At 65.4% G+C, this 55731-nt stretch carries 57 protein-coding genes and 3 pseudogenes (1 of these 60 only partly in view); 40 read left to right on the top strand and 20 right to left on the bottom strand.

The window, feature by feature from the left end; genetic code table 11:
- Positions 1-395, top strand: partial view of a response regulator gene (locus tag JUB13_RS19255; RefSeq protein ID WP_207481836.1) — the 3' portion only. It extends 325 nt beyond the left edge of the window; the window shows 395 of its 720 coding nt (coding positions 326-720); its start codon lies beyond the left edge, outside the window; its stop codon occupies positions 393-395.
- Here JUB13_RS19255 and JUB13_RS19250 read toward each other — a convergent pair.
- Entirely contained in the window at positions 374-1090 is a 717-nt protein-coding gene (locus tag JUB13_RS19250; RefSeq protein ID WP_407928160.1) for a response regulator, read from the bottom strand. The genes JUB13_RS19255 and JUB13_RS19250 overlap by 22 nt on opposite strands.
- A gap of 302 nt (positions 1091-1392) precedes the next feature.
- Here JUB13_RS19250 and JUB13_RS19245 point away from each other — a divergent pair, with 302 nt between their 5' ends.
- Positions 1393-1803: a molybdopterin-dependent oxidoreductase gene (locus tag JUB13_RS19245; protein WP_207481832.1), complete on the top strand. Its 411-nt coding sequence runs from the start codon at positions 1393-1395 to the stop codon at positions 1801-1803.
- The gene (locus JUB13_RS19240; RefSeq protein WP_207481830.1) at positions 1800-4352 is read left to right on the top strand and encodes a hybrid sensor histidine kinase/response regulator; all 2553 of its coding nucleotides are present in this window, start codon (positions 1800-1802) and stop codon (positions 4350-4352) included. Before JUB13_RS19245 ends, JUB13_RS19240 begins: the two co-directional genes overlap by 4 nt.
- Positions 4353-4922: 570 nt before the next feature.
- Here the strand turns inward: JUB13_RS19240 and JUB13_RS19235 are convergent.
- Entirely contained in the window at positions 4923-5555 is a 633-nt protein-coding gene (locus JUB13_RS19235) for a hypothetical protein (protein ID WP_207481828.1), read from the bottom strand.
- A gap of 337 nt (positions 5556-5892) precedes the next feature.
- Here JUB13_RS19235 and JUB13_RS31460 point away from each other — a divergent pair.
- Positions 5893-6513, top strand: a pseudogene (locus JUB13_RS31460) (IS701 family transposase); the annotation flags it as partial.
- 268 nt (positions 6514-6781) lie between these two features.
- Positions 6782-7474, top strand: a pseudogene (locus JUB13_RS19225) (IS5 family transposase).
- A 6-nt stretch (positions 7475-7480) separates the two neighbouring features.
- On the opposite strand, the gene JUB13_RS19220 reads toward JUB13_RS19225, so the two are convergent.
- Together JUB13_RS19220 and JUB13_RS19215 are read right to left on the bottom strand one after the other, a co-directional pair.
- Complete coding sequence (locus tag JUB13_RS19220; protein WP_207481826.1) at positions 7481-8173, bottom strand: aspartate/glutamate racemase family protein; 693 nt, start codon at positions 8171-8173, stop codon at positions 7481-7483.
- A gap of 147 nt (positions 8174-8320) precedes the next feature.
- Positions 8321-9448, bottom strand: coding sequence for a calcium-binding protein (locus JUB13_RS19215; protein WP_207481823.1), 1128 nt, complete (start codon positions 9446-9448; stop codon positions 8321-8323).
- 1030 nt (positions 9449-10478) lie between these two features.
- Here JUB13_RS19215 and JUB13_RS19210 point away from each other — a divergent pair.
- The 8 genes from JUB13_RS19210 (at position 10479) to JUB13_RS19175 (ending at position 17615) form a co-directional block, all read left to right on the top strand.
- A complete protein-coding gene (locus JUB13_RS19210; RefSeq protein ID WP_207481821.1) occupies positions 10479-11408 on the top strand; it encodes a LysR substrate-binding domain-containing protein in 930 nt (309 codons plus the stop codon).
- A 122-nt stretch (positions 11409-11530) separates the two neighbouring features.
- On the top strand, positions 11531-12889 hold the full coding sequence (locus tag JUB13_RS19205) for an NAD(P)H-dependent oxidoreductase (RefSeq protein ID WP_207481819.1): 1359 nt from the start codon (positions 11531-11533) through the stop codon (positions 12887-12889).
- Between the two features lie 10 nt (positions 12890-12899).
- A complete protein-coding gene (locus tag JUB13_RS19200) occupies positions 12900-13229 on the top strand; it encodes a putative quinol monooxygenase (protein ID WP_207481817.1) in 330 nt (109 codons plus the stop codon).
- Positions 13169-14113, top strand: coding sequence for an NAD(P)-dependent oxidoreductase (locus JUB13_RS31855; protein WP_328702971.1), 945 nt, complete (start codon positions 13169-13171; stop codon positions 14111-14113). The genes JUB13_RS19200 and JUB13_RS31855 overlap by 61 nt, the downstream gene beginning before the upstream one ends.
- A 71-nt stretch (positions 14114-14184) precedes the next feature.
- A complete protein-coding gene (locus tag JUB13_RS19190) occupies positions 14185-15213 on the top strand; it encodes a DctP family TRAP transporter solute-binding subunit (RefSeq protein WP_207481813.1) in 1029 nt (342 codons plus the stop codon).
- A complete protein-coding gene (locus JUB13_RS19185) occupies positions 15210-15821 on the top strand; it encodes a TRAP transporter small permease (protein ID WP_207481811.1) in 612 nt (203 codons plus the stop codon). The genes JUB13_RS19190 and JUB13_RS19185 overlap by 4 nt, the downstream gene beginning before the upstream one ends.
- Entirely contained in the window at positions 15818-17092 is a 1275-nt protein-coding gene (locus tag JUB13_RS19180; protein WP_207481809.1) for a TRAP transporter large permease, read from the top strand. The genes JUB13_RS19185 and JUB13_RS19180 overlap by 4 nt, the downstream gene beginning before the upstream one ends.
- A gap of 25 nt (positions 17093-17117) precedes the next feature.
- The gene (locus tag JUB13_RS19175; RefSeq protein ID WP_207481808.1) at positions 17118-17615 is read left to right on the top strand and encodes a 2,4'-dihydroxyacetophenone dioxygenase family protein; all 498 of its coding nucleotides are present in this window, start codon (positions 17118-17120) and stop codon (positions 17613-17615) included.
- A gap of 439 nt (positions 17616-18054) precedes the next feature.
- On the opposite strand, the gene JUB13_RS19170 is transcribed toward JUB13_RS19175, so the two are convergent.
- Positions 18055-18501 carry a hypothetical protein gene (locus tag JUB13_RS19170; RefSeq protein WP_207481807.1) on the bottom strand — a complete coding sequence of 149 codons (447 nt, stop codon included), beginning with the start codon at positions 18499-18501 and terminating at the stop codon, positions 18055-18057.
- A 32-nt stretch (positions 18502-18533) separates the two neighbouring features.
- Between JUB13_RS19170 and JUB13_RS19165 the strand changes: the two genes are divergently transcribed.
- The 4 genes from JUB13_RS19165 to pcl all read left to right on the top strand — a co-directional run bounded on the left by JUB13_RS19165 (position 18534) and on the right by pcl (position 21456).
- Positions 18534-19178 (top strand): hypothetical protein, encoded by a 645-nt coding sequence (locus JUB13_RS19165; protein ID WP_207481805.1) that lies wholly within the window; start codon positions 18534-18536, stop codon positions 19176-19178.
- 189 nt (positions 19179-19367) lie between these two features.
- On the top strand, positions 19368-19547 hold the full coding sequence (locus JUB13_RS19160) for a diguanylate cyclase domain-containing protein (RefSeq protein ID WP_207481802.1): 180 nt from the start codon (positions 19368-19370) through the stop codon (positions 19545-19547).
- Between the two features lie 290 nt (positions 19548-19837).
- On the top strand, positions 19838-20227 hold the full coding sequence (pyp, locus tag JUB13_RS19155; RefSeq protein ID WP_207481797.1) for a photoactive yellow protein: 390 nt from the start codon (positions 19838-19840) through the stop codon (positions 20225-20227).
- Between the two features lie 11 nt (positions 20228-20238).
- On the top strand, positions 20239-21456 hold the full coding sequence (gene pcl / locus JUB13_RS19150; RefSeq protein ID WP_207481796.1) for a 4-coumarate--CoA ligase: 1218 nt from the start codon (positions 20239-20241) through the stop codon (positions 21454-21456).
- 441 nt (positions 21457-21897) lie between these two features.
- On the opposite strand, the gene JUB13_RS19145 is transcribed toward pcl, so the two are convergent.
- The 3 genes from JUB13_RS19145 to JUB13_RS32105 all read right to left on the bottom strand — a co-directional run bounded on the left by JUB13_RS19145 (position 21898) and on the right by JUB13_RS32105 (position 24094).
- Positions 21898-22737, bottom strand: a complete 840-nt coding sequence (locus JUB13_RS19145) for an APH(6)-I family aminoglycoside O-phosphotransferase (RefSeq protein WP_207481795.1) — start codon at positions 22735-22737, stop codon at positions 21898-21900.
- Between the two features lie 526 nt (positions 22738-23263).
- Entirely contained in the window at positions 23264-23878 is a 615-nt protein-coding gene (locus JUB13_RS19140; RefSeq protein ID WP_207481794.1) for a hypothetical protein, read from the bottom strand.
- Positions 23879-23902: 24 nt separating this feature from the next.
- Positions 23903-24094, bottom strand: a complete 192-nt coding sequence (locus tag JUB13_RS32105; RefSeq protein ID WP_328702972.1) for a hypothetical protein — start codon at positions 24092-24094, stop codon at positions 23903-23905.
- Here JUB13_RS32105 and JUB13_RS32100 point away from each other — a divergent pair.
- The 4 genes and pseudogenes from JUB13_RS32100 to JUB13_RS19125 all read left to right on the top strand — a co-directional run.
- Positions 24041-24388, top strand: a pseudogene (locus JUB13_RS32100) (Y-family DNA polymerase); the annotation flags it as partial. The gene JUB13_RS32105 and the pseudogene JUB13_RS32100 sit on opposite strands and share 54 nt — an antisense overlap.
- Positions 24389-24612: 224 nt before the next feature.
- On the top strand, positions 24613-25149 hold the full coding sequence (locus JUB13_RS32095) for a DinB/UmuC family translesion DNA polymerase (RefSeq protein WP_328702968.1): 537 nt from the start codon (positions 24613-24615) through the stop codon (positions 25147-25149).
- A gap of 445 nt (positions 25150-25594) precedes the next feature.
- Positions 25595-27181, top strand: coding sequence for a hypothetical protein (locus JUB13_RS19130; RefSeq protein WP_207481793.1), 1587 nt, complete (start codon positions 25595-25597; stop codon positions 27179-27181).
- Positions 27182-27851: 670 nt separating this feature from the next.
- Positions 27852-28043 (top strand): hypothetical protein, encoded by a 192-nt coding sequence (locus JUB13_RS19125; protein ID WP_207481792.1) that lies wholly within the window; start codon positions 27852-27854, stop codon positions 28041-28043.
- Positions 28044-28157: 114 nt separating this feature from the next.
- Here the strand turns inward: JUB13_RS19125 and JUB13_RS19120 are convergent, their stop codons facing one another.
- Positions 28158-28373, bottom strand: coding sequence for a hypothetical protein (locus JUB13_RS19120; protein WP_207481790.1), 216 nt, complete (start codon positions 28371-28373; stop codon positions 28158-28160).
- A 200-nt stretch (positions 28374-28573) separates the two neighbouring features.
- On the opposite strand from JUB13_RS19120, the gene JUB13_RS19115 reads away from it, so the two are divergent.
- The gene (locus JUB13_RS19115; RefSeq protein WP_207481788.1) at positions 28574-28792 is read left to right on the top strand and encodes a hypothetical protein; all 219 of its coding nucleotides are present in this window, start codon (positions 28574-28576) and stop codon (positions 28790-28792) included.
- Between the two features lie 228 nt (positions 28793-29020).
- Here the strand turns inward: JUB13_RS19115 and JUB13_RS19110 are convergent, their stop codons facing one another.
- Together JUB13_RS19110 and JUB13_RS19105 are read right to left on the bottom strand one after the other, a co-directional pair.
- Entirely contained in the window at positions 29021-29623 is a 603-nt protein-coding gene (locus JUB13_RS19110) for an NADPH-dependent F420 reductase (RefSeq protein WP_207481787.1), read from the bottom strand.
- 34 nt (positions 29624-29657) lie between these two features.
- The gene (locus tag JUB13_RS19105) at positions 29658-30410 is read right to left on the bottom strand and encodes a 3-oxoacyl-ACP reductase family protein (protein WP_207481786.1); all 753 of its coding nucleotides are present in this window, start codon (positions 30408-30410) and stop codon (positions 29658-29660) included.
- 199 nt (positions 30411-30609) lie between these two features.
- Between JUB13_RS19105 and JUB13_RS19100 the strand changes: the two genes are divergently transcribed.
- Together JUB13_RS19100 and JUB13_RS19095 are read left to right on the top strand one after the other, a co-directional pair.
- Positions 30610-31539 carry a LysR family transcriptional regulator gene (locus tag JUB13_RS19100; RefSeq protein WP_207481785.1) on the top strand — a complete coding sequence of 310 codons (930 nt, stop codon included), beginning with the start codon at positions 30610-30612 and terminating at the stop codon, positions 31537-31539.
- A 673-nt stretch (positions 31540-32212) separates the two neighbouring features.
- The gene (locus JUB13_RS19095; protein WP_207481784.1) at positions 32213-32491 is read left to right on the top strand and encodes a hypothetical protein; all 279 of its coding nucleotides are present in this window, start codon (positions 32213-32215) and stop codon (positions 32489-32491) included.
- A 51-nt stretch (positions 32492-32542) separates the two neighbouring features.
- On the opposite strand, the gene JUB13_RS19090 is transcribed toward JUB13_RS19095, so the two are convergent.
- Positions 32543-33679, bottom strand: coding sequence for a Gfo/Idh/MocA family protein (locus JUB13_RS19090; RefSeq protein WP_207481783.1), 1137 nt, complete (start codon positions 33677-33679; stop codon positions 32543-32545).
- Complete coding sequence (locus JUB13_RS19085) at positions 33676-34416, bottom strand: SDR family NAD(P)-dependent oxidoreductase (RefSeq protein WP_207481782.1); 741 nt, start codon at positions 34414-34416, stop codon at positions 33676-33678. Before JUB13_RS19085 ends, JUB13_RS19090 begins: the two co-directional genes overlap by 4 nt.
- Before the next feature lie 183 nt (positions 34417-34599).
- Between JUB13_RS19085 and JUB13_RS19080 the strand changes: the two genes are divergently transcribed.
- A complete protein-coding gene (locus JUB13_RS19080) occupies positions 34600-35163 on the top strand; it encodes a TetR/AcrR family transcriptional regulator (RefSeq protein WP_236025070.1) in 564 nt (187 codons plus the stop codon).
- A gap of 444 nt (positions 35164-35607) precedes the next feature.
- Here the strand turns inward: JUB13_RS19080 and JUB13_RS19075 are convergent, their stop codons facing one another.
- Positions 35608-36060: a helix-turn-helix domain-containing protein gene (locus tag JUB13_RS19075; protein ID WP_207481779.1), complete on the bottom strand. Its 453-nt coding sequence runs from the start codon at positions 36058-36060 to the stop codon at positions 35608-35610.
- An 18-nt stretch (positions 36061-36078) separates the two neighbouring features.
- On the opposite strand from JUB13_RS19075, the gene JUB13_RS31445 reads away from it, so the two are divergent.
- The 3 genes from JUB13_RS31445 to JUB13_RS19065 are packed head-to-tail and all read left to right on the top strand — an operon-like array spanning position 36079 to position 38136.
- Positions 36079-36414 carry a hypothetical protein gene (locus tag JUB13_RS31445; RefSeq protein WP_236025069.1) on the top strand — a complete coding sequence of 112 codons (336 nt, stop codon included), beginning with the start codon at positions 36079-36081 and terminating at the stop codon, positions 36412-36414.
- 23 nt (positions 36415-36437) lie between these two features.
- Positions 36438-37592: an MFS transporter gene (locus JUB13_RS19070; protein ID WP_236025068.1), complete on the top strand. Its 1155-nt coding sequence runs from the start codon at positions 36438-36440 to the stop codon at positions 37590-37592.
- Between the two features lie 40 nt (positions 37593-37632).
- Positions 37633-38136 (top strand): DUF2938 domain-containing protein, encoded by a 504-nt coding sequence (locus JUB13_RS19065; protein ID WP_207481777.1) that lies wholly within the window; start codon positions 37633-37635, stop codon positions 38134-38136.
- A gap of 133 nt (positions 38137-38269) precedes the next feature.
- Here JUB13_RS19065 and JUB13_RS19060 read toward each other — a convergent pair whose 3' ends face one another.
- Positions 38270-38518 (bottom strand): hypothetical protein, encoded by a 249-nt coding sequence (locus JUB13_RS19060; protein ID WP_207481776.1) that lies wholly within the window; start codon positions 38516-38518, stop codon positions 38270-38272.
- A 72-nt stretch (positions 38519-38590) separates the two neighbouring features.
- Here JUB13_RS19060 and JUB13_RS19055 point away from each other — a divergent pair, with 72 nt between their 5' ends.
- Positions 38591-39529 carry a hypothetical protein gene (locus tag JUB13_RS19055; protein WP_207481775.1) on the top strand — a complete coding sequence of 313 codons (939 nt, stop codon included), beginning with the start codon at positions 38591-38593 and terminating at the stop codon, positions 39527-39529.
- Positions 39530-39694: 165 nt separating this feature from the next.
- Here the strand turns inward: JUB13_RS19055 and JUB13_RS19050 are convergent, their stop codons facing one another.
- Positions 39695-40069 carry a nuclear transport factor 2 family protein gene (locus JUB13_RS19050; protein WP_207481774.1) on the bottom strand — a complete coding sequence of 125 codons (375 nt, stop codon included), beginning with the start codon at positions 40067-40069 and terminating at the stop codon, positions 39695-39697.
- A 216-nt stretch (positions 40070-40285) separates the two neighbouring features.
- Positions 40286-40708: a hypothetical protein gene (locus tag JUB13_RS19045; RefSeq protein WP_207481772.1), complete on the bottom strand. Its 423-nt coding sequence runs from the start codon at positions 40706-40708 to the stop codon at positions 40286-40288.
- Between the two features lie 223 nt (positions 40709-40931).
- Here JUB13_RS19045 and JUB13_RS19040 point away from each other — a divergent pair, with 223 nt between their 5' ends.
- Positions 40932-41462, top strand: a complete 531-nt coding sequence (locus JUB13_RS19040; RefSeq protein WP_207481770.1) for a GNAT family N-acetyltransferase — start codon at positions 40932-40934, stop codon at positions 41460-41462.
- Positions 41463-41724: 262 nt separating this feature from the next.
- Here the strand turns inward: JUB13_RS19040 and JUB13_RS19035 are convergent, their stop codons facing one another.
- Positions 41725-42117: a hypothetical protein gene (locus JUB13_RS19035; protein WP_207481768.1), complete on the bottom strand. Its 393-nt coding sequence runs from the start codon at positions 42115-42117 to the stop codon at positions 41725-41727.
- Between the two features lie 437 nt (positions 42118-42554).
- On the opposite strand from JUB13_RS19035, the gene JUB13_RS31850 reads away from it, so the two are divergent.
- The 6 genes from JUB13_RS31850 (at position 42555) to JUB13_RS19010 (ending at position 50327) form a co-directional block, all read left to right on the top strand.
- On the top strand, positions 42555-42683 hold the full coding sequence (locus tag JUB13_RS31850; RefSeq protein ID WP_268914388.1) for a hypothetical protein: 129 nt from the start codon (positions 42555-42557) through the stop codon (positions 42681-42683).
- Between the two features lie 452 nt (positions 42684-43135).
- Positions 43136-43441 carry a hypothetical protein gene (locus JUB13_RS19030; RefSeq protein WP_207481766.1) on the top strand — a complete coding sequence of 102 codons (306 nt, stop codon included), beginning with the start codon at positions 43136-43138 and terminating at the stop codon, positions 43439-43441.
- Between the two features lie 265 nt (positions 43442-43706).
- Positions 43707-44174, top strand: coding sequence for a (2Fe-2S)-binding protein (locus tag JUB13_RS19025; protein WP_207481764.1), 468 nt, complete (start codon positions 43707-43709; stop codon positions 44172-44174).
- A gap of 21 nt (positions 44175-44195) precedes the next feature.
- Positions 44196-46376 carry a xanthine dehydrogenase family protein molybdopterin-binding subunit gene (locus JUB13_RS19020; protein ID WP_207481762.1) on the top strand — a complete coding sequence of 727 codons (2181 nt, stop codon included), beginning with the start codon at positions 44196-44198 and terminating at the stop codon, positions 46374-46376.
- A gap of 428 nt (positions 46377-46804) precedes the next feature.
- On the top strand, positions 46805-49435 hold the full coding sequence (locus JUB13_RS19015) for an IPT/TIG domain-containing protein (RefSeq protein ID WP_207481760.1): 2631 nt from the start codon (positions 46805-46807) through the stop codon (positions 49433-49435).
- Between the two features lie 16 nt (positions 49436-49451).
- Positions 49452-50327: a hypothetical protein gene (locus JUB13_RS19010; protein ID WP_207481758.1), complete on the top strand. Its 876-nt coding sequence runs from the start codon at positions 49452-49454 to the stop codon at positions 50325-50327.
- A gap of 497 nt (positions 50328-50824) precedes the next feature.
- On the opposite strand, the gene JUB13_RS19005 is transcribed toward JUB13_RS19010, so the two are convergent.
- Positions 50825-51996 (bottom strand): IS3 family transposase gene (locus JUB13_RS19005; protein WP_236025067.1). Its coding sequence is split into 2 segments (ribosomal slippage): positions 50825-51711 and positions 51711-51996, totalling 1173 coding nucleotides; the frame shifts between segments, so codons are not numbered across the junction.
- Positions 51997-52070: 74 nt separating this feature from the next.
- Between JUB13_RS19005 and JUB13_RS19000 the strand changes: the two genes are divergently transcribed.
- The gene (locus JUB13_RS19000) at positions 52071-52808 is read left to right on the top strand and encodes a DNA/RNA non-specific endonuclease (protein WP_328702970.1); all 738 of its coding nucleotides are present in this window, start codon (positions 52071-52073) and stop codon (positions 52806-52808) included.
- A gap of 396 nt (positions 52809-53204) precedes the next feature.
- Complete coding sequence (locus tag JUB13_RS18995; protein ID WP_207481752.1) at positions 53205-53363, top strand: hypothetical protein; 159 nt, start codon at positions 53205-53207, stop codon at positions 53361-53363.
- Between the two features lie 114 nt (positions 53364-53477).
- On the opposite strand, the gene JUB13_RS18990 is transcribed toward JUB13_RS18995, so the two are convergent.
- Positions 53478-54242: a hypothetical protein gene (locus JUB13_RS18990; RefSeq protein WP_207481750.1), complete on the bottom strand. Its 765-nt coding sequence runs from the start codon at positions 54240-54242 to the stop codon at positions 53478-53480.
- Between the two features lie 236 nt (positions 54243-54478).
- Between JUB13_RS18990 and JUB13_RS18985 the strand changes: the two genes are divergently transcribed.
- Both JUB13_RS18985 and JUB13_RS18980 read left to right on the top strand, forming a co-directional pair.
- Positions 54479-55015, top strand: a complete 537-nt coding sequence (locus JUB13_RS18985; protein WP_207481748.1) for a hypothetical protein — start codon at positions 54479-54481, stop codon at positions 55013-55015.
- Positions 55016-55224: 209 nt separating this feature from the next.
- The coding region (locus JUB13_RS18980; RefSeq protein ID WP_207481746.1) for an AAA family ATPase at positions 55225-55731 on the top strand (507 nt) is incomplete at its 3' end.

Below are 55731 nucleotides of genomic sequence, written 5' to 3'. Positions count from 1 at the left end.
GCGAGTTGCTGGCCCGCATCCGCAGCCTCGAACGTCGCCTAGCCTGCGCTCCTCCTCTTCCGAATGGCGACGCACCTCAGATCAGTCGAGGCCGTCTCCGCGCCGGCCCGTTGGACTTCGATACCACGGCACGCCGCGTCATCGGCGCCACCGGAACACCCATCGACTTGACTGCCATGGAGTACGATCTGCTGGAGGTTCTCGCACGGCACGCGGGCCAACCCCTCAGCCGTGCACGCCTGTCCGAGCTGGCGCATGGCCGCCCTCTCGGTGACGGCGATCGCAGCATCGACCTGCGGATCACGCGCCTGCGGCAGAAGGTCGAGAACGATCCGTCGGCCCCGGCGCTAATTCGCACGGTCCGGGGAGAAGGCTACATGCTCGATCCGGGCTGATCCTCTGGTTCCGCGGCCATGTGGATGTATCCCACACCGCGCACGGTGCGGATCAGCGCAGGGCGTTCCGGCTCGGTCTCCAGCTTGCGCCGCAGCCTCGCAATGCGGCTGTCGATGCTGCGGTCCAAGGTCTCGCCGTCCCGACCGGGTGCGAGTTGGATGAGTTCGTCCCGCGTCAGCATGCGATTGGCGTTCATCGCGAAAGCAGCGACAAGGTCGACTTCGGATGCGCGCAGTGGAACCTCCCCCCCGTCGGGCCCAAGAAGGACGAAGCGCTTCGGATCGAAGGCATAGCGTCCGAAGGGCAGCGTTTGCGGCATCGTCCTGCGACCGCGCCGGCGCAGAAGCGCCGTCACACGGGCGACGACCTCCGCAGGCTCGAACGGTTTCGTGATGTAATCGTCCGCACCGGCCTCCAGCCCGGCGACCCGATCAATCACATCGCCGATTGCCGACACCATGATGATGCCCGGGTCGTACGTGCTTCGCAGGCGCCGGGCGATGCTGAAGCCGTTCTCTCCAGGCAGGTTGAGATCGAGCAGCACGACGTCGGGCACACCCGCGCCACACAGGAAGTCGAGTTCCTTCCCGTCCGCAGCCGGCCGGGCTCGATGTCCGGCCGCCACCAGAATTTCGCAAAGAAGAGCCCGAATTTCGGGTTCATCGTCGACGACGATCAAGGTGCCTACGGACATTGCATCTCTCGACCGCTGCCGGTTCCCTGGCGTCCGGATATGCCGATCGAGCAAGTCCAAACAGCGGCTGTCCCAGACAACTTCCATTGTAGTGCCACAAGCGGCTCGGGCGTCCTCGCACCGAGGCGGTAAGCCGAAAAATCTGACCAGAACGGGCGGCGCTATCACTGATCCTGTCTGCCCGTTGCCCGCGCCTTCGATGAGGAGCGACAGTCATGCGCCGAATTGCGGCGATCCTTTTTTGTCTTCTCCTGCCTTCCGTGGTTTCGGCAACTGAGTTGCCGAAACCGAAGGGAGAGGTCTTGCTGACTGTTCGGGGCATGATCTCGCATCGCAATGCGGGCACCGAGGCTGTGTTCGACCGGGCGAACCTTGAGGCGCTCGGCCTCGCCACGATCCGGACCTCGACCCCTTGGACTGATGGCGTCGTCGAGTTCGAGGGCGTTCCCCTGAAGGCAGTGCTTGCCGCCGTCGGGGGTAAGGGAAAGGAGCTGGTAGCCACGGCCCTCAACGACTACAAGGCCAATCTCCCGATGAGCGACGCGGAGCAATACCGCGTCTTGCTGGCCCTTCGCATGAACGGGCGGGACCTGTCCCTGCGCGACCGGGGGCCCCTCTGGATCGTCTACCCCCGCGATGCCCACGCGGAGCTGAGATCGAATTCCTTCAATGTCCGTTGGGTATGGGCCTTGAGCACCCTCGAGGTCCGATGACCAGGCTCTTTCGCGGCGCCGGACCCTTCTGGCTGCTGACCACAACCATCGCGGTCTTCGTCACGAGCCTCATCATCCTCGGGGTCCACCTTGCCAGGATCGACCGCGAGATCGGGCGCGGAGAAGGGGAGAACGTCGTCTGGACATTCAGTCAGGCCGAAACCGACCTGCTGCGCGCATTGGTTGTTCTCGCGCGTTTCTCGGCTGGAGATCCGAACGCTTCGGCGTCGACCGTCGTGCGACGCTATGATCTCCTGTGGAGCCGGATCACAGGCCTGCAGTCGGGACAGGCCGCGAAGCGTCTCCACGACATGCCAGTCGTGAGCCACGCCATCAACGCGGCCATGGTGACACTGGCCGGGATCGAACCCCTGATCAATCGGCTCGCCGAGGGCGAGAGGGACGTGGCGGCGGAAATCGAGCGCCGCCTCGTGGTCCTTCACCAGCCGCTTCGCGATGCGGCCGTGTCCGCGCTTCAGAGCGAAGCGGACCGGATCGCCGCACTTTCACAGACAAAGCGCCTGGGCGTCGCCGGAATATTTGCCCTTCTGCTGGGGCTTCTTGCCGGCGGCGGCTTGCTCGTCGCGCAGCTGGTGCGTGAGGCACGCCGTGCGAGCCGGATGGCGCGTGCTGCTGTTGAGGCGGAGACGGAGGCGCGGCACGCCGGTCGTCGCTTCAGGGATATCGCGGAGGCGGCCTCGGACTGGTTCTGGGAGAGCGACGCCGACTATCGCCTGACCTACATTTCGGACCGACTGGAGGAGCTGTCGGGGGAGAAGCCCGAGGCCGTCATCGGCAAGCGCCGGTGGGAGCTGCGCATTTCCGAGGATCACGACGAAAGCAACTGGAACCGGCACCGGGCCGAGATCGAGGCGAAGCGCCCATTCCGCGACTTCGTCTTTCCCTACCTCGCCGCTGACGGTGGCATCCGCTACTGCAGGGTAAATGGCAAACCGGTGTTCGATCAGGATGGCCGGTTCGTTGGCTATCGCGGCACCGGAACCGACATCACCGGCAGAATGCTGGCGGAGCAGGCGCTGCGGGCGAGCGAGGAACGGTTCCGGCTTCTCGTCGACGCCCATCCGGTTCCAATGGCGGCGATCGATCTGGAGGATGGCCGGATCCTTTTCGCCAGTCCGCCCTGCGCGGGGCTTCTCCGCGTCGGGATGGACGAGGTTCTATGCCGGCCACTGGCAAACTTCCTGGCCGATGCCGCGGAAGCCGAAAGGCTCCTCGCGCAGCTCAGAAGGGAGGTTTCCATCTGCAGTGCCGAGGTCGAACTGGATACGGCTGCGGGTGCGCCGCCCCGGGTCTCCATCGACGGGCACGCGATAGCCTTCGACGGCCGCCCGGCCGCCGTCATAGCGATCACGGATCTGACGGAGCGGCTTCGGACCGAAGCGGAGATCGAACGCCAGAGAGAGGCCTTGCATCAAAGCGAGAAGATGGCCGCGCTCGGTTCGCTTCTCGCCGGCGTTGCGCACGAACTCAACAATCCCCTGTCGGTCGTGGTCGGCCATGCAAGCATCCTGCGCGACTTGAGCTCGGACGAGGCGACACGCGAGCGCGCATCGAAGATCAAGAGCGCCGCGGATCGCTGCGCGAGGATCGTCAAGACCTTCCTGGCCATGGCGCGCAGCAAGCCCGAGGAGCGGGGGGACGTTCAGGTGAACGCCGTGATCGACGCGGCGCTCGACATTCTTGCCTATGGTCTGAGGACCAGCGACGTTTCCGTCGAGCGCCGTTTCGCCGCCGAGCTGCCCGTCGTTCACGGCAGCTCCGATCAGATGCATCAAGTGTTCATGAATTTGATCATCAACGCCCAGCAGGCTCTGCAGGACGCCGCGCCTCCGCGTCGCCTGGTGATCACGACGCGTCTCGAGGACCACGCGGTGGTCGTCGAACTTGCAGACAATGGCCCGGGTATTCCGGCCAACCTGCGCTCCCGGATCTTCGACCCGTTCTTCACGACCAAGCCCCAGGGTTCCGGAACCGGTATTGGACTGGCCGTGTGCCGTGGCATCGTTCTGGCGCATGGCGGGACCATAACCGCCGAGTCCGGCTCGGACGGCGGTGCGATCTTCACCGTGCGCCTGCCGGCGGCGACGGAGACCTCGGTGGAGCAGCCCCAACCGGCATCGGATCCTGGCATCAATCCCTGCAACCGTGTCCTGGTGGTCGACGATGAGCCCGACGTCGCCGAGGCGCTGGCGGAAATCCTGTCCATGGCCGGAAACCACGTCTTCGTCGTCGGGAACGGCCGCGCGGCCTTGGACTGGATCGCACGTAACCCCGTCGACGCCGTGGTGAGCGACCTGCGGATGCCGGTCATGGACGGCATTGCTCTCTATCGCGAAATTGCGGCCACGCGCCCCGACCTCGCTGCTCGCATGATTTTCATTTCCGGAGATACGCTTTCGCCCGCGATGACGGCTTCGCTCAGCGAAACCGGCGTTCCTGTCGTCGAGAAGCCCTACGAGCCTGCCGAAATCGCACGGCAAGTGGCGGCGACTATCGAACGTGGCTCCGCTGTTCCAGCGTCCGCGTGAACGCAATCCATATGACCTGACTCGCATTCCGAGCCTGCTCGCGGGTCGTCCCGACGCAGGTCGCCGAGGACGTATGCGAAGTCGGTGCCGCCCATCCTTGGGCTTTTCCTCTACGATCCCGAACGGCGCGATCCCTTGGCCGCCCGTAGCGCGTTCGTCGCGCCTATCTTCCGCTGCTCGGGACGCCTGGCTCGCCGACGCCGGGCCCGTCGTCGCGGGCAAGAGCGTGCGCCAGGCGGCCTAGGCCGCCGGGGTGCACCGCACGACCTCCTTCCGTTGGCGCCATCGGGTTCTGAGCGCGCCCCGCGGTCGAACCCAGGCACCTCTCGGGCATCGTCGAGGCCGCCGAGACCTACTTCCTCGAGAGCCACAAAGGCTCGAAGGCATGGGCGCGGACAACGCGCGGGCTGCCGACCGCGCGGCCGCTCAACCGGCGTTCGGGGACGAGCGAGGTGTCGGCCGGAGCATCCCAGGATCACTCCGCCGTCAATGGGCCCCGTCGCGTCTTCCCACCGGACGCCGCCGGAACGGATGCGTGCTTTCCACCGGCATTGCCGACAAGCGGGCTTTTCATGGCTCCGCCCGCACGATTACCTCGTATTCCATGACCTCGTCGTTTCGGTTGGCTTGCTGCAGGAGGATCAGATAGCCGCTGCTGCTCCTCAGGACATGGCTCAGATTGGCCCGCCTGAAATCGGTCAGAACCTCCTCATATTGACCATTGAAAATCCTTACGGTGTAGTATTGCCCCGTTGTGTTGTTAATTATAAGACGGTTGGCACTCTTGCTTCCTTCTGGAACGGCAACCACATAGTAATCCCGATCCTCCTCCCTGAGCGAACCCCGTGCCCAGACACCGAACTGAAGTACATTTGCCTGCCCTTGGATGTCGTTCGGTTCGACCTCGCTCGCGTTTATGCTCTGCCGCTCGAAAAGCGTAGCGGAACCCACCTTGGCCACGGCTTCCGTTCCGGAGGCACGCCAGCCCCATGTGTTGGGACGATGCGGGACGAAGAGCGGCAATGAGAACAATGCACAGCCGGCAATGATGATGACCAGCGCAGGCGTGGATAGATTGGCTTCGAAGCCCATGATCTTCAGGTGACTGGCAGCACCCTCACGGCGCATTGCGATCAGGATCAGACCGAAGGCGATCATCAGAATCCCGACGACAGTCGCGATGATCTGCTGAATGTCGTTCATGCGCTTGGCCTCGCATTGACCATACTGGTGCGCCGTGGCACCGACAGCATACACGAGGCCCGAAATGCCGTTCAGATGTACGCTGCTCGCGGCATGAAATTCACGATGGCTGGAAGCTTGACCGAAAGCCTCCTGCTGTCGGTGATGGTCGATTAGCGGGCCGCCCGGATCGGGACGCCCTGCGGTGCCCCCTGCCCTTCCGCGCCGGGCCAAAAGCGAAAGGTCCCGGGGGCTTGCGCCACCGGGGCCTCGGAATCTGGTTGCGGGGGCAGGATTTGAACCTGCGACCTTCAGGTTACGTAGCTTTGGCGACATGCCCTAGTCCGACAATTTGGAGCGCCGCGCAAAGGCCCACGTGCCCGAGGCGGTCCGCTTTGCCACCAAGCCGCGCCCGGCGGCCGACAGCATCTACGGCATGGGCGAGCTTGAAATGGCGCTGCGCCGGGCCGGCAAGGGCTATGTTCTGGGCGTGACGGGCGCCCACCACTTCAACTCCTGGGCCAAACGGACGGCGGTCTCGGGCACTGCCTCGGAGATCGCTGAAGCGGTCCCGGCCTCACGCCGGGTCCGGCTCTCGGCTGGCGACGGGACCAAGGGGCCGCGCTTGTACGACTGGGCCTACCTGGAGCTGGCCGATCTCGATCCCGAGGATGTCGGCGCGCCGGCCGGGCTGGGCCTGTGGACGCGCGGCGTGCTGATCCGGCGCAAGCTCGGCGACGGTGGCCCGGCCTTCTTCACGACCTGGTGCCCGGCCGGCACGCCGCTGGAGGTCCTGGACCGGGTCGAGGGGCGGCGCTGGGCCGCCGAGGACGCCTTCGAAACCGCCAAGACCGAGCTAGGTCTGGCCCACAACGAGACGCCAGCTGGCACGCACGTCTTGCTGGTCATGCTTGCCTTCGCCATGCTCGCGGTGATCCGCCACAAAGCGGAGACGCGCCTGCCGCCCACAAAAAGCAGGCGGTCGAAAGCCAACGCCCATGGTGCGCTGGTCCGCACAGGAAATCCGTCGCGTTGCCTGGCGTTTAACTCAGCGCCAGATCGAACCGGCGATCGTCATCGCCTGGTCCGCTTGGCGCCGTTGCCATCAGGCCATTGCCCAAGACGCCTACCTCAGCCGTGGCACGCAACTGTAATGCTAGAAAGCGTAGCGAAACTGGTTTCGGGTTGTTGGGAGGGGCATGGCTGCTCCACTCGTATCCAACGCCCTCTGAAATGTTGTCGCCCCGCTGATCCCGCCTGAGCCACCGAAGCCGAAAGGTGGACGGCCGCGGATCGACGATCGCGCGGCCCTGACCGGTATCCTGTTCGCGCTGCGCACCGGCACTCCCTGGAAGCTGCTGCCGGTGGAGATGGGCTGCGGCTCGGGCATGACGTGCTGGCGTCGGCTCCACGAATGGCAGCAGGCCAGCGTGTGGGAGCGCCTGCATCGTGTCCTGCTCGACCGGCTCGGCTGGGCCAACGCGATCGACTGGTCGCGTGCCGCGGTGGACAGCGCCAGCGTCCCGGCCAAAAGGGGGCGAGGAGACCGGTCCGAACCCGACGGATCGTGGCAGGCCGGGCTCGAAGCGCCACCTCCTGGTCGACGCCAACGGCATCCCGCTCGCTTTGAGGATCTCCCCGGCCAACCGCCACGACAGCCTGCTCATCGAGGAACTCGTCGATGCCGTGCCGCCGATCCGCCAGTGCGTCGGCCGGCCGCGCCGAAGGCCCGCCAAGCTCCCCCGGATCGCCCGGCGCGCCATCGAGAGCAGCGAGCGCCTGGGACGACACCGATGGGTGGTCGAGCGCACACTGGCCTGGTTCGCCCGCTTCCGCCGCATCGCTGTCCCTACGAGCGGCGCGCCGACATCTTCAGAGCATTCCACCACATCGCCGCCAGCCTCGTTTGCCGGCGCTTCGTCCAGAGATGGTTCTGTTAGGCGGTCTTAGCTCAACGCCCAATCCACCGCGCCAACTGCATGGATCCGTGTTGTGTCGAACACCGGAACCGGAACGTCCTTCTGGTCCAGGAGCAATCCGATTTCCGTACAGCCGAAGATGACGGAGTCGGCGCCACGTTCAGACAGCCTTTCAATTTCGTTCAAGTAAGCCTGCCGTGTCGTGGCGCTGACGATACCGCGACAAAGCTCGTCGTAGATCCCTGTGTGAATCACCTCCCGTCCGGCCGCATCGGGAATAATGACATCAATGCCGAAGCGTTCACCCATGCGCTCGACATAGAATCGGCGCTCCATCGTAAAGCGTGTTGCCAAAAGCGCCGGCCGCTTCACCTTGGCTGCTCGGATAGCCTCGGCAGTCGGATCGACGATGTGCAGCAGTGGGACCGAGATCGCGGCCTCGACGAATCCGGCCACCTCATGCATGGTGTTCGTACAAATCATGATCGCCGCCGCGCCAAGCTCTTGCAGTTTGCGGGCGTCGCACGCCAACCTCTCGCCGGCGAGATGCCACTCCCCGCGCGCCTGCATCTCGGCGATCTCAGCAAAATCGTACGAGTTAAGAAGCAGCCGCGCCGAGTGAAGCGCGCCAAGCCGATCACGCACGTGCTCGTTCATGATACGATAATAGACGGCCGTGCTCTCCCAGCTCATGCCACCCAAAAGCCCAATCGCCCGCATGGTGCCTCCATTGATGTTCGATTGTGTCGCGCCAGCAAGCCAGGACACGGCTCAAACGGCGGGTCCCATTTGCGAGTCCGCGGTGCCGGCGGCCGGATAGGGCCTGTGCACCGGCGTGCGGCATCATTTGGTTCGTTGCCCGCAGGATCAGTTGTACCAATACTCCAGCGATGATGCCGACACGTAATCGGTTCCCGCGACCAAGCCAACCGCGTCAACGACGATGGAGTTCTCGTCACCTTCGGGGCTCATCCAACTGAACAATGTCCTACCTTCCTGTTCAGTCACAGCAATATTACCGAACTCCATATCGCAGAACACAAGCACGTCACCCCAGCCCTTGCTGGCTCCTTCGAAGCCGACGATCCTGTCGTGACCGTCGCCGGTGTCCTGTCTTGGGGCGCGGAAATTGTACAGGAACGTATCGTCGTTGCTTCCGCCCACGATCACGTCGTCACCGGAACCACCATCGATCAGGTCTCTCCCCATTTGCCCATAGATCGTGTCGCTGCCCTGGTTGCCTTCAAGCCTGTCGGCGCCTGCGCCGCCGAAAACTGTGTCACTTCCCTTGCCCCCATGTGCGAAGTCGGCGCCGAAGCCCCCGTCGATGACGTCATTGCCGTCTCCGCCCAGCAACTCATCGTCGTCTCCCTGGCCGTAGAGCGAGTCGTTGCCTTTACCACCGTGTAGGTCGTTCGCTCCGTCCGTGCCCTTGAGCATGTCGGCGTAATCTGAGCCGCCAAGGCTCTCAATGCTGTACAGCTTGTCGCCTTCCGCATGACCGCCGTGGACCTCACCGGTCGCCAGACTCACCGTCACTCCGGCGTATGAGGTTCCGTACGTTGCGAGGTCCTTGCCGGTTCCGCCCGAGATGACATCGGCGCCCGCCATGCCTTCAAGGATGTCGTTGCCGCTGCGACCGATGAGTTCGTTTGCGATCGCGTTGCCGACGAGCGTGTCTTCGTAAGCGGACCCCCAGACATTCTCAATGCTGATCAGCTTGTCAGAGACAATTCCGGCAGGATCATCCGCGACACCGTCCTTGAGGGAGACCAGAACAGGTCTGTCCAGGTGGGCATAGGACACGAGGTCTGTCCCAGCACCGCCGTCGATGATGTCCATCCCGGTTACGCCACGGTTCACCAGGATGTCGTTGCCTCCTAAACCGTGTAAATGGTCATGGCCTGCCATGCCATCGATCGTGTCGGCATCAGTCGTGCCGATCATGGCCATAGGGCCCATATCGTTGCCGTTGGTGCCGTAAATGATGGCCATAGTTTCGTCTCCAACTTGTGCAGCGGAACGCCCGCGAAACGCCCGGCTAGTAGCGGTAGCTGCCCGTCGCGTCTTTATGCCTGCCCCACGTATCAATCCGTCGTCGTGCGGAACTGCGGCCGTTTCAAGTGTTTCGTGAACGGTTGCGCGGCTGACGAACCGTGATACTTGCGATCTCGTGGCTGCAACGACCGACTCTGCTATTACAAAGTCCGAGTCAAACGGATCGACTGTGTAGTTTCGCTACCATGTCCCGTCAGCCCGATCGTCCTCTCCGGGGCGCAGGATTCCGCCTGTCTCAGGAGTGCAGTGAGGGCCCTGCAGACGAAGTGATGAAGCTGTTCACGGTGATCGGATAATTTCGAGGACATGCTGTCCCCTAACCCCTGCGAAATCGTCCATAGCAATTTTGGATTGATTTTGTATAGTCTGCAGCCCCGAAGTAGTTGCGGCATGGACGAAACCGTTCGGCACACGTCGAAGGTCTTCTACGATCCGGCCTTGTGGCCCCGGATCACGTCCGTGGTCATTCGCCAGGACAGCCTCCCCACCCTCCCCATTTTCCCATTCAGGGCGCTCTCGCCGACGGGTCTTTCGAAGGGCCTATATCAGTTTCGCCGCTCGGCGTGGGAATACCGGCCAAAGGCTCACCGTACGGCACGTTGGTCTTCCGTCGGCGGCGCTGACGGTCGAGCGCAGCTGGATGAGGCATACCATCAGCACATCGCTTCGCGAGCCAGCGTGGTTAACCCTTGACCCTGCCTCGGAACACTGGAAGCTCCTGGATGAAGACGGGAATGAGCGCCCCCTGGTCCACCTTGTGACGGCCGTCATGCATATCCAACGCTATCCATAGACCCTCGACTTCGCCGACGCCTGGGACTGGGTCACATGGAGCGCTTGATGCGCGGCAGACTTTCCATGAATAAGATCCGCCATACGGACCGCCGTGGTTGCGGAAGCGCATGCCCGGATCGACTATGCTGAAAGCTGCCCGAGGGCTGGGCGACGATGCTGGCGGAGGTCGGCCGTGGTTCCGTTGCGCGCGATCGTCATGTTCCAAGCAGCCGTCCGGGCCGGGAGCCTCGCAAGCGCCGCCCAGGAGCTCGGTGTCACGCCTTCCGCGATCAGCCAGCAGGTGCGCTCGCTCGAGGAGTACCTGGGAACCTCGCTGATGGGCAAAGACGGACGCACGCTCAAGTTGACAGAGGCCGGCGAGCGCTTCTACGACATGATCGCCGGCAGCATCGACGCGATTTTCGATGCGACCCAGGCGCTGCGCGGTTATCGGGCCGTTTCGAGGCTGACGATCCGGGCGGCCCCAAGCCTTGCCGCCAAGTGGCTCATGCCGCGCCTCTCTGCCTTTGTCGACGCTCATCCCCAGTTCGAGGTCCGGGTCGATGGAACCAATGAGCCCACGAACTTCGACCGCGAGGACGTGGACGTCGAGATCCGTCACGGCGAGGGCCGCTGGTCCGGCCTCTTCGTCGAAGGTCTGGCCGAGGAACGCTTCCTGCCCATGTGCTCGCCGAACTACGCCGCTGCCGGCAGCTTGTCGCCCCGCGACCTCCTCGACCGACGTCTGATCCACTCAGTGAAGTCGCAGGTCCAGTGGCGGCATTGGTTCGGAACCGCCGGCATGACGCCCGACCGGCGCTGGGAAAGGGTGCTGTTCGACCGGTCCCACATGGTGATCGACGCTGCGGCGGACGGGCTCGGCATCGCGTTGGAGAGCGAGCTGCTGGCCTGGCGCGAACTGCGCGACGGCCGGCTGGTCTGCCCCGTGACGGAACCGCCCAAGGTCGTCGTCACGACACAGTGGATCGTCTGCCCCCACGAGCGCCTCCGTCTGTCGAAGGTGAAGACTTTCATCGAATGGGTGCGGGCCGAACGGGATGACTGGCTGCGGGAGGTCGAGGCGTCGCGGCGGCCGAACCTGACGATTGTTAAGAAATCCTAACGGATTCTGTTGAACACCTAAATTGTTTGGAAAGGCCGCATCCTCGTAGCATCCGGGAACGGACAGGCAGGCGCGGGCAAACATTCCGCAGCCGCCCTCCAGAGCAACGGTGAGGATGCGACGTGAACCTCTCGACCAAACTTCTCGAACGAGCCTCCCGCAACCGTCCTGTACGGGTAGGGATCATCGGCGCCGGCAAATTCGGCTCCATGGTCCTTTCACAGGCCCAGAAGATCGACGGATTCCACGTGGTCGCCGTCGTCGACCTCGACGTTGCGAAGGCACGGCAGGCGATGGAGCGGGTCGGCTGGCCGCGTGAGCGCTACGCTGCGGGGAGCATCGGCGAGGCGGCCCGCGACGGCCGGACTTGCGTCACCAACGATGCGGGCGCCCTCATGGCCTGCGAGGAGGTCGAGTGCATCATCGAGGCGACCGGACATCCGATCGCCGGCGTTCGCCACGCCCTCGCGGCTATCGAGAACGGCAAGCACGTCGTGATGGTCAACGTAGAAGCCGACGTGCTGTGTGGCCCTCTGCTCGCCGAGCGCGCCCGGCAGAAGGGCGTCGTCTACTCCATGGCCTATGGCGACCAGCCGGCTCTGATCTGCGAGCTCGTCGATTGGGTCCGCGCCTGCGGCTTCGAGCTGACGAGCGCCGGAAAGGGCATGAACTTCGAGCCGCGCTATCGCTACTCGACCCCCGACACAGTCTGGGGCTTCTTCGGCTGGTCGGAGGAGGAGGTCGCGAAGGGCGACTTCAATCCCAAGATGTACAACTCCTTCACCGACGGCACGAAGGCTGCCATCGAGATGGCCGCGGTCGCCAACGGCACCGGCCTCGACTGCCCGAACGATGGGCTCGCCTTTCCGCCTTCCGGCCTGCATGACCTCGCCCGCGTCTTCCGCCCCGTCATCGACGGCGGACGCTTGGAGCGCAGCGGCCTGGTCGACATCGCGGCAAGCCAGGAGCCCGACGGCCGGGAGGTGTTCAACAACATCCGCTACGGCGTCTTCGTGACCTTCAAGGCGCATAACGAGTACACCCGCGCCTGCTTTAAGCAGTACGGGCTGCTGACTGACCCGTCGGGCTGGTACGCCTCGATGTGGCGGCCCTTCCACATTATCGGCCTTGAGACCTCGGTCAGCGTCCTCTCCGCCGTGCTGCGTGGCGAGCCGACCGGGACGTCGAAGGAGTTCCGCGGCGACGCCGTGGCGACGGCCAAGCGCGATCTCGCGGTCGGCGACATGCTTGACGGCGAGGGCGGTTATACGGTGTGGGCGAATGCGATCCCGGCCTCTCGGAGCCTCGCGGCCCGAGCCCTTCCGATCGGCCTCGCCCACAACGTGCGGGTCCGGCGGCCGGTGAAGAAGGACGCCATCGTCAGCTACGACGACGTGGAGCTCGTGAACGACCTCGATGTGGTCGAGCTCCGCCGCTCGATGGAGGGACGGACAGCGCCGCGCCCGGCTTCCGTAGCCTGAGGGGGAATCCATGGCAAGTCGGCCGCAGCCGGGACCCTTTGTCGTCATTGCCGAGTTCGTAGTGAAGCCCGGTCGCATGGCGGAGTTCCTCGACGCGGCGCTTGACGACGCGCGGGCGTCGCTGAGGGACGAGCCGGGCTGCCGACAGTTCGACGTGATCCGCCCGGAGACGCAGCCGGGCGGTTTCGGGGACACCGTCGTGTTCTACGAGGTCTACGACAACCGTGAGGCCTTCGACACTCATCTCCAAACGGCGCACCTGGCACGGTTCCGAGAGGCATTCCCGCCGCTCGTCGAGACCGAACGTCCGGTTCGGTTCGCGGAAAGGGTCCATCCATGACCGCGGCTGCGGGCGGTCTGGATCTCGGTTTCGTGGGCACTGGGATAATGGGTGGGCACATGGCCCGGCGGCTTGCGCTTACGGGCCACCGGGTGACTGCCTGGAACCGGTCGCGTGCCAAAGCGGAGGCGCTCGCGGCTCACGGTGTCGCCGTCACGGACGAGCCCCGCTTAGCAGCAGGTGGAGCCGACCTGGTTGTGTGCATGCTGAGCTCCGGGCCGGTGTGCGACGAGGTCCTGCTCGGTTCCGACGGCGTCCTCGGGGCGATGCGGCCAGGGAGCACGCTCGTGGTCATGAGCTCCATCCCCGTGGATACCGCCGAGGCCCAGGCCCGGCAGGCCGCGGATCGCGGCGTCCGCTTCCTCGATGCGCCGGTGTCCGGCGGAGAGAAGGGGGCCGCTGCGGGAACGCTCGCGATCATGGTGGGCGGCGACGCCGACACGTTCCGGGACGCAGACCCGGTCTTTGCGCCGCTCGGTCGCGCGACCCATGTCGGGCCCGCGGGAACCGGCCAGCTCGCCAAGCTGGTCAACCAGGTGATGGTTGCCTCCAACATCTGCGCGGTCGCCGAGGCGCTGCTCCTGGCCAAACGCGGCGGTGCCGATCCTGCTCGGGTCCGCGAGGCCCTGCTCGGAGGGTTCGCTGACTCCTCGGTGCTCAGGCAGCACGGCCAGCGGATGATCGAGGGGGATTTCAGGCCAGGGGGACCCGCCAAATACCAGGTCAAGGACACGTCCACGGCGCTGGCCCATGCGCAGCGCCTCGGCCTCGACCTGCCGGTCGCGGGCCTGATCGATGGGCTTTTCTCAGATCTTGTCGCGCATGGCGGCGGCGATCTCGACCACAGCGCCGTCATCCTCGAGCTGAGGAGACGGAGTACATAGGCCGGCGCGACGACGCCGGAAATCCGCAACAAGGCGTCCGACGACACGGACGCCGCACTGGGGAGGTTGGCATGAACGACGTGACGCATCGAGGCTGGAACCGCCGATCTGTGCTTGCCCTGGGGGCCGGGGTCGCGGCCGTCGCCCTGGTTGGAGTCCGCCGGGCAGAGGCGGCAGTGACGCTCCGGCTGGCAGTTGCCGATCCGGCGACCTCGTCGGTCGGGCAGGCCGCGACGCGGTTTGCGGATCTCGTGAAGGAGAAGACCGGTGGCGAGGTCGCAATCACGGTCTTCCCCGACGGCATCCTGTTCGGCAACGACCAGAACGCCGCGATTAACCAGCTCGGCGCGGGCGCGCTCGACGGCCTGATTCTGGCCAGCAGCGTCTATGCATCCTTCGAGCCCCGGATGAACGCGGTCAGCCTCCCCTACCTGTTCTCGGACTACAACCAGCTCATCGGTTACCTCGAGGGCGATCCCGGAAAGGCGCTCCTCGCCTCGCTCGAGCGCCTGAGAATCCAAGGGCTAGGCCTTATGATCCGGACGTTCCGGAACACGACGACGAAGCAGACCGCGATCACCAAGGCCGAGGATTTTCAGGGGCTCAAGCTCCGGGTCCCGAACAACCAGCTTTTCGTCCAGCTGTTCAAGGCTCTCGGCGCCAACCCGACACCCATGGCGTTCGCCGAGGTCTACACCGCCCTCCAGCTCGGAGCCATCGACGGCCAGGAGAATCCGGTCGAGGTGCCGCTCAACAACCGCTTTTACGAAGTCCAAAAGCACCTAAACCTGACCCGCCATGTCGCGGACTCTTACGTGCTCGCGCTCAGCAGAACCGCCTGGGGCAGAGTCCCCGCGGCGCAGCAGGACAAGGTGCGCGAGGCCGCGGCGCAGACGATCAAAGAGCGCAACGCCAAGGAGATCGAGCAGGAAGCCGCGATCGTCGCTCAGCTCAAGCAGAAGGGCATGACCGTCAACGAGTTCCAGCCCGGCGAGCTGGAGAGGATTCAGAAGATCGCTGCCGGCCTGTATCCGCAGTTCGCTGGCTCGATCGGCGCCGAGTTTCTCCAGCAGAGCCTCAGGGCGGTCGGAAAGTCATGACGATGACCATCCCAATACACTCCACACCGGCGCAGCACGCGCAGGCGCAAGGGCTCCTGGCCGGTATCGACCGCCTGATCTGGCGGGCGGTCGACGGCCTGCTCTTCGTTGTGGTCGCCGCGCTCCTCTTCTCGGTGTCCTGCCAGGCGGCCAGCCGGCTGTTTGGCTTCGGGGCGCCCTGGACTGAGGAGCTCGCCCGCCTCCTGTTCATTTGGACCGCGTTCCTCGGCATGGCGACGGGTTTCCACAGCCGGAGCCATCCCCGCATCTTCCTCCTGTCCGCGATGCTGCCGCGTTCGCTGCGTTCCCTGCCGCATTACCTGTCGGCGGTCGCGAGCATCCTGCTCTTCTCGATCGTCGGCTGGTACGCGGTCGACATGCTGATGCAGAGGCTCGCCTTCGGTGAAACATCTCCCGTGCTCGGCATCGGGATGTGGCTGGCGACCGCCCCCGTGGTCCTGGGGTCGGCCCTCGCTGCAATCGGCAGCCTGATGAGCCTTCCCAGGGACCTTGCCGACGAACGGGCAGCCCTGGCCATCCTGGACAGGAAGTACGCCACCGAAACGAACCAGGACCCCGAGACACGGGGTCGGGAGCATCGCACATGAGCCTTGTCCTGCTGGCCGTCTTCCTCGGCCTGTGCGTCGCCGGCGTGCCGCTCGCCGTGTCCCTCGGACTGGGTGCCGTCGCCACCCTCTGGTACTACGACCTGCCGCTCGTCATGGTCGCGCAATCCATGGAAACGTCGATCAACTCCTTCCTTTTGATCGCCGTGCCGCTCTTCGTGCTGGCGGGCGGCATCATGGAGCGCGGGGGCCTGTCGGAGCGCATCTTCAGCGCGGCGGAGGCCGCGGTCGGCCGTCTCAAGGGCGGACTCGGCCACGTCAACATCTTGTCCAGCTTCGTTTTCGGCGGCATCTCTGGGTCGTCGGTGGCCGACATCGCGAGCATCGGCCGCATCGAGATCCAAGAGATGACGGCCCGCAACTACCCGCTACCCTATTCGGCGGCGCTCACGCTCATCACATCGACCCTCGCGACCCTGGTGCCGCCGAGCATCCTCGTGATCGTCGCCGCCGCTGCGGCGGAGCAGTCAGTCGGCAAGGCGCTGGCCGGCGGCTTGGGCCCCGGCATCGTTCTGGCCGTCGCGCTCTTCGCATACAACGCGTTCGTGTCGAGGGTCCACGGCTACGGCAGTGATACGCGCTTCGACATGGCGACAAGCCTCAAGATGATCGGCCGCGCCGCGCCATCGCTCGGCGCCCCCGTGATCATCCTGACAGCCATGTTCTCCGGCATCGTGACGCCGACCGAGGCTGCGGCCCTGGCCGTGCTCTATACGCTGATTGTCGGCCTGCTCGTGCATCGGGAGATCCGCCTGTCGGACCTGCCTGGCCTGCTCGTCGAGGCGGGGCGGACTGCCGGTACGGTCCTCCTGATCTTGATGGTCGCGAGCACCGCGACCTACGTCTTCACGATCGACCAGCTCCCTTCCAAGGCGTCCTCGATGATCATGGCGATCACGAGCGATCCGTCCTTCGTGCTGCTGCTCATGGCCTTGATCTTCCTCGTGGTCGGAATGCTGATGGACATCGTCGCGGCCGCCCTGATGCTGATCCCGATCCTGCTGCCCGCAGCTGTTAAGGCGGGCGTCGACCCGCTGCACTTCCTGATCTTCATGGTTACGGCGCTGGCCATGGGACTGGCAACGCCTCCGGTCGGGACCTGCCTGTTCGCGACCTCGCTGGTCTCCGGCGTGTCGGTCGAACGCCTCTCCCGCGCATCCATGCCGTTCTACATCGTCAACATCGTCGTTCTCGTCGTCATCGCGTTCGTCCCGCAGATCGTCCTGTGGCCGGCGAATCTGCTCGCCGGCTGAGATCCGACACGAGAGGAGAACCGCCATGTACGCCGACATGAAAGGCTCGACCCACGTCCTTGCGCCTCCGGAGATCGCCGTGGTGGCGATTCCCGAGGACGAGCGGGTGTGGGTCCCGCAGGCTCCCGACGTCTGGTTCCGTCCGCTGATGCTGAACACGATGCAGGGCCAGTGGTGCAATCTGCTGAGGGTCCGCCGATCCGGCGTCTTGTCGCGCCACCTTCATCCCAATCCGGTGCACGGCTTCGTGCTGAGGGGCCGCTGGCACTACCGCGAGCACGACTGGGTCGCGACGGAAGGCTCTTACGTTTTCGAGCCGCCGGGCGAGATCCACACGCTTTTAGTTCCCGAGGACACGAAGGAGATGATCACTTTCTTCAACATCACGGGCTGCATGATCTACCTCGACGAGAACAACGTCCGCACGGGCTACGAGGACGTCTTCACGAAGATTGACATGTGCCGCCGTCACTACGAGGCCTGCGGCCTAGGCCGCGACTACGTGGATCGATTTGTTCGCTGACAGCACCCCGGCTCGCTGAGATCCCTGTCCGCGGCGGGCCGTTCGCCCCGCGCCGCCATTTCGAGAGGCCGCCGTGACCGATTCGCACAGGTCCCTGTCCGCAGTGTCCGAACCCGTCTCCAGGGCCTGGGCATCGCAGTGGTTCGCCGGCCGACGCGTGCTCGTCACCGGTGCTACGTCAGGCATCGGGGCGGCGCTTGCGCGCGGATTCATCGAGGCGGGCGACCTCAATGCTGCCGAGACTAAGTTCCGCTCAGAAGCTCGTGAGGCGGTGGTCAGGCAGGAGACCGAAGCCGTTGCCAAGGCTGCGGAGAGTCCAACCGGGGTTGCATCTCTCATGCAGCGCCGCAATGAGATCGAGCGGCTTGTTGGCGGTGACGCCGCGGGGCTGCAGGAATACCGCTCCGCAGTCGACCGTCGTGTTGCACAGATCGCGTCTTCAAGCCTTCCCGGAATCAAAACCGAACTCGACGCACTGCCAGTGAGATGGTCGTCCGTCGAGCAGGCGGAGCGTCTGCAGGACTCCGCATTGGCATCCTTCTCCGGGACGCCGGCGGAGGCCGAGATCCGCAAGCTTGTGTCGGCGCGGCTTGACCGCATTTACGGTGAACTGGCGGATCAGGCCGCACTGGAGTTGAAGGAGACCAAGAGAGCAGGAATGGAAGTGGCTTTGGCCACGCTGGAGGCCGGCGATGAGGCAGCATCGCCCTTCACGGGCGACACAGGAAAGCCGCACGCCGACCGTTTGCGGGGAATGGCCCGCGAACGTGCTGACAAGGCACTCAAAGACTCCCTTCCGGAGTTCCGTGCCGAGCTCGCGCAGATCCCAGCCAGCCGCCGCAATGCCCTCGAAATCGCTATCGGCGCGATGACGCTCGAGCGACAAGCAGAAGCTATCCGCTGCCAACGCTCGCCACTATGCGTGACGAGACCCGGAAAGCAGCACTGGCCATGTTCGATGGGGCCTGCGACGCCGCCCTCAAGGACTCCGGCCTTTCAGCGAGCGATGGCAAGCTTGGGGTGCTCGTTGGTACGGAAATCGGCACGCTGCGTGACTTCGTCTGCGAACTCCGCGAGGCTGGGATCCGCGTATCCGGAATGGAGAAGCCGGGCTGTTTCGGTGGCGGCAAGGACTACGTCGTCAAGACCTTTAGCGAGCAGGACTTGCCGTCCATCATTCAGCAGGGTGTGGTAAAGGATGCGATGAGCAGTCTGTTCGGTCGGGACGCCGCCAACAACGCATTTGCGCAGGTCTTCGGCACCAAGCCGTCAGCGTCGGCAGCAATCAAAGGCAAGACCTCGGAAGCGGCCGCTGAATTGTCTGGCAAGATTGTCATGCGCGAGATGGAAGTCCGATCAGATCGGAAGGCTCTCGTCGGCGTGCAGATCGGTGACGACGCCAAGGTTCATGATCTTTCCATTCGTGAGTGGCGAGAGCCTTCAGCGATGCTTGTATCCGCCTCACGGCCGGATACCGACTTGACCCGCAAGCTTTGCCAGACTGCCAACAAGGATGGACTGAACGCCCATCAAGCGGCCATGGCCCTGCTTTACTGCCGCTAACGCGATCACGCGGGTCAATCTTAAAGAACGGTCGGGCCCGATGCCCGACCGTTTCCGCCATGCCCGGCATCTTGGGGTTTTGTCAGTATCCGCGAGGAAAATTACGGTAAGGCGCCTCAAGATGGACGCCGCACCGAAACGTCGGTTCCATTGTATTCCAGCTTATGGCTGAAACCACACTTCAAGGGGATGGCCGTTCGCGTGAGATGCAGCATCGGCATTGCGGCATGGCCGGACGACGGCATGACGCCTGAGCGTCTCCTGGCGACGTCCGACAAGGCGCTGTACGAGGCTAAGCGCGCCGGGCGAAACCGGGCTATGTTCGTGCGCGGCAACGCCTGCCGGGCTGGATCGCTGGCCTCGACCTGAGCAGTCGCGACGCCGCGCCCGGCGCGTCACTGAGGTCCGAGAACAGGCGACTCGAAACGGGCTTTCGAGAATCTATGCGGAAGGATAGTCCATCCGCGAGCAGCCAAGCCGGACCAAGATCTCGCAGATGCGGCTCCAGCGACCCACAACAATTAACCCATCGTCCGATAACATCCTTTGTGATCGCGGATTGATATGGTCATAGGATTTTAGTCGTATGGAAGAACGAACTAGTGGAGCTATCTCCCGTGCGCCTCGTCAGATCGAGGTATCCTGCGCGGAGAGGAACAATGGATAACGGGATGCAGTTCGTCGAGTTTGGCAAGACGGACATCGAGAACGTCATGGCGAAGCTCGGCGGCAAGGACATCGACAACCTCGCCTTCGGCGCGATCCAGCTCGACGCCTCGGGGCGGATCCTGCAGTACAATGCCGCCGAGGGCGCAATTACGGGCCGCGACCCGAAGACAGTGATCGGGAAGAGCTTCTTTACCGAGGTCGCCCCCTGTACCAACACGCCTCGCTTTAAAGGCGAGTTCGACAAGGGCGTGAAGGCGGGCAACCTGAATGTCATGTTCGAGTACACCTTCGACTACCAGATGAAGTCCACCAAGGTGAAGGTGCACATGAAGAAGGCCCTGGTGGGCGACAGCTACTGGGTCTTCGTCAAGCGCCTCTGAGGGCAGAGACCATGACCGACCGTCCTTGGTGGGTGAACGAGGGGAGCTTCTCACGGGTCGTCGCCGACCTCATCTCCGACGAGTTGGCGAAGCTCCGGCCCGGCGAGCCGAGGCTGGCGGTCCCGCGGCCCTGGCCCGAGGATCTCCTGATCGGGGACGGCGGTCTCGGCGCCGACTCGCTGGAACTTCTGCAGCTTTCAGCGGCGCTGACCGAGCTGTTCCAAATCCACCGCAGCGGGATCGAGGATTACCTGCTCGTGCGGCGCACCCTCGGCGGCTGGCTGGAGGTGGCCCGTGCCGCACTGGCCCGGTTCGACGGGGAGATGACGTTCCGCACCTCGGGCAGCACCGGGGCAGGCAAGCCCTGCCCCCATCCGCTCCTCGCGCTGGAAGAGGAGGCGGCGCACCTGGCCGGCCTGTTGCCGGGACGGCGGCGCGTGCTGTCCGCGGTGCCGGCCCACCACATCTACGGGTTTCTGTTCACGGTGCTGCTGCCGGCGCACCTCGACGCCGAGGTACTTGACTTGCGAGAGCGCTCCCCGGCCGCGCTCGGCGCGCTGCTCCGCCCCGGCGACCTCGTAGTCGGCCACCCCGAGTTCTGGCGGGCCGTGCTGCGTGCCGCGCCGCTGATCCCGGGGGACGTTGCGGGGACCTCGTCCACCGCCCCTTGCCCGGCCGAGACCGCGAGGGGCGTGCGGGGACTGGGTCTCTCGCGGCTGGTGGAGGTCTTCGGCTCCTCGGAGACGGCCGGCCTCGGCTGGCGCGACGATCCCGACGCGGGCTTCCGGCCCTTTCCCTGGTGGCGCTTCGAGGAAGGCGAGGTCTTGCGGATCCTCCCGGGCGGTGCGGCGTCAAGGCCGCTCCAGGACCGGCTCGCCTGGGAGGGCGGTGAGTTTCGGCCGGGGGGTCGGCTCGACTCAGTCGTCCAGGTGGGCGGTGTCAATGTCTCGCCCCGGGCCGTGCGCGAGCGCCTGCTGGACCATCCGCACGTCGCGGAGTGCGCGGTCCGGCTGATGCGGCCCGACGAGGGGACCCGGCTCAAGGCCTTTGTCGTTCCCTCCCCGCACGCTCCACCTGAGGCGGAGCTTCGCGCCCAGCTCTCTGCTTGGATCGAAGGGACGCTTCCCGTGCCCCAGCGCCCGCGGGCGCTTAGCTTCGGCCCGGCGCTCCCGACCGGGGAGCTGGGCAAGGCGGCGGACTGGCCGGTCGCCTTTGAGACACGCCCGTGAATGGCAAGCTCGCGCGACAGGGCGTCGGCCTCGGCCGGAGGCAGTCCCTATCTGTATGGGCTCGCACCCATCGACGGCCCGGCTCGATTTGATCGCTGAATCCTGGCTCACATTCGGTGAGATCGTGGACGGCGCCCGGCTCGCATTAAGTGAAACCCGGCTCGGGCTCTTTGCCAATAGCCCGCAATCATCGCCTTGGGATCGAATTCCGCGAAACGCCCAATGGCGCCGCAGAAATGTGGCTGTCAGGCATCAGGAAACGTCGTGGACACGGACGAACCGCGCATTGATTTCCGGACGGGTATCCTGGCGCTCCGTAGCCGCTTGCCATGGCACCGTATGCACCGCCGGGAGAACGGCTGATTTCCTTGTGAGCCCATTCGCCTCTTGGGGCCAGACCGTTGATTTGAAGTGCGTCTCGCAGCGATATACGTCTATGCCTCATAGCCCGAGGAGCCCGGACGCAATCTCATTGACTGTCAGGTCGATGGCGGCGCCATCATGGTCACCGTCACCTATGAACCAAGCCGCGGAAAGTCCCGTCCAGGCCACGATCCATTGGAGCAGGCGGGTCGGTTCGACATGCGTCGTCTCGGTGACGATCCTGAGGCGGGACTCCAGGCGCCCCGGGAGAGTCGCGACAGGCTTGCTTGGATCACTGAGATCTGGGTTCGTAAAGATGTTGGCGAAGTCGAAGAACCGCTCCCCGACCAAGCCGTGAGGATCGATCGCTAGCCAGCCACGCTCGCCGAAGTCGAGGACGTTCTCGTGATGGAGATCACCGTGGAGAGCGCAGATGGATCGTGGTTCTGAGAAGAGCTGCCGAGCAGCACAAGACGCCACGGCCAGGGAGCTGTGTTGAGCAGCCAGCTCGAAAAGTGGCTCGAACCACTCCTCAAGTGAATGCAGTTCCGGAAGTGGCCGTGGCCGCCACTCGTGCAGGCGGGAAGCGGTTTCGCAAAGGATCCGGCAAGCCTCTTCATCCTGGCCGGACCGCGCCATCTCTGCGAGATCGCGCGTACCAGTCGCCCGCTCAATGAGCAGGGCGTCTTCGGCAAACACGAGCACTCTGGCTGCGCCTTGACCGTCCCACCACCTCATCAGCTGAAAGCCACACCGCTCATCAGGAATGCGGGCGACCTTCAGAATGGCAGAAGTGTCATCTCGTCGGACGGGCAGAATCCAACTCGAATGGGTGGTGACAAGCGCACCTTCCGGTTGCAAACGCCACTCCCGCAGAAATGTCTCGAGATGGGGTCCGAAGAAGCCGTGCGGGCGCACTGGACTCTTCCCTCCGAACGGTTTTGGACGCCGAAGGCGTACATGAGAAGTACAAAGCTGGCAATGAACACCCGTCTTCTCAAGCTGTGTGGCGCGAGTGTTCCGATTGCGAGTGACCGATCACCGCTAAAAAGCCGTGTTTCTGGTCAAGTGCTTGAGCCATACTGCACAGTAACGGCTGGCCTGCCGGTTAGAGTAACCATTGCCTTCGCTAGCAATGTGTGCCAGAACTATTTGACTGCAAGTCTATGTCATCCAATGTAAGCCTGCCAGCACATACTGTGCCCCACTCAGAGACTCCGTCTCAACGGTCATGAGCGCGAAATCGCCGATCAAATCGAGCTAGGCCGCGGATCAGTGCGAGCAGCTACACCTATCGGACGTCTGAGAGGTGGCGGGGGCGCGCCGACCGGTCGCCCTCGACCCCGAGGCCGCTGCCCGCATGGCGGCGGCCGCGGCCTGACCTGATTGCTCAACGGCGACCAACTGATTCCGTCCTGCGGAGGGACGCGTTTCGACCGCCGCCTCAGCCCGAAGGCCGGTCGTAGGACCCGTCCGGCCGGTACCGGCCGGCGATCTCCACGACGATCTCGTAGGCGCGCTCCAGGCGCTGCTCCGGCGTGGTGCCGCGCGGCAGGTCGAGCGGTCCGAGGGTGTGAAAGGGCCGGCCTGTGGGGTCGATGCCGACGAGGCTGCAGACGCCCGGCAGGTTGCTGAGCATGGTCGTCAGCGCGAAGAGCACGGGGTCGTCGTCGAACTGCTCGTGGCCGCGGTAGCGGATCGGTACCAGGAAGGTCCCTGCGATCAGCCCGCCGCGGGGATAGACGAAGATGCGCATGCCGGAGCGCACCCGCTCAATCTCGTAGATCCAGCTGCGCCCGGCGCCAGCGCCGGCGGTGCTATCCGCCATGGCCGCGCAGAATCGCGGCAGTGCCAGAAGGGTCGCGGGGTGCAGGGCCAGGACCGGGACCTTGGGCAACGCGGGCGTCAGGGAGGTCCGCTCGGAATCCTGATCCGCTCGCGGGGCGGAGACGGCCTCCGAGCGCGCCGCCAGCCAGACGCCGGCCAACCAGGCCGCGCAGAGAATCGCGGTCGCGCCGCGATGCGCGAGATCTGCCAGCCATGGCATAATGACCATCATGCCACCCTCCCCTCCAGCCCAGCACTATGCAGGGACTGCAGCACGGTCTTCGTTGGCGCGGCCTCCCGGTGTCCCCGCTGCCGCTCGCGCCGCATCGTCCGGCATGCCGAGCTGCATGACCTCACCATCGCGCATGTCGACCTCGATGCGTTCTTCGCCTCGGTGCACAAGCGCGATCGGCCGGAGCTGGCGACGCGGCCGGTCGTCGTCGGCCATGTCCACCGGGGTGTCGTCGCGGCGGCCTGCTACGTCGCCAGGATAGCGGGCGTGCGCTCTGCGACGCCGATGTTCAAGGCGCTGGAGCTCTGCCCCGATGCGGTGGTCGTGCCGCCGGACATGGCACGCTACGAGGAGGCCGGCCGCCAGGTGCGGGCGATGATGCTGGAGCTGACGCCGCTCGTGCAGCCGCTCTCGATCGACGAGGCGACGCTCGATCTCTCGGCCGCGCGTCTCGGCATGAGCCCTGCCCGCGCGCTGGCGCGGCTCGCGATCCGCATCGAGCGCGAGGTCGGCATCACGGCGTCGATCGGCCTCAGCTACAACGGGTTCCCTGCCAAGCTCGCCTCCGACCTCGACAAGCCCCGCGGCTTCAGCGTGGTTGGCCGGGCGGAAGCCCAGGATTTATCCACGGCGTCGGGCCGGCGCTCGAGCAGCGCCTGGACCATGACGGGGTCCGGACGATCGCGGAGCTCCGCCAGCGGGACGAAGTCTGGCTCGCCAGGCGCTACGGCGTCATGGGGCGGGTGCTCTACCGCTTCGCCCGCGGCCGGGACGACCGCCGCGTCGTGCCCGACGAGGAAACGAAGTCCGTCTCGGCCGAGACGACCTTCGAGCGGGATATCGCGGACCTGCCCGGTCTCGAGGCGCAGCTGCGGGTTCAATGCGAGGATGTGGCGCGAAGGATGGCGGCCGAGGGCTTCCTGGGCCGCCAGGTGACTCTCAAGCTCAAGACCGCGGACTTCCAGATCCTCACCCGCTCCCGGCGCCTTGCGACGCCAACGCGGGACGTCGAGGCGATCTGGACCACGGCGCGGGCATTGCTGGAGAAGGAGGCCAACGGCCGCGCCTTCCGCCTGATCGGCGCCGGCTGCGCCGACCTGGTGGACGCGGACGCGCCCGAGGAGCCCTATCTCTTCTCGCCGGAGTTGCCCGTGCGGCGTGCCGATGACGCTGCAGGCGAGCCGGTGCCGCCGGCATCACCGCCGAGGCAGGACGTGGACCTGTTCGGCAGGCCGCTGCGCCGATCAGGCGCGAGACGTCGGCAGGCGTGACGAAGCCGGCGGGGGATGGACGGTGGCGGCGTGGGCCGCGCTCGGTTGATCGAGAGCGGCTGCACGAACGGCGTCAGCTCCGTCACGACGAGGACCTCGCCTTAAGAGGCCTCCGACGTTGGTACGCCTGACGCCGACCAGACATTTCCACCAAAGGGTGTAAAATCTTTCCGCATAGACCGACGTGGCGACTGCTTTCGGTGCCCCGATGATGCGTCATGGGGATCAAGGTCTCGCCCCTTGCTGCGGCTCGGCATTCCAACCGACGCTCCGGCGACGCTGCGCCACTACGGCAGGCTTCTACATGGAATCGGATCCACCCATAGCCTCTAGCGCCAGATGGCGGCGCTGTTGCATGCCCGCTGTATCAAAGCTTCAGAGGCTATGGCCGGGTGTACGCGAATGAGTGACTGAAAACTGCACGCCTATAGTGGGAGGGCGGACCATGAGGATCATCCGCGCCAGCATCGGGCCCGATGGCACAGAAGGTTTCGGTGACCAGGATCTGGCCCTGAACGCCACGCTTTCCGCCGACGGGACGAAGGTGGCCTTCCACAGCATTGCTTCAGAGTTTGCGCCAGGCGACACCGAAGGGAGCTACGACGCGTTCGTGAAGGATTTCCGGACAGGCAGGCTCGTGCAGGTCAGCAAGGAACCCCCTGGCGGTGATCAGGGGGATGACGCCGGTCGGGGGCTACATCCCCACATCTCTGCCGACGGCAGCCGGGTCGCATTCCGCAGTACTTCCAGCAACCTTGTGCCGGGTGACGGCAATGAGGTCGACGACATCTTCGTAAAGGACCTCGAGACCGGAGCGATCGTGCGCATCCGGCAGTCGGAAAGTGCCGGCAGCCATGACTTTTCCGCTGACGGGACGGTGGTAGCCGTTCAGGGCTCCGGAATCTACGTGGATGATCTGCTGACCGGCCGTCTCATACGCGCCGACACGGACGAGAACGGAGCCCCGCTTGCCGACACCTATGTGTCCACGCCATTCGTTTCCGCCGACGGAACACTGGTGGCCTTTGATGTCGACAACTTCGAGACTCCCGAAGAGTCGGGTGTTTTCCTGAAAGATCTCGTAACGGGTGACCTTACGCGGGTCATCGGCAGAACAACGAACTTCAGGCTCTCCGACGACGGCACCAAAGTGGCGTTCCTCAGTTCGGACGACACCCTTGTTGCCGGAGACACAAATGGCCGAGACGACGTGTTCGTCAAGGACCTCCTCACGGGTGAGATCGTGCGCGCCAGTGTCTCCGCGACCGGCGCCCAGATGGTCGGGGGAGAGTCCGCGTTCGTCTCGGCGATTTCGTCTGATGGCAACAGGGTGGGGTTCTTCAGCGACGCCGACAACCTGGTTCCCGGCGATACCAACGGGACCAGGAACTTGTTCGTCAAGGATCTGTCGACGGGAGAAATCTGGCTGATCGACACTGCGAGGGATGGCACACCGGCCGACGGTGACTCCTACATCGGTGATCTTTCCGCGGATGGCCGGGTCGTTGCCTTCACGAGCGATGCCGACGATCTGGTTCGCGGGGATACAAACCAGGCCTACGACGTCTTCCTGGCTTATCTGGACAAACCGAGCGGCCGAACCCTGCTGGGCGACGCGTCGGGCAATGTGCTGAAGGGAGGCGGCGGCTCGGATCATCTGAACGGCGCCAGCGGTAACGACGCTCTGCACGGTTTGGACGGCGACGATCGCCTATTCGGGGGCCGTGGCTTCGATCTCCTGGATGGCGGCCTCGGTCGGGATATGCTCGACGGCGGGAATGAGAATGACCTTCTTCTCGGTCAGGCAGGCGACGATACCTTGCGTGGAGGGAATGCCGCGGACGTCCTGATCGGCGGTCCTGGGCACGACATCCTGATCGGCGGTCACGGGCCGGATCTCTTCGTCACATCCGGCGATGAGATCGTAGATTTCAACGCATCGGAGGGGGACCGGGTCCGAAGCGCGGTTTCGTCATACGACGTTGGCGAGTGGGTAGGTGTCCAGGCAGGCCTTGATCACTGGCTTGCCTGACGGGCGCGCCGAGATCCCACGTGGCGCGCCACTGTGTCGGAGCCGGCGCGGACCAGCAGCCTGCGAGCAATGGGTCAGGGGGACCGGAAAGGGAGCCATGGGCATGGTGTTCCGTCGGCTCCTGAGCGTCACGGCACCCCCGCGAGGTCCTCTCGCGATGCCGTGCCGGCATTGCGCGCTTCGGTGCGACGGATCGCACACTCCCCGGTCACGCACCGCAAGCTGATGATGCAGTCGCTGGGCGCGTGAGCCCCGTCCCAGACTTCCTGCCCGTCATCGCGAGGCGATGCGCTGGCAGGCCACCGGCGCGGCCGCAGGGTCGCGGTCGTCGCCGGCGGGTCTCTTCAAGGCTGGCTGGCTGTCGCGGCTTGCGGTGACGGCACACGCCTCATGCGTCAGGATTCGGAACATCCTTCCCTGAGATAAGCACTGTGGATCGAGCCGGGCGCGCAGCACAGCACAACGTGGTTCCTCTTCACTCCGACGCGCGATCCCTAGAGGTCGCGATCAGGGTGTGGGATCGCCGGCACGAGAAGGTGGGCGAGGCGAAGCGGGCCGAGCTGATCAGGCGGCTGTGGTTGAGAGCAGCCGAGATCGCGGGCCTCCGCTGACCCGCGGCTCATTCTCGCGGCCGCCGGCTCTCGACGGCCGTCCCTGAAAGGAAAACCCCATGCCCAGGAAGATCTCCACGTTCGAGGCAGGCTTTGCCGCCGCCGTGGCCGAGCTGATCCGCATGCAGCACATCGGAGAGCCGGAGGCCCGCGACGTGATCGAGGGCGCTGGCTACACGGTCGCTTCGCTGCTGGCGGCCGGCGCTGACACCTACGATACCGACGAGCTTATGCGCTGCCTCGGCGCGTGAGCGGCGGGGGGATCAGAAGGCGCAGGAGCATTCGGCCTCGGCGGCAGGTGGTTCGTGGGTGAGCGCGGATCTCTTCGCCTGCCCGTCCGTTGCCGTCAAGCCAGAGCCACCCCTTCAGGCGGTCCAGGCCCTCAGCTGGCCGCCGGGCTGGGCCTCGGGACGGCGCAGCTCCTGCAGGCGGCTGGCGATCACGTTGCAAATTCCCGTGCGCCACGCCCAGTGCTCGGCGGCCCGCTCGGCGAGGCCGATCGGCACGGCGAGAGCAGGGGTAGCCAGCAGCAGGAAGCCGAGATAGGCCGGCTCGCTCGGGTCGAGGTCACTAGCATTCAAGATTGAGAGGGAGTTGGAGCGCCGCCGCCAGAGCGCAATGCCACTGGATTCTGGGGCTGAAGCCTCGGAGAGGCCAGGTTCCCAGGCTGCTGCCCCTCCCTCGCGGTCGGGGTCGGCGGCGCCCGATTCAAAGATGGCGAAGGGCCGTTCGCCGCGCAAGAGCGGCCCGCTGCCTGATCTCGGGTCACGCGAACTTCCTGATGACCGGCCACGCGAACAGCCCGAGGAACTTCTTCCGGGCCTGGGGCAGGAACTACGAGATCGCGACGGGCAAGCCGCCGGGCGCGCTCGTGCAATCCCTGCTCGAGGAGTCTGAGCTCGGCGCGATCATCCAGATCGAGCGCCGGGGGCTGACGCGGCGGATCACTCAGATCGTTTCCGCGACCGAGATCGAGCGGACAGGGCTGGTAGCCGCGTGAGGGGCGCGAGCGGCTTCGGCCGCGGTCTGTAGCCCGAGTTTTTGTCAGCGGCCGCTCGCCTGGCCTTGCGGGCATGTCGATACGGCTCCGTGGCGCCGAGCCAGCATAATCCCGATCGGGAAGTTTCCAGGCCGGATTAAGCCGGATTGCATCGGAATCATCCCGACTGGGAACCTTTTAAGGTGGATTTGGACATGGCTCGGACTCCTGTTCTGGGGTGAGGCCGCGTCAGCCGAAGCGGACGAGGTTGAGCGCGGGCAGAGGCCCGCCGGGGAACTGGACGAGGCGCGCACCGACCGCGAGCGGGCCGAGATCGATGCCGAAGAAGCCGAGCCGATCGACGAGCGCGCCGACCGCGGCCTTGGCCCTGGCGTCGTCGCCGGAATAGAAGAGGACGCGCTTGCCACCTTCCGCCTGCGGGTTGCCCGAAAGGAGGTGCGGCTGAAGGTGGTTGAACGCCTTCACCACGCGCGCGCCCGGCACGAGACCGGCGAAGATCTCCGACGAGGCGCGCCCGCTGAGCTCCGCCGGCCTGAACAGCGGCGCCTCGATCGGATTGTTGGCGTCTATGACGATCCGGCCGCCGAAGTCCGGCAAGCCCGCGAGCGCCGCCGGGAGCTTCGACCAGTTGACGGCTACCAGGACGATGTCCTTTGCGGCGGCTTCTTCGCGCGTTCCCGCCTCGATGGTCGGGCCGAGGGCCGCGACCGCTTCCTTGAGGCTGTCGGGGCCGCGGCTGTTGGAAAGGGTGGCGCGGATGCCGTTCTTTGCGAGCGCGGCGGCGAAGGCTTGGCCGATGTTCCCGGCGCCGATGATGCCGATGCTGGTCATGGTGATGATCCTCGAGCGGTCGGAATGCTTGCGGTCAGGCGGTCAGGCCACCGTCGGCGACGATGTCGGCGCCGGTGACGAAGGCGGCTTCCGGACTCGCCAGGAAGGCGACGACGCTTGCGATCTCGTGCGGTTGTCCGTAGCGGCCGATCGCCATGCCCGGGCCGACGATCTGCGCGACCGGGCCGTGAGCCGGGTTCATGTCGGTGTCGGTGGGACCCGGATGGACGGTGTTGACCGTGATGCCTTTGGGGCCGAGATCGCGCACGAGGCTGCGGTTGAAGCCGGTAATTGCGCCCTTGGTGAGCGTGTAGAGCGAGGCCGTGGGGAAGGCGGCATAGCGCGTCATGGACGAGCCGATGTAGATAATGCGCCCACCCGTCTTCATCCGGCGGACCGCCTCCTGGGTGGCGACGAAGACGCCGGTGACGTTGACGGCGACCATCCTCTCATAGGTCTCAAACGGGATCTCCTCGATCGGCCCGCCGAGCCCGAGCCCGGCATTGTTCACGAGGATGTCGATTGATCCGAGCTCCTCGACCGTCTTGGCGACGGCGGCGCGGACGGCCTCGATGTTGCCGGCGTCCGCCTCAATCGCAATCGCCTTGCCGCCGGCCGCTTCAATGTCGGCAACGACCTGCTTCGCCTTCTCCGGAGAGGCGCTGTAGGTGATCGCGACCGCCGCGCCATCGGCGGCGAGCCGTTTGGCGATCGCAGCGCCGATCGATCGCGAACCACCGGTGACCAGGGCTGCCTTGCCGGCGAGGGAACGGGTTTCGTTCGACATGTCGTGCTCCTTGACGTGCGGGTTGGGGGAGGAGTTTCAGCCGAATGCCCTTGACGTCGACGACTGCGGAGGTCTGTTCGGACCGTCGGGCATCGTGGTCGTCTCCACCTGGGTTCGAGGTGAAGATGACCGCTTTATTCCCCAGTGATTAGGCGGTATTGGCTTGCCATCGCTTCAAGCGGTCGTTGAGAATGCCGACGTGGAAACGCTCGCCAACCTGGAATCCTTCGTCCGGAGCGCTGAGAGCGGCAGCTTCTCCGCGGCGGCGCGGCGGCTTGCCCTCACGCCGGCGGCGGTCAGCCGCAACGTGGCAATGCTGGAGCGGAACATCGGCGTGCGACTGTTCCACCGCTCCACCCGCAAGCTCACGCTCACCGAGGCGGGCGAGCGCTTCCTGCAGGCGATCGGTGGCAACCTCGAGGCCCTTCAGGCGGCGATCGCGGGCATTTCGACCGACGGAGGCGAGCCCGCCGGCATCCTCAAGGTGAGCATGGCGCCGACTTTCGGCATTACGCATCTCATGCCGCTGCTGCCAGGCTTTCTCCTCCGCTATCCGGGCATCAGGCCGGAATGGCATTTCGAGAACCGGCAGGTGGATCTGGTGGCCGAAGGCTATGACGCGGCGATCGGTGGCGGGTTCGACCTGACGCCGGGCGTCGTCTCGCGTGCGCTCGCACCCGCCCACATCGTCGCCGTCGCCTCACGCGCCTACATGACGGGTCGTACGCCGCCCGTGGATCCCACCGAGCTCGCGGCACTCGACGGCATCGCGATGCGTTCGCTGCGCACCGGCCGCATCCGGCAATGGGTGATGCGCGACGCAGCCGGAGCCGAGATGGCCGCGGTCCTGCGTGAGACGATCGTGGTCAACGAGCCCGCCGCAATGCGCGAAGCCGCCCTGCTCGGCCTCGGCGTCGCACTCATCGCCGTTCCGGACGTGCTGCGCGAACTCGAGCGCGGCGACCTCGTGCGTTTGGTCCCGCGCTGGTACAGCGACGCGGGCTCGATCTCCCTCTACTATGCCAGCCGTACCCTGCTCCCGGCCAAGACCCGCACCTTCATCGACTTCGTCGCCGACGCGTTCAAGCGCGAGCGCCTCGCGGAGCGCTTCGCAGGCAGCCTTGGTTAGGACGCTTCTAGGGCGAATCGTCTCCCCACAATCTGCGTCGCTGCGGCACCGGCTCCGGTGATCCAATTCGACGGAGGCGAGCACCACCTACCGTACTGCGGCGGCTACAGCCTCGGTGCATTGACCCAGCCGACCACCTGCAGCGTCAGGCATCACGAATGCCATTACTCTTTTTCGTTCGGTCTTGGCGTTGGATAAATGACAGACCTAGCGGCGCCCCCTGGGAGCATCATGAGGACGGCCGTCACCGGATTCAGGCGATCACGCCCGGTACCAATCCGCCGAGGTCCCGCCCCTCACCGAAGCCGGGGCCCGACTTTCGATTAACCTCCGTCGTCTAAGCTGTCCCCGGTTGCGAGCAGCATGGCGGATGGAATGACCGGCAGCAGGACAGCAAGGCGCGCGGTGCTCTCCCTCATCGGCATGCTCCTGCCGCAAATTGCTTCCGCCAATGTCACGGTTCTCAGTTTCCCCGGCTACGACATGCAAGGGCCTGACTTCCGCCGGCCGGGAACGGCGCCGCGGCCGGCCACATCAGTCTGAAGTGGTGCCTGCGCAAGGCGCGTTGCCTGGGTTATGCCACTCCGGAGGCGCCGCACCATGCGACCAACCGCGCAGTCCCTCTCACCCGTCTTCCGACGCAGGCTCACGGCGCAACCAGGGGGCTTCCTCAATGCTCGGATGGCTGAACCGTCTTCTGACCTCGGCCTTCGGACACACCGGCCGGGATCCCGACGAGCGCGAGCCTCTGTCTTGCGCCTATGTCGCATCGCTGAGCGGGCTGCTCTCCGACGGCCTGATCCCCGTGCACACCTGGGTCTGGGCTCTGCGGGCGCGGCCTGCCTCGGTTTGTGGCCGCGGCGGCAGCTATGCCGTTACGAGTTGGCCTCTCGAGCCGGATTTGGCGAACCCGGACCTGCGGCGCAGCGGCGAAACCGGCTTGAGGCTGTAGGCGAGGACGGGCCATTCTTACAGGCCAGATGCATTTGGCAGAGGCGGCCGATTAATCAGTTCTAATATTGATGTTAGACATAACATCTTGACGGAGACCAGTTTCGCTCGCTCGCGAAATTGCATCGAGCGCTCGGTGTCGAGAAAGTGCAGTCTGGAAATCCGGAGCTATGGATGTTCCACTCTGGAGATCGGAGGCGAACTGGGCATAAAGACGGGCGACGCCCGCTGCGCCTGCGCCGAGACCAAGATCGTCTTTCGCATAGGAGGCTGGGACGGTCAGGCGCTGAGCCGGTGCCTGTCCGCGACGGCACGTAATCGCTAGATCGCCCAAATGGATGTAACCGGAAGGGCCCTCGATGCGAAGGCTGCCCTCGGTGCCCTGGATTTCCCAAACCATCGGGGGGCCAGACGGAAGCCCGGCGCTGTAATGCAAAGAGGCGACGATCCCTCCTCGAAGATGCCCAGCAATGGCAATCTCATCCGGCGCGTTCTTCGGCAGCGTGAGTCCGTCCCGAAGCCGAATGCCGTCACCTCTCTGATTGGCGATAACCGCGGACAGGCTGCTGAATTCGCCAAGCACCTGTGCGAGCGGCTCGAGCGCCTGACCGACCGCGATGCTGAGCAGGGTGGCGCCATTGTCCGTCTGCGCCATGAACTCGAAGGGTGGATCGTACCTTCCCACCCACATGTCTTCGGTCGGATGTGCCCGGATGCTCGTGCTCAACGGAAGGCCTATAGCGCCTTGATGAATGATGTCGCGAAGGAAGCGGATCGGCGGATGTAATCCGCCTTGCAATCCAATCACCGTCTTGAGTTGCTTTTCCCGGGCAAGGCCCGCCAGTTCCTCGGCCTCCGCCAGGTTCCGTCCCAACGGCCACTCGCAAAAGACCATCTTTCCCGCAGCAAGCGAGTCAGCGACGATCTCGCGATGCGCCGGCACCTTCACTGCAACCACCACCAGATCGATCTCCGGTCGCGAAACAAGCGCCTGATGCGTGTCAAAGGCCAGATCGACGCCGAGCCTATCAGCGGTCGCACTGGCACTTTCCAATCGGGTCGTACTGACACCTCGGATCTCGAATGCACGAAGCGCGTGGATCGCCGGAATGTGGGCCACGCTGGCCCAGCCGCGGTTGGCGCTCGCGCCGACGATGCCAACCCCGATTTTTCTGCCAAGCCAGCTCAAGCGAGAAGCCCGCCGTCGACCGTGATGATCGTGCCGGTGAGCTGCCTCGCCGCAGGGCTTGCGAGGAAGGTAACTGCGGCGGCGATGTCCGCCGGCGTCGCAAAACGCCCCAGGGGCGTAAGGCTGCGTTGGTAGTCCCCGGCCTCGCCATCGGCCGGGTTCATCTCGGTGTCGGTCGAGCCCGGTTGGACCAAGTTCGCCGTGATGTCCTTTGGACCCAACTCGTGCGCGAGCCCGCGTGTGAAGGACTGGAGCGCAGACTTGGTCATGTAGTAGACCGTGCCGGTGACGCCGACGATTCGCTCGGCGCCCGCCGAGCCGATGGTAATGACCCGCCCACCCCAGCTTAGATGCGGAATCGCCGCCTGAGTGGTGAGGATTGTCCCCCGCACGTTGACCGCGAACAGCGCATCGATGGTCTCGGCCTTGATGTCGGCGATCGTGTCGTAAAGCGCGATGCCGGCATTGTTGACGAGGACGTCGAGGCCACCCAGAGCAGCGGCGGCCTCATCCACCGACCGTTTGATCGCGACCGGATCAGCGCTGTCGGCCTGAATGGCCACCGCTCGGCGGCCCAGTTGTTCGATCGAAGCCACAACCTCCTGGGCGCGACCGGCGGAGTTTTGGAACGTCAGCGCGACGTCAGCGCCGTTCTCGGCGAGCGCGAGCGCGATGGCGGCACCGATGCCCCGAGAGCCACCGGTTACAAGTGCGCGTTTACCAACAAGGTTCGTCATAGCGCATCCCTTTATGCAGTGATCACTGCATAATAGGTGGGACGGTTGCAAAGCCGGGTCAAGAGATTTATACAGTGATCGATGCACAAATATGAACTGGACCAATCTTCGGCGATCGAGCCCGCGCCTCGCGCGCGTGGGCGACCGCGCACGTTCGACCGCGATGCGGCCTTGAAGAGGGCCATGAGGCTGTTCTGGATCAAGGGGTATGAGGCGACGTCAATTGCCGACCTGACGCAGGTGTTGGGCATCGGAACGAAGAGCCTCTACGCCGCTTTCGGATCGAAGGACGAGCTGTATGCCGAGGCGCTTCGTTGTTACTCCACCACATACGAGCATTTGGTCCTGGGGAGATTTCGCGCGGCAGCCACAGCCCGCGAGGCTATGCTCGCATATCTTTGGGACTCGGCAGCCGCGATGACGGGATCGGATTGCGATCTGCCTCACGGCTGCTTGGTCACATTGGGGACCGTCGGCAGCGATGGCCACGCTGAGCTTTCTGACTTGATAAAGACGACCCGTGGCGGCGCATTCCACGTGCTCAAATCGCGTCTGGAGAGGGCCGTTCTGGAGGGCGAACTGCCAGACACCGTGGATGTCACCAAGCTCGCGCGCTTTCTGCAAACCTTGCAAAGCGGGATGGCAATCCGAGCCCGTGATGGCGCCGACAGGGCAGAACTTCAGGCCGTTGCCGAGATCGCCATGGCTGGGTGGGACAGCATGGTGAAGGCATCTGAAAAGCGATAAGTGGGAGCTTCCGCAGACGCTGGGCGGGTTGATGAAAGGAGCGGGCGAAAGGCAGAACTGGACGGCCCCAGGCAAGCTGCGGCGGGGACCTGCGCGCCTCTGGCTCCTGCCGCGGTCGGGCGGCCACGCCGGGGCCATGAACCACGCGGGGATCCAGGCGGCTCATCGCGGCAGCAGGGACCGCGGCGGTGACCGGATCCATGGCGCTCCTCAGGAAGGCCAGCGCCTCCTCCTAGGCCGCGCCCAGCTTGCGGGGCCGATGACCCCGCCGGGCAGGTGAACGGCAAGCGCAGTTCGAAACGTCCGGCGCCCTCGCCCCTCTCCTTGACCCCTCTGCGGAATACACCCGAGAGCCCGAAGCCCGTGCGAGCCAACTCCTCCGTGGCCGCCTGAACAAGCCGAACCGGCTGTCTTTTCGAGCCGTGCCCCGCCCCAGGCCCTCGGTCAACGCGAGTTGGCGAGGGTAGGGCCAGACGGCTGCGGTCGATGCCGGCGCTTCCGGGCCTGATCGGCGCGCGCCAGACGGAGCATCCGCTGGAATGTGGGACACTCCATGTGGCTTGGAGCCGGGCATTCCGCCGCATGTCGCAAGCCGTCGCGCAGGGCGATGAGTTTTCGGATGGTTCGACCAAGCTCTTCCGCCCTGGCAGCCAGTTGCATGCGGTCGATCCGGGGACCGCCGTCCGGGCCGAACATGGCGCCGATCTCCTCGAGCGAGAACCCGGCATTCCGTCCAAGCGCGATCAGAGACAGTCGCTCGATCACGCCCGGGTCGAACAGACGGCGCATGCCTTGCCGTCCCACCGACACGATCAGCCCCTTCTCGTCATAGAACCTCAAGGTCGAGGCGGGAACGCCGGACCTCCGCGCAACCTCTGCGATGTCGATCAACTTCATGCTTAACCTCAAGTTCACTTGAACTTGCATCATCGCTCCCGTCGCAGTCTTGGGCAAGGCGCAACGCTCGGTGCGGAGGGTGCGCCAGGTTGGAAGACGACATCCGAACGCTTTCTGGAGACGCCCGTGCCAAATCTGAAAGCGGCGGCATTTCCTGCCGTCGAGCGGACCTCGAATCCCGGACGCGCCTTGGCGATCCTCGCGACTGTCCAATCGACCTTGATCTTCACGATCGCGCTGATCATGATTCCCCTGCCGAAGATCGCAGAGGAGTTCGCGCTCTCCGCCGGCGAGGTCTTGCTGCTGCAGGTCGCGTATGGACTGCCTTTCAGCGGCCTGCTGCTATTCGGCTGACGGATCGCTTCGGTGCGCCGCGAATGCTCGTGCTCGGCCTTGCGCTGTTCGGCGCCGCGTCGCTGGCGGCTGCGCTGGCGCCCGGGTACGGCATGCTGATTGCCATGCGCTTTCTGGAGGGTGTAGGGGGGGCGATCGTTGCACCTGCCGCACTCGGCCAGATGCGCGGCCTGTTCCCCGACATGGCGGCCTTTGCCCGCGCCATGGCGATCTGGGGCGGCGTGTCTGTGATGGGTGCCGTGCTGGGCTTCATCTCATCCGGCATGGCGGCCAGCTTCGTCAGCTGGCGCTGGATGTTCGCGGCGCCGATCACGGTATCCGCACTTGGACTGGCGGCCAGTGCCGGTCTGCTGCCCTCCGCTCGTCCGGGTGAGGCGGCAAGCCGCCCGGGGCTCGACCCCCTCGGGGCCATCCTCGCGACGGGCGGGATCATGCTGGCGAGCTTCGGCCTGATCGCCAGCCACGACACGACCTGGGGCTCGCCCGTGGTGGTGGGGCCGATCGCTGCCGGAACCGCGTTGCTGGTCATGTTCATTATCGCCGAGCGTAGGGCGGCCGATCCCCTACTGCCACCGGCTTTCCTGCTCGATCCCCGGCGCATCGTCGGGGTCTCCGGCATGCTGCTCGCCGCAGCCGCATCGCTGCTGATCGAGTTCGTGCTTCTCACCTACCTACAGCGGATGCGCGGCTGGACACCCTTCGAGACCGCCGCTTCGTTCCTGCCTTTCGCATTGGCTCTGCTCGGAAGCAATCTTCTCGCGGCGCGCATCGTGGGGAGATTCGGGGAGGAAGCTACGACTGTCGCAGGTCTCCTGGTCGCCGGCGCCGCTCTGGCGTGGCTCGCCGACATCGGTCCCAAGACGGCGTATCTCACGGTTCTCCTCCCCGCGCAGGTTCTGCTTGCCATTGGCATCGCGCTTGTGTTCTCGGGCGCCGCCGTCTTGGCGACGGCGAATGTCGCGCATCATCAGATGGGCCTTGCGGGCGGCGTGATGAATACGGCGATGGAACTCGGCCCAACGGTCGGGTTCGCCCTCTTCATGGCCGTGGCGGCCACACGCGCCGACGTCGTCGAGGGTTATGCCAGGGCCTTCGGAACGGCGGCGGCACTCTTCGGAATGGCTGTGGTGGCGGCCCTGCTGGTTGCGCCCAGGGGGCGGCGTCGCGGCGCGGCATGACTGTGCCCCGGCTCGCCGCGAACGCTGCAGGAGACCTGTGATGAGTGATGTGCTGACGTTCACCATGGCCGCGCTGCTGATCGGTGGCGGTGCCACCGCCTTCATGGATCTTTGGGCCGCACTGCAACGGCGGCTTCTCGGGGTGCCTTCGTTGAACTACGCGCTGGTCGGCCGCTGGATCGGCCATCTCTTGCGTGGGCGGTTCACGCATAGGAGCATTGCCGACGCACCACCTGTACGGGGAGAGGCGGTGCTTGGCTGGATTGCGCATTATGCGACCGGGATTGTGTTCGCGGCGGTGCTGCTCACGGTGTGGGGCGTCCAATGGGCGCACAATCCGACGCCCGGCCCGGCCCTTCTCGTCGGTGTTGCGACCGTCGTAGCGCCGTTCCTGATCCTTCAGCCCGGCATGGGCGCCGGGATCGCGGCGAGCAAGACCCCGCAGCCGAACCGTTCGCGTTTCCGGAGCCTTGTGGCCCACGTTTCATTTGGCATCGGCCTGTACGGCGCGGCCGTGCTCGCCGCCGCTGTGTTACCGGCTTGATGGGGCAAGTGGAGGCGGAAAACACCTGATTTCCGACACGCCTCGCTGCCGCCCCGGACGGGGCGGCCGAGGGCCGGGAATTTCGTGCAGAGAACATTGCCTGCCGTTTCTGGTGATCCGCGCATGGTGCCCATCAAAGCAGCGCGCCGGCGGCCTTGAGGGTTTCGACCCGCAAATTGAGAGTTTGATCGTCCGTCCAGGCTCTCGCGTAGTCGATCAACCCCGGCCGGGCGGTGCGGATGGCATTCTCGAGGTCGAGCTGCGTCTCAGGATCTGGGTGGCCGGTATCGACGGCCATTTCCGGACAGGGTTTTCGGACACGCGAGACCGCTGAATGCCTGGACCTGTCACGGCGTCCAAGGAGGAAATCCTTCTTGGACATCTCCGTTGATCGAGGAGGTCAACTCGCGTCAGAGTCCGATCTCGGAGCGAGCAGATCGAAGGGCTGGTGGGGATGTCCAAGATCGTCGCCATCAAAGGCTGGGAGCCTCCGAGCAAGCAGGAGGCCCTGCTGTTCGACGAGATCGTCGTCTTCCAGACCGAGAAGGACGCGCCGGAGGTCGCGGGGCTCAAAGAATTCCTGATCGAAAGCGGAATTGCGAGAAGCCTCTACGGAAAGAGGTTTGTCGCACCCGACCCTGCTTCGGTACCGGTGATGGACATCATCAAAGACATCAGAGATGCCTCCATTGTCGGTGAGAACGAATGGGGGAGAATGAAGGACCTGCTCGACTTGGTGCGGAACCCCGTCGAGCGCGCGACTGTCACTCTGTGCCTCATGACGGTGAGAGCGTCCGAACCAGTGGCGGATCTGTTGCCTTTCATGCCGAGGACGAGCGTAACGGACGGGATCCGAGCAGCAGCGACCGTGCTCAAACTCGACGAGGGAATAGACGCGACGTGCCTGTTGAACAAGGCTCCGGCAGCGACTGCTGGCGGCGATCCGGATCGCCGCCAGCGCATCCTGGAGATCCTGCTGACTAAGGTGCCGGTCCCGTCTGATCTGACCCCATGGGAGCAGATCATCGACTTTCGCAAGGACGAAGAAGCCAGGGCACGCTTTTGGGGCCTGAAGCGGTGGATGAACAAGATGGTCAGGGACAGCCTGCCCCTCGCGGAGATCGAGGATGAGATCGACTACCTGCTCCACGAGTACGAGAGCCACATGAAGCTCCATGGCATGAAGTGCCGTACCGGCGTGCTGCGCACGCTCGTGTCCTTCCCCTTCGAGGTCGCAGAGAACGTCGTGAAGCTGAAGTGGAAGGACATCGCCGATATACCGTTCAAGGTTTGTGACTACGAGATCGCACTCACGGAAGCCGAGATGAAAGCACCAGGCCGGGAGCTGTCCTACCTGGTCGAGGCGAAGAAGGCCTTTCCCGACGGCCCCTGAGCAGGCCGACCAAACACATCACGCGACGCCGGCACAGAGGCCGCGGCCGGCCTGATGGGTCTCCCGACGCGGGCGCGTCCCGTGTCCCACGCATCGGGGTGCCAAATTCTCACCGGCTGATCTTGGGCTACGCGCCATCGCCGCGCGCCTTTCTGAATGACCCATTTATAATGTCTGCCACTCGCCTCGCCAATCGTAGAGCACCGCCGTTGTGGCATACTCACGTAGATACGAGAGTTTGCTGTCGTGCAGCTTCGCAATGGTTGCACCGTCAAAGCTCTTTTCCTCACCGCGCCACGTGTAGTGGAAAGTCCATTCCGCGGTCTCAGCCTCGGGCGAGGATCGTAGATCGCGGACTGTCCAGTCGATTACGTGGCCGTCCTCAGCCAGCCACGTCGAGACCCATCGTGCTACCCAATCGTGCCCGCGGTAGATCGGTCCGAAGCTCTCGATGACGACGCAATCCGGGGTAAGCGTTGCGAGGATCGCGGCCACGTCGTGCGCCCGCCAGCCGGCGATATATTGCTCCAGTAGCGTCATCGGCGTGATGGCCTTCCCGTAGGTCTCCCCTCGATAAGGCATCTCAACGCCGCGTGCACGAGGCCAGCCGCGGATCGACGACCGGGGTCGGTCGCTTGTGGCTAGAGAGCGCATCCGCGCGAACGCCCAAACCCAGTCATTCTCATAACACTATCCCTTGCGAGACGGGCGGGGTTGAGGCTCCCGGCCTTTTTCAACAGCCCCGGGCCGACACACTCACCTGTATGCCGGCGCCGCCGGCCGGCCGCTGCTGCTCCCGCTCGGCACCAGGACGGGCTGGCGCCACCCGCGGCCGCGGCACCATCCGGCCGCGCCCCGGCTGGCGGCGTGTAGGACGCGTAGGGGTTCGAGGGATCGGCCGCCGGCGCGCCCTGGCGCCCCGCGACTCCCTCGCGTCCGCCCCCCGGGCCCTCCGGCCGCGACCTCCGCGCCGATCGGCACCGCCTGGGCCGGCACCAGGCGGCCGGCCTCGCCGGGCCTCGGCTCGACGAGCCAGAGGTCGCCCCGCAGCCAGATCGTGATCGGCTCCCCGGCGGCGGCGGTCATCGGATGGACCGTGCTGCCGATCTCCTGGAGGATCTCGCCGACGGTGGTTTCGAGGTTGCCGTTCACCGACTGGCTGACGCGATCGAGGATCATCGCGTGTGGCCGGCCGCGGCCGCAAGCCGAACCTCCGTAGGCCCCAGTCAGATCCGACGAAGGAACATCCGACAGGTGCTGACTGGGAGGCGGTGCCGGCTTGCTGCTGAGCGACACTCCAGGCCCAGTCCGGGCCGGACAACTGGCCGTGGCGGAAGGGAGCCCGCGTTGCCCAACGCAGTTCCCATGGACAGGACCTGGCCGGCGCTTCCAGGTTGATGGCATGGACAGGCTCGAAACCGATCGGCTGCTGCTCCGGAGGCCGCGTCTCCGGGATGCTGCCGAACTCCTCGCCTTCTTGGGCGATCCCGAGGCGATGCGATATACACAATGCCTCTCGTCTCTCCGCGAGGTCCGGCGCCATCTCGCGGCGCACGACAGGCAGCGCGGCCGGCTGGGGTATGGCCCGTGGACCGTTCTGACGAAGACCGACGGGCGCATAGTGGGCTTCGGCGGGCTGTACCTGGACCCGTTCGATCCCGGCTGGGGAACTGAGCTCGGCTACCATTTCGCCCCAGAAGCCTGGGGCAAGGGTTTTGCTTCGGAGCTGGCGCGAGCCAGCCTGGATCTGGCCTGGGGCCAACTCGGGCTCAGGGAGATCTGGGCGTTCGCCCATCCGGACAATACAGCCTCCCGTCGGGTGCTGGAGAAAGCCGGCTTCGAGGTGCAGCGGTTTGTCGATTCCATGCACAGGAACCTTTTCCGGATTGCTGATCCGAGGTCGCAGCACGGCGGCGAGCGGTGCACCTGCTGACTGGGCGTGACGAAACGGAGCGGAACCGGCTCAGCGCAGGCCTTTCTCCACTACCGTGAATCCGCAACGGTCGATGTACCGTGACGTCGCTGGCCATGCATCTTCGAGCCCGCCCGGGGCCCAGGAACCGGCGTACCCCGCGAACCCGTTCACGGACGCGCCCGTGAACCCGATCCCGCGCGGGCCCGCAGGCCCGTTTACGGGTACCACCATGAGCACGCTCACGGACTTGCCCGGACACCAGAGTACGTGACGACCCGCGTCACCGCTCCAGCCCTCGGCTCTGGATCTTCGGCGGCAGGGCCGCGACCACCGCGTCGCCGAGCTGCCGCTTGACCGCCAGGCTCCATGCGGCGGGATCGCGGCGCACCACCTCCGCCGCGCGCGCCCTGCGCCGCTGCGCCGCTGCAAGCCGCGCGTCCCGCTCGGTGAGCTCGCCCGCCCGGACATAGTGCAGCTCCCGGAGCTCGGGATCCCCGAGGCGCCGCTCCAGCGGCTCCAGCACACGATTCAGCTCGGCCAGGCTCGAGGCCGTGAACGCCGTCTCCTCGAGCACCTCCGAGAGCCTGCCGCCGCGCCGCAGCCAGGCGAAGGCACCGAACTCGGGCCTCAGATCCTCGATCAGATTCGCCGCGATCTCGCGCGGCGATGGCACGCCGCCGCCTCGCGTGAGCTCCGCCGCGCGGGCCACGAGGCCACTTGAGAGGGTTTCGCCCGACCCCATGCCCTGACCCAGGTCACGTATCCGTATCTGAAGACGGCGGCAGACAAGAGGCTCAGCAGGATCGGCAGCATGATCGCCGCTTTGCAGCTCGGCGCCATGCACAGGTTCTCGACCGCAAAGTGGAAGCCTCTGCTGGTCAGGTAGTCGAACAAAGCGGCTTCCTCCAGGCGCGCCGCAATGGGCGGCGCCAAGCGCTCCGTCCGGCATCCCGATCGAAAGTCGCGGGCGCGAGCTCCATGTTGGAGAAATTGCATAAAATGTCTGTTAATGCGCGCATCCCTGCTTTAGGCGATTGCGTTCTGCAGGATCCTGCACCCCTGAAGGCTGCTCCAGAGGCCGAAGGGAGTCCTCCCAGCTGAAGCTCCTCCATGCTGACCATCGTCAGTGGCGAGGCGAACCAGGAAGCCGCTATCTGCTTCGAGCCCGCGGGCGTCGCTCTTCTTCGCAGCGCTCCGGACCGGGTAGCGGAAAAATCCGGTTCCGACCAGAGCATCTGATGACACCGTCATGGGGCGGATCAGAGCTGGATGCGAAGCCGCCGCGGTGACACGCGGCCCGTGGCGATCGAGATAGCGCGTCGACGTCTCGCGGAAGTCGCGATGATCGTCAATCGGCGACACATGCGCGGGGTGTCGGAAACAGCAACTCCGCCCGAGACCGTGGCATGAACGATCGGGCGGCTGAAGCGCGAAACTGTATGAAAGTGTGTCGGCGCCCGGGCTCCGGCACAGGCCGAGACACAAAGCAGGTCCGCCTGACACACTCTGGCGACATTAGCCCCCCATGAATCAACCCGTCGGCCGACTCCCCTCCGCCGACGCCTCCGCCGGCGGCACGGCCCGCTCCGCCCGATCCCGCCCTTCGATGGGGCGGATCCGGCCGGTCCCCGGCGGGGGCAATCACCGATCGAGGAGCCACCACGCCGCTCCCCTCAGAAGGACGTGCGACTATGACCAACATCCACATTGCTGCCGCCGCCTTCGTCGCCCTGATGGCCGCTGCGCCAGCCTTCGCCAACGGCGAGCCGCGGACTCTGGAGAACCTGTTCCCGGGCTGGACGACCGAGGCCACAGGCCTTCCATCGGAGAACCGGGACGAGACCGGCGCGCGGGTGCGCGACTTCGCTATCCAGGACCGGTATGAAACCGGCGACCAGCTCGCCCTCACGCCGGAGACGTGGACCCCACGTCCTTCGTCGCATGCTCCGTTCATGCACTACGACGAGCCGGCCACGGCACAGTATTCGCGCAATTGAGCATGCGGCCGGTCGGGTCCGTGCCGCGTACGACCACGGGCAACGACCCCGACCGGCCATCCCGCGCCAACCCGCAGTATTGGGTGAAACCCAGGCAAACGAAGGTTTCCAATGCCGCTCGCCGCGCCTGTGTCGAACTTTGGCCGAAAGCCGGCCGAACTCGATCAGACGCGTCTTGTCCTCGTGCAGCGCAAGGCCGACGCCGGCCAACCGGTCCGGCCGAGAATCCGTCCAGAAAATCAGCAGGTGAAGGCAGGAGGGAGACATGACCAGACTTACCGTCAACGGAACCGAGCACGACATCGACGTCGATGGGGACACCCCGCTGCTCTGGGTCGTCCGTGAGCAGCTTGGCCTGACCGGCACCAAGTTCGGTTGCGGCATCGGGCAATGCGGGGCCTGCACGGTCCATGTGGATGGCGCCGCCGTCCGCTCCTGCGCGCTTCCCGTGTCGGCGATCGAAGCCGAGCAAAAGATCGTCACCATTGAGGGGCTGTCGCCCGACCTCTCCCACCCGATCCAGAAGGCTTGGCTTGCGTTGGACGTGCCGCAGTGCGGCTACTGCCAGTCCGGGCAGATCATGGCAGCCGCGGCTCTCCTCCGCGAGACGCCGAAGCCGACCGACGAGGACATCAACGCCGGCATGCAGAACATCTGCCGGTGCGGCACCTACAACCGGATCCGCGCGGCCATCAAGCTCGCCGCCGAAAGCCCACAGGCGCAGCGCGGCTGAGCCCGAACCAGGGAGGGAAGAATGACGACCACGATCGAGACCTCGCGCCGTAGGTTCCTCGTCGGTTCGGCGCTCGCGGCGGGCGGGTTCGCGCTGGGATTTCATGTTCCGTTTCTTGCGGGGGCCGAAGCCGCCGCCGAAACCGCGGCAGAGTTGAACGCATGGGTGGTGATCAGACCCGACGAGACGGTGGTGATCCGTATCGCCCGTGTCGAAATGGGGCAAGGAACCCTCACCGGGCTCGCTCAGCTCGTGGCCGAGGAACTGGACTGCGACTGGTCGAAGGTCACCACGGAATACCCGACACCCGGGCAGAACGTCGCGCGCAACCGCGTCTGGGGCAACTTCCAGACGGCCGGCAGCCGCGGCATCCGAGATTCCCAGGACTATGTCCGCAAGGGCGGCGCCGCCGCCCGCATGATGCTGGTGCAGGCCGCGGCGGACGAATGGGGCGTCGCCGCATCGGAATGCACTGCCGCAGGCGGCGTGATCACCCACGCCGCTTCGAGCCGCAGCACGACCTACGGCAAGGTCGCGGCGGCCGCGGCCAAGCTCGAGCCGCCCAAGGACATCCCGCTCAAGGACCCCAAGGACTGGAAAATCGCGGGCCAGCCCCTGCCCCGCCTCGACACCGCGGAGAAGCTCGACGGCAGGCAGGTCTACTCGATCGACGTCAAGCTGCCCGGCATGCTGAACGCCGCGGTCAGAGCCTGCCCGGTCTTCGGCGGCAAGCTGAAGAGCTTCGATGCGGCGTCCGTGGAGGGCATGCCGGGCGTAAGGAAAGTCGTCGCTGTCGATGACACCGGCGTCGCAGTCATCGCCGACACCTGGTGGCGCGCCAAGACCGCGCTGGACGCGCTGCCGGTAGAATGGGACCTCGGCCCGAACGCCGGCCACTCGAGCGCCGAGTTTGCGAAGGTTCTGCGCGAAGGGCTTGAAGCCGACGAGGCCTTCGTCGGCAGCCAGGCGGGTGACGTGAGGGCCGCCGTCGCCGGTGCGGCCAAGGTGGTCGAGGCCGTCTACGGCGTGCCCCACCAGCACCATGCGACCATGGAGCCCATGAACGCGACAGCACTGTTCACGGGCGACCGTTGCGAGGTGTGGACTGCAACCCAGAACGCCGAGGCGGCGCTGGCAACCGCGTCGACGGCGGCCGGGTTGCCGATCCCGCAATGCGAGGTCCACCGCTTGCACCTCGGCGGCGGCTTCGGCCGGCGCTCCACCAGCCACGACTTCGTCCGGCAGGCCGTCCTGATCGCCAAGCAGACGCCGGGCACCCCCGTGAAGCTGATCTGGTCCCGCGAGGAGGACATGCTGCACGGGCGCTATCATCCCGTCACCATGTGCAAGCTGACTGGCGCGCTCGACGCCCAGGGCAACGTCGTCGGACTGCACATGCGCATCTCGGGCCAATCAATCCTGGTCAGCGTCAACCCACAGGGGCTGCAGAACGGGCGCGATCCCGCCACCTTCCAGGGCTTGAACCCGTCGGGAGCCGAGGGCGTGTTCGGCTACACGATCCCGAACCTGCTGATCGACCACGCCATGCGGAACCCGCCGGTGCCGCCCGGCTTCTGGCGCGGCGTGAACAACAACCAGAACGCGCTCTATCTCGAGAGCTTCGTCGACGAGATGGCGCATGCTGCCGGGCATGATGCGCTGGAGTTCCGGCGCCGGATGCTGGTTAACCACCCGAAACACCTGGCCGTGCTGGACGCGGTCGCCGAGGCAGGGGGCTGGGGCAAGCCGGCGGCCGAGGGAGTCTTCCGGGGCCTCGCCCAGCACATGGGCTTCGGCAGCTACGTGGCCGCCTGCGCCGAGGTGTCGGTCAGCCGCGAGGGCAAGTTGAAGATCCACCGGATCGTCGCCGCGACGGATTGCGGCCACGTCGTCAACCCGCAGCAGGTCCGGGCCCAGATCGAAGGCTCTTTCGCCTACGGCCTGTCGGCGGCCCTGTTCGGAGAGATCACCGTCAAGGACGGCAAGGTCGAGCAGGAGAACTTCGACAGCTATCCCGTGATGCTGATGGAGGACATGCCCGCGGTCGAATCGATCGTGATGCCCTCGGGCGAGTTCTGGGGTGGCGTCGGCGAGCCGACGATCTTCGTGGCGGCACCGGCGGTGCTGAACGCAATCTTCGCGGCGACGGGCAAGCGGATTCGCACACTGCCGCTGTCCAAGGCCAACCTGCGCTCGGCGTGAGAACCGAGGCGGTGGCCCATCCCGGCCGTCGCCCCACCCTTTGTGGATCCGCCCATGTCCAGGCCCTTCCTGATCTGCGCGCTGCTCGTCGCGGCGGATCCGGCCTTGGCCGGGCAAGCGCCGCCCGGAGCTGCCTCATGCTCGGAAGTGCCTCGGCGTACCGCTCCGCCGCGTCCCCGTACTGCCGCATCACGAGCTCGGCAGAACAAGGGCCAGGCGGCCATTGCCAGGACCATGCCTGCGGCAGGATCCTGAACTTCATCCCCCGTGGGCTTGCCCCTGAGGCCTAAGGGCCCTCCCAGCTTGAGCCGCTGCATGCAATCCGGCCCCGCCACAGCGGTGGTAATGCTCCCGAGGCCGGCGGAATGCTTGACAATATCGGATCTCGGGCGTCCGATTATCGTGGGCTAGGCTCAAGGAGCGCCGAGATGATTAACACTCCGGCATCCTCCTCTTGCTCCATCTATTCGAGTGAAGAAATCCGGCTACTCGTGATCCGCGCCGCGCAAGCGGGTCGTCCAGTTAGCGAGCGACGGCTGTTCGCCTCAATCCTGCGCCGGATGCGCGAACATGCTATCGAGCTTGAGATTTTGTATGGTGATCTTCCTGGCGTGTTGTCACTGAGCGAGACTGCGCGCGCTCGTTTCTTGCGCACCTTGGAAATTGCTTCATCGGCTTCAAATGGCCGCCGGTCCGTCAGCGAGCTTGAATCCGTCGAACAGTTCCAGCATGCCAAAGGACCATTGTGCCATTCCTTGAGCCCCGTCAGGTTTGCCGTTGCGCCCGAGGTGATCCTGCAGCTGACATTGGGCATCGAGTTCGCGACGCGTGGCGATCACCAGGCATACGCCAGGTACGTCGAGACCCTGCTCGACCTGTGGGACCGCACCCGCTTGATCGACCATCTAATCGAGAGCGCCCATCAACCTATCCACCCCTCCGGCCGCGATCAACTGGGCGAGCAACTTCGGCTGGTTGGACGCGATATCGAAGGACTGACTCCGCCTGATACGGGCCCTCAACCTGTGCCAGGTGGGGCGGAGACCTTCCCCTTGCCCATTGGCGACGGGGATCCTTGGCCTGGACCCGACGACGGTCCTTCCATACCATGGCCAGGCAGCCCACCCGGAGGAGGCTTTGGGCCGCAAGCCCCACCCGGCGGATTACCGCCCGCCGGGCCTTTGCCTGGCGGTCCCGTCCCCGGCCCTGACGTCTCTCTGAACGACCTCTGCCGTCGTCTGATAAAGGCCGGTGCACGCGGCCTGCGCCATCCCGAAATTCCGAACTCGACCTGGGCACAAGGCATCACGGGGCTCTCGCCCAATCCGGCCTGCGCGGGCGAGCCGCTCCGGATCCTTGGAACTGGCTTCGGCGCATCCCAGCCGCCTGACGTGGTCGTCATCCTCGGAAATCAGCCCCTGCAGGTGGTCTCATGGTCGGACACCGAAATCGTGGTGCTGGTTCCGCAGGGCGCACGCTCCGGCTGCATTGGCTTTCGCAACGAGTCCATAGAGGCTCACCGGCTTAACCAGTTCCAGCAACGCCATGACGCGCTGAGCCAAGTGGCTGAGGGAATGGCCTGCCTGGGCCGTATCCCGGCACCCTTGCCGGCTTTCCCGCTGGTACGGAGCGGGGCTCCCTGCACGCCGTCGAACCGATTTGCGGGTACCTTGCCCGAGATCGAAACCTTCCTTGCCAATGGTCTTACCGACTTGGTCGTGGCTCCCGGAACCGCGCTTATGCTGAGTTGGGACGTGCGCAACACGACCGCGATCCGGATCCGTCGCACGTCACCTCACGGTCCGGCGATCGACCTGACGGACCCGACCGGAACAAGCGCCTCGCTTGGAGCTTTCATCGAGACCCGGCCAGTAGACGCGGCGTACGAGTTGGTGGCATCGAACCGCTGCGGCACGGCGACGGCGACGGTCGCCGTCAGACTCAGGAAGGTCCCGAAGCTCAAGGTCGAGGGAGTCGAGTTCACACAAGGGATCCAGACCTTTTTGGATCCGGTCGCTCCCGACAACTCGCTCGGGTTGGTCGCCCACAAGAACACGGTCGTTCGGATCTATGTTTCTGTCGACTTGGGCGGCTTCGCGAACGACGAACTGCCCGACGTGACGGCCACGCTCACTGTGGCAGGGGCCACGTTCCTGCCGATCAACGGCATCAAGCCGCTGTCAGCCGACAACCTGGCAACGCGCGCCGGCGCGATCGACAGGATTACGGTGCGTCCGCTCAGCCAGATTGTCCGGGAGCAAGTGGATCACACGCTCAACTTCCTGCTCCCCGCGGCCATGTGCGTCGGAACGGTATCGCCGGTCATCAAGGTCACGGCACCGGCCGTTGAGACGCCATCGCCGGGGTCCTTCGTCATGACCCCGACCGTCACGGCACAACCCTCCTGCACATTCGCCAAGAAGAAGGCCATGAAGCTCCGCTATGTACGCGTATTCCACGTGGATGGCGGCGCCTCTTATACGGACCTGAAGGCGCGTGAGTCGGTCGTCCGTGCTCTCGACCTTCTCCCGACGCCGGCTACCGACATCGCTCCCGCGTGGCTTCCAACCTGGACGACCGGGGTCGACCTGGGTTCCTGGGACGGACGTTTCGAATTGCTCGATCAACTCGACGACCAGCACGATTGCTCTCCGTCCGAGTGGCTCTTCCCATGGGAGGACGAATGTCCCGACGACGACGACGCCGTCTGGATAGGCCTTACGCCGTTGATCCCGCTGAAAGGCGCGGCTCAGGGCCTGAAGGTTTTCGGCACCAGCAGGAACACGGTTATTGCGGACGACACCAGTGACACAATAGCTCACGAACTCGGCCATACCCTCAAATGCAATCACGTCAATCCGAACGTTCAATGCGGCATTGCGCCCGACAAGGACGGCAGCTTCGACTCCCTTCCTGACGACGGTCGCGTGCAAGAGCGTGACATCTTCGACGTGTTCTTTCCCGGCTCGTCGAAGATCGCGACGCACGACATCATGAGCTATGCTTGTTCACGGTGGATCTCGAAATACAATTGGACGAGGCTCTTTAACTTGTTCTGACGTGGTGAAGTCGACCATGGACGGCCAGAGAACATTTCTCCGCTTCGTCGGCAAGCTCTGGGACGACATGCGCTTTGAGCCCGGCTTGGGCTGGGAAACGGTTCGCATTTCCCGTGTCCCACACCCCGACGAAGCTTTTCGGCTCGAACTCCTCGACGAGGCGGGGATGGTCCTAGTGTCAGCTGCTCCCGAAGTGTTTCGCGGGGACTGCCGCGCGGCGCACAATGCGACCCGGGCGGCGCGGGTCACCGGATACATCCCGTTCCGCAACGACGCCGCGGCTGTCGTCCTCCGGACAGAGAGCAGGGAGATCCACCGTGAGACGCTCTCGCGCACCACGCCGTCCATAGAGATCAAGCATGTCGCCGACCTCGGCAATGGCCGCATCAGCGTTGCCTGGGCGGCTGAGCATGAGCGTCCCATCCGCTTCGTCGTCAGATATCTTACCGGACGAACATCGTATCTTGTTTCCCATGCTGTGACTGAGACGGAAGCCGTGGTGGACACCGCATCCTTTCCCGGCGGAGGAGCGGGCTGCCGCATCGCTGTGCTCGCGTCTGATGGGCTTCGATCCTCGTTTGCGGTGAGCGAGCCGTTTGCGGTCGACGAGAAGCCTACGCGCGTCTTTATACTTTCTCCGTTGAACAGCCAGATGGTCGCTGCCGACCAGCCCTTTTCAGCGTTTGGTCAGGCAATCAACGCGTTCGGGCGCAGCTGTCCTGACAACGGGCTGGTCTGGGATCTCGACGGTAGCCTGATCGCACGCGGCACCCGGATGGTGTTGGTTCCATCAATCAATCCGGGGAAGCATCACCTTGCCCTGAGCTATGTCGTCGAAGGACGCGTATTGGCCTCGGAGGCCGTAGTGATTCAAGCCGCCGCGAGAATGTGAGCAGCTCTACCGCTAGGTGTAATGGCTCGCAATCATCGGCGGCTCGGCTCGATTCTAACGCCGATCTCCGCCTCAGGATTGCTGAGACGGAGCCAACGCCTGGGCTCCCAATAAGTGCCACCAGGCTCGCACTGGATGAGACGGGCTCGCAATCATCGCCGGCGGCGAGCATCTGCTACTAAAGCTCGCGGGTGCGTGCGGCGTCGAGCCGTCCGGAGACGAAGAGCCGAATGTCCGCAGGCTTGGCATCAAACTGCTCCGCCAGCGCACAAACCGTGTAGCCGTGGTGCGTTAGCTTCGGAGCGCTCAAGCACGGCACGGCGCATTTCTGAGGAGCGCGTGCCTCACGCGACGCGCAGGTCTATGCTGGCGGAATGCGCTGGCTGTTGACCGCCCTCGCCCTGTTGGTCGCCCTCCCCGCCGCCGCGGCGGAGCCAGACGCGTGCCCGCGCCACTTCCACGCCGGCTGATCGTCCCCTATTTCCGTGGACACGGGGTCACGCGGTCCGGAGCTCCGCCTGCTCGGGCGTGATGTAGCCGATGGCGGAGTGGATTCGCTGACGATTGTAGTAGCCTTCGATGTATGCGAACAGCTCGCGCCGAGCCTGCTCGCGGGTCTCGAAGCGGACGCGATGGACGAGCTCCACCTTGAGGGTGTGGAAGAAGCTCTCCATCGGGGCGTTGTCGTAGCAACAGCCCGGGCGCGACATCGACTGCCGCATGCCCGCGCCCTGCAACAGCTCGCGGTAGGCTCCGGACGCGTATTGGCACCCGCGATCCGAATGATGGACCAGACCCGCCGAGGGGCGTTGGCGCTGGGTCGCCATGAGCAGCGCCGAGGCGGCCAGTTCGGTGCGTAGATGATCGCGCATCGCCCAACCCACCACCTTGCGCGTGCCGAGGTCGAGCACGGCCGCCAGATAAAGCCAGCCCTCGCCCGTGGGCACGTACGAGATGTCGGCCAGCCAGGTGCGGTTCGGACCCGCGGCCTCAAAGCGCTGCCCGAGCAGGTCCGGGGCGACCGGCAGGGCGTGCTGGCTGTCGGTGGTGACCGGTCGGAACCGCCGCGCGGCGATGCCGCGGATGCCATTCCGGCGCATCAGGCGCTCGATCCGGCCGCGGCTGACGGCAACGCCCTGCGCGCGCAGGGCGGCATGGATGCGCGGGCTGCCGTAGCGGCCGCGGTGGTGCTCGTGCAGGTGCTGGACCTCGGCCAGCAGCCGGCGGTTCGCGGCCGCCCGGGCGCTCTCCGGCCTGGCGCGCCAAGCGTAGTAGCCGCGGGGCGAGATGCCGAGCACCCCGCACATGACGCGGATCGGGTACTGGTTCCGGTGGTCCTCGACGAAGCGGAACCTCATCTCGGCGGTTCCGAGAAGATGGCGATGGCCTTTTTTAAAATGTCGCGTTCTTGCCGGGCCCGCTCGAGCTCGCGCTTGAGCCGCGCGATCTCGGCCGCCTGCTCGGCCGGCGAGGCGCCCTGCGGGGCCGCGGCCGGCGGAGCAGTCCTGGAGCGTGGCTCAGCACCATGGACGGCGCGCCAGTTTCGCAGCATCGACGGTTGGATGCCCAGCTCGGCGGCCACCTGCATCAGCGGCCGGCCGCTGCTCTCCAGCAACGACACGGCCTCCCGCTTGAACTCGTCCGTGAAGGCTCGTCGGGTCTTCGTCATCCTCCACCTTCCTGCTCCCTCGGGAGCTTAGCAAAGGTGTCCACGGCTTCGAGGGAGGATCAGGCTTGGCTCCGGTGCTGCTGGATCGGAAGCTCGAGCCGAAGACGCGCATGCTTTGCTTCTCGGGCTTTGCAGCGGTGCATTCCGGGCTGACGCGGACGCCGCTCTGGCCGGCCGAGCGGTTGACCCGTGCCGGCCAGAAGCGCGCGGATGTGGTTGCGAGGGTGGACGACTTCCACGCCGAGGCGCGGTTACCCGCCGACGAACGGGCCGAGCTGCAGGACTATGCGCGATCGGGCTTCGATCGCGGGCATCTGGCGCCGGCGGCCGACATGTCGAGCAAGAGCGCGCAGCGCCAGAGCTCCTCGTTGGCCAACATCATCCCGCAGGCTCCGGAGAGCAACCGCGGCATCTGGTCGGACATCGAGGGCGCGGTGCGAGATCTCGCACGCCGGGATGGCGAGGTCTTCGTCGTCACGGGCGTGGTGTTCGCAGGCGAGACGCTGCAGCGCGTCGGCGGCCGGGTCTTCGTCCCGACACAGGTCTGGAAGGCGGTCTATGTGCCGCGCAGCGGTCTCGCCGGCGCCTATGTCGTGGAGAACACGGCGTCACAGGACTGGCGGGAGATCCCGATCACCGAGCTCGCAGCGCTTGCCGGTATCGACCCCTTCCCCGCGCTTCAGGGCACGTCGAGATCGCGCCAGCAGGACCTTCCGGATCCACGCTCGCCGAGACAGCAGCGGCAGGACACGAAGCAGCCGAGCGGGAGCGGAAGCGTCCTCGAACAGTTTCTAGAGCAGCTGACCCGCTGACGAGATTGGAGCGCCGATGGCGAGGAAGTCCAGGAGCCAGGCTCAGATCGAGCCTTTCGCCAACGAGGCCCAGGTGCTTTCGGTGGGCGAGCTGACGGCAGAGAACCGGGCCGACAGGGTGTCGATCTTCGGGACAGTCGACCTCACGCGCGATCGCGCCGGCCTCGAGAAGGCGCGCGCGCTGAAGACGCTGCTCGATGCGGTGGTGGCGCGCTCGAAGCGGAGAAGGAGCTGCCGGATACCCTCGCCCCACCCAAGCCGGCCGACCGGGCGCCGAACCCATTCGGATAGAACCAAGGAGGGCTGGGGAGCGGGGAGCCTGCGCCGCCTGCTCCCCGGACCATCCAAGCGGCGCATCCGATCTGACGGCCAGCACCCAGGAAGCTCGATCGCGCGATGGACCTCACGAGACGCAATGCGCTGGCGCTTCTGATCCTGGCGGGCAGCGTGGCCTTGGCCGCCTGCACGCCAGTCGTCGTCGCACTGACACCGACACCGCGGCGTGCCCCGGCGCCGACAGGCCAGGAGGGCAAGCCTGACAACCAGGTCAAGTAGGGCGCGGGCTGGCAGCTATGGCGGGATCAGGTGCACTCTCGTGTCCGGGACCAGACGGATGCCGTCCTTTCACGAACTGCGATCCATCTGGTACCGCCACCCCTTGCTCCAGAATCAGCGCTGAGAGACGATTGTCCAGTCGTTCGGAGAACCTCCGGCGCGGCACGCAGTCATGGACCGGTCCGTCACGGGGTCAGTCTGGAGGTACGCTGTAACCTTGAGGCAGACTCCCTCTGACAGGGGACGTTCCGTCAACTCGAACCAGCCGCCGACGGAGCAGCCATCGTGTTTCGCCCACTGGCGATGAAGCTTGGGAACCGGCTTACCATTAGTGGTCGCGTGGATCCCAAGCGTCGTGTTGAGAACGTGGGAGAGCCTGGCAGGACATGAGGTGCCATAGGCCTTGAAGCCGGCGTTCGTGAGGCCCTTCTCGTAGCGTCCGAGGGCCTCCGCTACCGGGATCGGCGCTGTCTTCTCCGCCTCCTCATAGTTGGCATTCAATGCCGATGAGAAGGTGCGTGGCTTTGGCTCCCGGACCGTGTAGTCGACGACACGGGTTCGGGAATCTTTCCTCTCGGAGAGCGCGACGCTAAAGATGACGTTGCCCGCTTCGGTGACGCAAAACCACGTCTTCGAAAAATCACCGAGGTTCAGATTCGTGAACTTGCCGCCCTTGTGCTCGCAGAACTCGCCATAGGCGCGGCGGGTACCATCGATCTTAGCCTCAAGCGGCGTAAACCAGCCGGTGAGTTCGAGATAGTCGCCGCGATCCTGCGGCCGGGCCTTAAGCGTTGAGTTGATTACCTTGTCGAGCTTGTTCGAGAAGTCGACCTTTAGTCGTTCAGTAAACTCAATGGCGGTCTCGTCCTTGGACTCCATGCTCATCTTGTCCGTCGCGAGGCAGCCTGCGAGGAAGGGGAGCATAGCGACGGCAATAAGATGGCGAGAACGGAACACGATTGAAAGGCTCCTGGCTCGGTCGTCAATGTTTTATGATAATTATGAAGAACTCGGCTTAACCGTTTGCTACCGCGGTATCGAACGACCCGTTCAGTCAGGGGGCGCAGGCGGCCTCATGTTTGAGAACGCGGGATAAGCTCGGCGAGGGACCTAGAATGTCGGACCAAGCGAAGGCGATCAGGATCAACCGCGCGCCGGTGCTCGCGCTCTGGGCCGCGGTCGTGGCGGAGCGGCTTGGGCTCGAGCGCTCGGAGGCCTTGACCTTCGGACGCGCGCTGTCAGGGCTCACGGCCCACGCCAAGGGCGTCCATCTCGGGATCTTCGAGCCGACGCCGGAGCGCATCGCGCAGCGTCGCCGCGAGCTCGGCCATGGCGACGAGGTCCAGGTCGGGTTGATGGGACGAGCGATCCCGGCCGTTCACACGCCCAAGGGCCTGATGGCCGTCAGCAAGGGCAAGCCGATCGCGCCGGCCAGCGTGGAGCGATATCTCGCCGGCAAGTTCGGCGACGCCCTGGAGCCGGTGCGCGCCGCGATGGCGGAGCTCGCGGGCTCGCAGGAGCCGGCGGAGCTCGCGCGGTCGGGTTTCCGGCTCTGCGAGCAGTTCCGGCCGGCCGTGAAGCCGGGCGCCGGCGGCTGGGGACAGGAGGGCGAGCTGGACCTGGAGCGGATCAGGGCGTTGGCGAGGAGGTGAGGAGCACCTAGGCATCTGACGATCGCGCAGTGGTTAAGGCTAGCTGGCAAGGGGGACATCGCATGTCCCCCTTCCGATCCCCCGGCGTTCTTGTGTGATCGGACTAACGCAGGACGAGTCTTACCGCCCTCCCGCCAACTGCGACACTCGGCGCGGGCTTCCAGCGACGCACATTCTGCAAGGCTCTCTCCGAACCGTCGGAGGGACCCATGGAATCGATCGCTCTCCTTTCCCAGAAGGGCGGCTGCGCCAAGACCAGCCTCGCCCTGAACATCGCCACCGCAGCGGTCGCCGCCGGCCGCCGCGTCGCGATCGTCGACTGCGACAAGCAGGGCAGCAGCAAGCGCTGGCAGGAGGACCGCGAGGGACGCCCCATGCCCCTGCTGGCCCATGTCGGCAGCGACACCATCACCCAGAAGCTGCCCGAGCTCGTCCAGCGCGCCAACGCCTCCGACATCGATCTCATGATCTTCGACACGCCTCCGACGGCCGAGGACTGCTCCGCCGCGCTGTCAGGCCTGGTCGACCTGATCCTCGTCCCCTCGCAGCCGCGCACCCTCGACGTCCGCGCCATCCGCAGGACGCTCGAGCTTGTCCAGCCCGCCATCGCCGACGGCCGCGTGCACATCCTCCTGATCGTGCTGCTCATGCCCTTCTACCGCAACGCCTTCGACCTGCAGGCCGACCTGGAGGGCCTGCGCATCGCCGCGGAGGAA

This window comes from Arenibaculum pallidiluteum, assembly GCF_017355985.1.
GTDB classification, from domain to species: Bacteria; Pseudomonadota; Alphaproteobacteria; order Azospirillales; family Azospirillaceae; genus Arenibaculum; species Arenibaculum pallidiluteum.
Note: the sequence above shows the minus strand (reverse complement) of the source record. Positions and strands in the feature narration are given on the sequence as shown.

Coding starts and splice junctions, on each gene's coding strand:
- JUB13_RS18990 (WP_207481750.1), bottom strand. CDS start 54,242: ATGGAGTCCAAGGACGAGACCGCCATTGAGTTTACTGAACGACTAAAG.
- JUB13_RS19130 (WP_207481793.1), top strand. CDS start 25,595: ATGAGGATCATCCGCGCCAGCATCGGGCCCGATGGCACAGAAGGTTTC.
- JUB13_RS32105 (WP_328702972.1), bottom strand. CDS start 24,094: ATGGCCGACGACGACCGGCCGCGTCGCCAGCTCCGGCCGATCGCGCTT.
- JUB13_RS19070 (WP_236025068.1), top strand. CDS start 36,438: ATGCTCGTGCTCGGCCTTGCGCTGTTCGGCGCCGCGTCGCTGGCGGCT.
- JUB13_RS18995 (WP_207481752.1), top strand. CDS start 53,205: ATGGACCTCACGAGACGCAATGCGCTGGCGCTTCTGATCCTGGCGGGC.
- JUB13_RS19215 (WP_207481823.1), bottom strand. CDS start 9,448: ATGGCCATCATTTACGGCACCAACGGCAACGATATGGGCCCTATGGCC.
- JUB13_RS19240 (WP_207481830.1), top strand. CDS start 1,800: ATGACCAGGCTCTTTCGCGGCGCCGGACCCTTCTGGCTGCTGACCACA.
- JUB13_RS19140 (WP_207481794.1), bottom strand. CDS start 23,878: ATGATGGTCATTATGCCATGGCTGGCAGATCTCGCGCATCGCGGCGCG.
- JUB13_RS19180 (WP_207481809.1), top strand. CDS start 15,818: ATGAGCCTTGTCCTGCTGGCCGTCTTCCTCGGCCTGTGCGTCGCCGGC.
- JUB13_RS19030 (WP_207481766.1), top strand. CDS start 43,136: ATGACCAACATCCACATTGCTGCCGCCGCCTTCGTCGCCCTGATGGCC.
- JUB13_RS19015 (WP_207481760.1), top strand. CDS start 46,805: ATGATTAACACTCCGGCATCCTCCTCTTGCTCCATCTATTCGAGTGAA.
- JUB13_RS19045 (WP_207481772.1), bottom strand. CDS start 40,708: ATGATCCTCGATCGCGTCAGCCAGTCGGTGAACGGCAACCTCGAAACC.
- JUB13_RS32095 (WP_328702968.1), top strand. CDS start 24,613: ATGGGGCGGGTGCTCTACCGCTTCGCCCGCGGCCGGGACGACCGCCGC.
- JUB13_RS19220 (WP_207481826.1), bottom strand. CDS start 8,173: ATGCGGGCGATTGGGCTTTTGGGTGGCATGAGCTGGGAGAGCACGGCC.
- JUB13_RS19065 (WP_207481777.1), top strand. CDS start 37,633: ATGAGTGATGTGCTGACGTTCACCATGGCCGCGCTGCTGATCGGTGGC.
- JUB13_RS19185 (WP_207481811.1), top strand. CDS start 15,210: ATGACGATGACCATCCCAATACACTCCACACCGGCGCAGCACGCGCAG.
- JUB13_RS19025 (WP_207481764.1), top strand. CDS start 43,707: ATGACCAGACTTACCGTCAACGGAACCGAGCACGACATCGACGTCGAT.
- JUB13_RS19020 (WP_207481762.1), top strand. CDS start 44,196: ATGACGACCACGATCGAGACCTCGCGCCGTAGGTTCCTCGTCGGTTCG.
- JUB13_RS31850 (WP_268914388.1), top strand. CDS start 42,555: ATGCTGACCATCGTCAGTGGCGAGGCGAACCAGGAAGCCGCTATCTGC.
- pyp (WP_207481797.1), top strand. CDS start 19,838: ATGGATAACGGGATGCAGTTCGTCGAGTTTGGCAAGACGGACATCGAG.
- JUB13_RS19050 (WP_207481774.1), bottom strand. CDS start 40,069: ATGACGCTACTGGAGCAATATATCGCCGGCTGGCGGGCGCACGACGTG.
- JUB13_RS19125 (WP_207481792.1), top strand. CDS start 27,852: ATGCCCAGGAAGATCTCCACGTTCGAGGCAGGCTTTGCCGCCGCCGTG.
- JUB13_RS19235 (WP_207481828.1), bottom strand. CDS start 5,555: ATGAACGACATTCAGCAGATCATCGCGACTGTCGTCGGGATTCTGATG.
- JUB13_RS18985 (WP_207481748.1), top strand. CDS start 54,479: ATGTCGGACCAAGCGAAGGCGATCAGGATCAACCGCGCGCCGGTGCTC.
- JUB13_RS19080 (WP_236025070.1), top strand. CDS start 34,600: ATGAGGCTGTTCTGGATCAAGGGGTATGAGGCGACGTCAATTGCCGAC.
- JUB13_RS19075 (WP_207481779.1), bottom strand. CDS start 36,060: ATGAAGTTGATCGACATCGCAGAGGTTGCGCGGAGGTCCGGCGTTCCC.
- JUB13_RS19010 (WP_207481758.1), top strand. CDS start 49,452: ATGGACGGCCAGAGAACATTTCTCCGCTTCGTCGGCAAGCTCTGGGAC.
- JUB13_RS19250 (WP_407928160.1), bottom strand. CDS start 1,090: ATGTCCGTAGGCACCTTGATCGTCGTCGACGATGAACCCGAAATTCGG.
- JUB13_RS19190 (WP_207481813.1), top strand. CDS start 14,185: ATGAACGACGTGACGCATCGAGGCTGGAACCGCCGATCTGTGCTTGCC.
- JUB13_RS19040 (WP_207481770.1), top strand. CDS start 40,932: ATGGACAGGCTCGAAACCGATCGGCTGCTGCTCCGGAGGCCGCGTCTC.
- JUB13_RS19160 (WP_207481802.1), top strand. CDS start 19,368: ATGGCCGTTCGCGTGAGATGCAGCATCGGCATTGCGGCATGGCCGGAC.
- JUB13_RS19105 (WP_207481786.1), bottom strand. CDS start 30,410: ATGTCGAACGAAACCCGTTCCCTCGCCGGCAAGGCAGCCCTGGTCACC.
- JUB13_RS19200 (WP_207481817.1), top strand. CDS start 12,900: ATGGCAAGTCGGCCGCAGCCGGGACCCTTTGTCGTCATTGCCGAGTTC.
- JUB13_RS19060 (WP_207481776.1), bottom strand. CDS start 38,518: ATGTCCAAGAAGGATTTCCTCCTTGGACGCCGTGACAGGTCCAGGCAT.
- JUB13_RS19055 (WP_207481775.1), top strand. CDS start 38,591: ATGTCCAAGATCGTCGCCATCAAAGGCTGGGAGCCTCCGAGCAAGCAG.
- JUB13_RS19115 (WP_207481788.1), top strand. CDS start 28,574: ATGACCGGCCACGCGAACAGCCCGAGGAACTTCTTCCGGGCCTGGGGC.
- JUB13_RS19095 (WP_207481784.1), top strand. CDS start 32,213: ATGCTCGGATGGCTGAACCGTCTTCTGACCTCGGCCTTCGGACACACC.
- pcl (WP_207481796.1), top strand. CDS start 20,239: ATGACCGACCGTCCTTGGTGGGTGAACGAGGGGAGCTTCTCACGGGTC.
- JUB13_RS19085 (WP_207481782.1), bottom strand. CDS start 34,416: ATGACGAACCTTGTTGGTAAACGCGCACTTGTAACCGGTGGCTCTCGG.
- JUB13_RS19110 (WP_207481787.1), bottom strand. CDS start 29,623: ATGACCAGCATCGGCATCATCGGCGCCGGGAACATCGGCCAAGCCTTC.
- JUB13_RS19165 (WP_207481805.1), top strand. CDS start 18,534: ATGCGTGACGAGACCCGGAAAGCAGCACTGGCCATGTTCGATGGGGCC.
- JUB13_RS19175 (WP_207481808.1), top strand. CDS start 17,118: ATGTACGCCGACATGAAAGGCTCGACCCACGTCCTTGCGCCTCCGGAG.